The sequence below is a fragment of the Sphingomonas sp. SP6 genome, assembly GCF_058313435.1.
Genome location: NZ_JBZFLG010000001.1, coordinates 1,110,696 through 1,163,456, shown reverse-complemented (window position 1 = coordinate 1,163,456; position 52,761 = coordinate 1,110,696). Strand labels below are relative to the sequence as shown.

General features: G+C 70.0%; 49 protein-coding genes and 2 tRNA genes (1 of these 51 cut by a window edge). 26 read left to right on the top strand and 25 right to left on the bottom strand.

Features of this window, described 5'->3' with window-relative positions; genetic code table 11:
- The first annotated feature begins 4 nt into the window (after positions 1-4).
- Together AC4GYY_RS05780 and AC4GYY_RS05775 are read left to right on the top strand one after the other, a co-directional pair.
- Positions 5-81 (top strand) — tRNA-Met (locus AC4GYY_RS05780).
- A gap of 170 nt (positions 82-251) precedes the next feature.
- The gene (locus AC4GYY_RS05775; RefSeq protein WP_491119258.1) at positions 252-1,253 is read left to right on the top strand and encodes a tyrosine-protein kinase domain-containing protein; all 1,002 of its coding nucleotides are present in this window, start codon (positions 252-254) and stop codon (positions 1,251-1,253) included.
- 341 nt (positions 1,254-1,594) lie between these two features.
- Here AC4GYY_RS05775 and AC4GYY_RS05770 read toward each other — a convergent pair whose 3' ends face one another.
- Positions 1,595-2,671 (bottom strand): O-antigen ligase family protein, encoded by a 1,077-nt coding sequence (locus AC4GYY_RS05770; protein ID WP_491119257.1) that lies wholly within the window; start codon positions 2,669-2,671, stop codon positions 1,595-1,597.
- Positions 2,672-2,992: 321 nt separating this feature from the next.
- Positions 2,993-3,259: a hypothetical protein gene (locus AC4GYY_RS05765; RefSeq protein ID WP_491119256.1), complete on the bottom strand. Its 267-nt coding sequence runs from the start codon at positions 3,257-3,259 to the stop codon at positions 2,993-2,995.
- A 137-nt stretch (positions 3,260-3,396) separates the two neighbouring features.
- Here AC4GYY_RS05765 and AC4GYY_RS05760 point away from each other — a divergent pair, with 137 nt between their 5' ends.
- From AC4GYY_RS05760 to AC4GYY_RS05715, 10 genes are all read left to right on the top strand, one after another.
- The gene (locus AC4GYY_RS05760; protein ID WP_491119255.1) at positions 3,397-4,581 is read left to right on the top strand and encodes a hypothetical protein; all 1,185 of its coding nucleotides are present in this window, start codon (positions 3,397-3,399) and stop codon (positions 4,579-4,581) included.
- Positions 4,582-4,706: 125 nt separating this feature from the next.
- Entirely contained in the window at positions 4,707-6,140 is a 1,434-nt protein-coding gene (gene ahcY / locus AC4GYY_RS05755; RefSeq protein WP_491119254.1) for an adenosylhomocysteinase, read from the top strand.
- A 163-nt stretch (positions 6,141-6,303) separates the two neighbouring features.
- Positions 6,304-8,652 (top strand): sensor histidine kinase, encoded by a 2,349-nt coding sequence (locus tag AC4GYY_RS05750; RefSeq protein ID WP_491119253.1) that lies wholly within the window; start codon positions 6,304-6,306, stop codon positions 8,650-8,652.
- 7 nt (positions 8,653-8,659) lie between these two features.
- Positions 8,660-9,100 (top strand): tRNA (adenosine(37)-N6)-threonylcarbamoyltransferase complex ATPase subunit type 1 TsaE, encoded by a 441-nt coding sequence (gene tsaE / locus AC4GYY_RS05745; protein WP_491119252.1) that lies wholly within the window; start codon positions 8,660-8,662, stop codon positions 9,098-9,100.
- Complete coding sequence (locus tag AC4GYY_RS05740) at positions 9,097-10,101, top strand: aminoglycoside phosphotransferase family protein (RefSeq protein WP_491119312.1); 1,005 nt, start codon at positions 9,097-9,099, stop codon at positions 10,099-10,101. Before tsaE ends, AC4GYY_RS05740 begins: the two co-directional genes overlap by 4 nt.
- A complete protein-coding gene (locus AC4GYY_RS05735) occupies positions 10,098-10,853 on the top strand; it encodes a nucleotidyltransferase family protein (protein ID WP_491119251.1) in 756 nt (251 codons plus the stop codon). The genes AC4GYY_RS05740 and AC4GYY_RS05735 overlap by 4 nt, the downstream gene beginning before the upstream one ends.
- Complete coding sequence (gene addB, locus AC4GYY_RS05730) at positions 10,854-13,826, top strand: double-strand break repair protein AddB (RefSeq protein WP_491119250.1); 2,973 nt, start codon at positions 10,854-10,856, stop codon at positions 13,824-13,826.
- Positions 13,810-17,286: a double-strand break repair helicase AddA gene (addA, locus tag AC4GYY_RS05725; RefSeq protein WP_491119249.1), complete on the top strand. Its 3,477-nt coding sequence runs from the start codon at positions 13,810-13,812 to the stop codon at positions 17,284-17,286. Before addB ends, addA begins: the two co-directional genes overlap by 17 nt.
- A gap of 64 nt (positions 17,287-17,350) precedes the next feature.
- Positions 17,351-17,674 carry a thioredoxin TrxA gene (trxA, locus tag AC4GYY_RS05720; protein ID WP_491119248.1) on the top strand — a complete coding sequence of 108 codons (324 nt, stop codon included), beginning with the start codon at positions 17,351-17,353 and terminating at the stop codon, positions 17,672-17,674.
- A gap of 11 nt (positions 17,675-17,685) precedes the next feature.
- Positions 17,686-18,006: a hypothetical protein gene (locus AC4GYY_RS05715; RefSeq protein ID WP_491119247.1), complete on the top strand. Its 321-nt coding sequence runs from the start codon at positions 17,686-17,688 to the stop codon at positions 18,004-18,006.
- A gap of 3 nt (positions 18,007-18,009) precedes the next feature.
- On the opposite strand, the gene argJ is transcribed toward AC4GYY_RS05715, so the two are convergent.
- Positions 18,010-19,227, bottom strand: coding sequence for a bifunctional glutamate N-acetyltransferase/amino-acid acetyltransferase ArgJ (gene argJ, locus AC4GYY_RS05710; RefSeq protein ID WP_491119246.1), 1,218 nt, complete (start codon positions 19,225-19,227; stop codon positions 18,010-18,012).
- Between the two features lie 137 nt (positions 19,228-19,364).
- On the opposite strand from argJ, the gene AC4GYY_RS05705 reads away from it, so the two are divergent.
- Both AC4GYY_RS05705 and secA read left to right on the top strand, forming a co-directional pair.
- Positions 19,365-19,616 (top strand): hypothetical protein, encoded by a 252-nt coding sequence (locus tag AC4GYY_RS05705; RefSeq protein WP_491119245.1) that lies wholly within the window; start codon positions 19,365-19,367, stop codon positions 19,614-19,616.
- A gap of 81 nt (positions 19,617-19,697) precedes the next feature.
- Positions 19,698-22,433, top strand: a complete 2,736-nt coding sequence (gene secA / locus AC4GYY_RS05700) for a preprotein translocase subunit SecA (protein WP_491119244.1) — start codon at positions 19,698-19,700, stop codon at positions 22,431-22,433.
- A 63-nt stretch (positions 22,434-22,496) separates the two neighbouring features.
- On the opposite strand, the gene AC4GYY_RS05695 is transcribed toward secA, so the two are convergent.
- From AC4GYY_RS05695 to moaA, 5 genes are all read right to left on the bottom strand, one after another.
- Positions 22,497-23,105 (bottom strand): CC0125/CC1285 family lipoprotein, encoded by a 609-nt coding sequence (locus tag AC4GYY_RS05695; RefSeq protein ID WP_491119243.1) that lies wholly within the window; start codon positions 23,103-23,105, stop codon positions 22,497-22,499.
- A 115-nt stretch (positions 23,106-23,220) separates the two neighbouring features.
- The gene (locus tag AC4GYY_RS05690) at positions 23,221-23,442 is read right to left on the bottom strand and encodes a hypothetical protein (RefSeq protein ID WP_491119242.1); all 222 of its coding nucleotides are present in this window, start codon (positions 23,440-23,442) and stop codon (positions 23,221-23,223) included.
- A 226-nt stretch (positions 23,443-23,668) separates the two neighbouring features.
- A tRNA-Asn gene (locus AC4GYY_RS05685) sits at positions 23,669-23,743 on the bottom strand.
- A 64-nt stretch (positions 23,744-23,807) separates the two neighbouring features.
- Complete coding sequence (locus AC4GYY_RS05680) at positions 23,808-24,587, bottom strand: NAD kinase (protein WP_491119241.1); 780 nt, start codon at positions 24,585-24,587, stop codon at positions 23,808-23,810.
- Positions 24,584-25,600: a GTP 3',8-cyclase MoaA gene (moaA, locus tag AC4GYY_RS05675; RefSeq protein WP_491119240.1), complete on the bottom strand. Its 1,017-nt coding sequence runs from the start codon at positions 25,598-25,600 to the stop codon at positions 24,584-24,586. Before moaA ends, AC4GYY_RS05680 begins: the two co-directional genes overlap by 4 nt.
- Positions 25,601-25,679: 79 nt before the next feature.
- Here moaA and AC4GYY_RS05670 point away from each other — a divergent pair, with 79 nt between their 5' ends.
- On the top strand, positions 25,680-27,248 hold the full coding sequence (locus tag AC4GYY_RS05670) for a GGDEF domain-containing phosphodiesterase (RefSeq protein ID WP_491119239.1): 1,569 nt from the start codon (positions 25,680-25,682) through the stop codon (positions 27,246-27,248).
- Here the strand turns inward: AC4GYY_RS05670 and AC4GYY_RS05665 are convergent.
- The 3 genes from AC4GYY_RS05665 to AC4GYY_RS05655 form a co-directional block, all read right to left on the bottom strand.
- Complete coding sequence (locus tag AC4GYY_RS05665; protein ID WP_491119238.1) at positions 27,245-27,853, bottom strand: flavodoxin family protein; 609 nt, start codon at positions 27,851-27,853, stop codon at positions 27,245-27,247. The genes AC4GYY_RS05670 and AC4GYY_RS05665 overlap by 4 nt on opposite strands.
- Positions 27,854-27,916: 63 nt before the next feature.
- Complete coding sequence (mfd, locus tag AC4GYY_RS05660; RefSeq protein WP_491119237.1) at positions 27,917-31,372, bottom strand: transcription-repair coupling factor; 3,456 nt, start codon at positions 31,370-31,372, stop codon at positions 27,917-27,919.
- A gap of 6 nt (positions 31,373-31,378) precedes the next feature.
- Positions 31,379-31,642 (bottom strand): FAD assembly factor SdhE, encoded by a 264-nt coding sequence (locus tag AC4GYY_RS05655; RefSeq protein WP_491119236.1) that lies wholly within the window; start codon positions 31,640-31,642, stop codon positions 31,379-31,381.
- A gap of 71 nt (positions 31,643-31,713) precedes the next feature.
- Here AC4GYY_RS05655 and recG point away from each other — a divergent pair, with 71 nt between their 5' ends.
- Both recG and AC4GYY_RS05645 read left to right on the top strand, forming a co-directional pair.
- A complete protein-coding gene (gene recG, locus AC4GYY_RS05650) occupies positions 31,714-33,765 on the top strand; it encodes an ATP-dependent DNA helicase RecG (RefSeq protein ID WP_491119311.1) in 2,052 nt (683 codons plus the stop codon).
- 12 nt (positions 33,766-33,777) lie between these two features.
- Positions 33,778-34,215: a DMT family transporter gene (locus tag AC4GYY_RS05645; protein WP_491119235.1), complete on the top strand. Its 438-nt coding sequence runs from the start codon at positions 33,778-33,780 to the stop codon at positions 34,213-34,215.
- Here AC4GYY_RS05645 and tyrS read toward each other — a convergent pair.
- From tyrS to serS, 5 genes are all read right to left on the bottom strand, one after another.
- Positions 34,212-35,429 carry a tyrosine--tRNA ligase gene (gene tyrS, locus AC4GYY_RS05640; RefSeq protein ID WP_491119234.1) on the bottom strand — a complete coding sequence of 406 codons (1,218 nt, stop codon included), beginning with the start codon at positions 35,427-35,429 and terminating at the stop codon, positions 34,212-34,214. The genes AC4GYY_RS05645 and tyrS overlap by 4 nt on opposite strands.
- Before the next feature lie 57 nt (positions 35,430-35,486).
- On the bottom strand, positions 35,487-35,852 hold the full coding sequence (locus AC4GYY_RS05635) for a hypothetical protein (RefSeq protein ID WP_491119233.1): 366 nt from the start codon (positions 35,850-35,852) through the stop codon (positions 35,487-35,489).
- A gap of 188 nt (positions 35,853-36,040) precedes the next feature.
- Positions 36,041-36,232 carry a hypothetical protein gene (locus tag AC4GYY_RS05630; protein ID WP_491119232.1) on the bottom strand — a complete coding sequence of 64 codons (192 nt, stop codon included), beginning with the start codon at positions 36,230-36,232 and terminating at the stop codon, positions 36,041-36,043.
- Positions 36,233-36,508: 276 nt separating this feature from the next.
- A complete protein-coding gene (locus tag AC4GYY_RS05625) occupies positions 36,509-37,573 on the bottom strand; it encodes a peptidoglycan DD-metalloendopeptidase family protein (protein WP_491119231.1) in 1,065 nt (354 codons plus the stop codon).
- 47 nt (positions 37,574-37,620) lie between these two features.
- Positions 37,621-38,901 carry a serine--tRNA ligase gene (gene serS, locus AC4GYY_RS05620; protein ID WP_491119230.1) on the bottom strand — a complete coding sequence of 427 codons (1,281 nt, stop codon included), beginning with the start codon at positions 38,899-38,901 and terminating at the stop codon, positions 37,621-37,623.
- An 80-nt stretch (positions 38,902-38,981) separates the two neighbouring features.
- On the opposite strand from serS, the gene AC4GYY_RS05615 reads away from it, so the two are divergent.
- Positions 38,982-39,422: a host attachment family protein gene (locus AC4GYY_RS05615; RefSeq protein WP_491119229.1), complete on the top strand. Its 441-nt coding sequence runs from the start codon at positions 38,982-38,984 to the stop codon at positions 39,420-39,422.
- Between the two features lie 90 nt (positions 39,423-39,512).
- Here the strand turns inward: AC4GYY_RS05615 and AC4GYY_RS05610 are convergent, their stop codons facing one another.
- Positions 39,513-40,214 (bottom strand): hypothetical protein, encoded by a 702-nt coding sequence (locus tag AC4GYY_RS05610; RefSeq protein WP_491119228.1) that lies wholly within the window; start codon positions 40,212-40,214, stop codon positions 39,513-39,515.
- Positions 40,215-40,532: 318 nt separating this feature from the next.
- Between AC4GYY_RS05610 and dksA the strand changes: the two genes are divergently transcribed.
- Both dksA and AC4GYY_RS05600 read left to right on the top strand, forming a co-directional pair.
- On the top strand, positions 40,533-40,994 hold the full coding sequence (gene dksA, locus AC4GYY_RS05605) for an RNA polymerase-binding protein DksA (protein ID WP_491119227.1): 462 nt from the start codon (positions 40,533-40,535) through the stop codon (positions 40,992-40,994).
- A gap of 137 nt (positions 40,995-41,131) precedes the next feature.
- Positions 41,132-41,404: a PilZ domain-containing protein gene (locus AC4GYY_RS05600; RefSeq protein WP_491119226.1), complete on the top strand. Its 273-nt coding sequence runs from the start codon at positions 41,132-41,134 to the stop codon at positions 41,402-41,404.
- Positions 41,405-41,446: 42 nt separating this feature from the next.
- Here AC4GYY_RS05600 and AC4GYY_RS05595 read toward each other — a convergent pair whose 3' ends face one another.
- Positions 41,447-41,608, bottom strand: a complete 162-nt coding sequence (locus AC4GYY_RS05595) for a YdcH family protein (protein ID WP_491119225.1) — start codon at positions 41,606-41,608, stop codon at positions 41,447-41,449.
- 126 nt (positions 41,609-41,734) lie between these two features.
- Between AC4GYY_RS05595 and AC4GYY_RS05590 the strand changes: the two genes are divergently transcribed.
- Together AC4GYY_RS05590 and AC4GYY_RS05585 are read left to right on the top strand one after the other, a co-directional pair.
- Positions 41,735-41,932, top strand: a complete 198-nt coding sequence (locus tag AC4GYY_RS05590) for a YdcH family protein (protein ID WP_491119224.1) — start codon at positions 41,735-41,737, stop codon at positions 41,930-41,932.
- Between the two features lie 81 nt (positions 41,933-42,013).
- Positions 42,014-42,472 (top strand): DUF1465 family protein, encoded by a 459-nt coding sequence (locus tag AC4GYY_RS05585; RefSeq protein ID WP_491119223.1) that lies wholly within the window; start codon positions 42,014-42,016, stop codon positions 42,470-42,472.
- A gap of 100 nt (positions 42,473-42,572) precedes the next feature.
- Here the strand turns inward: AC4GYY_RS05585 and AC4GYY_RS05580 are convergent, their stop codons facing one another.
- The 3 genes from AC4GYY_RS05580 to AC4GYY_RS05570 form a co-directional block, all read right to left on the bottom strand.
- Entirely contained in the window at positions 42,573-42,770 is a 198-nt protein-coding gene (locus AC4GYY_RS05580; RefSeq protein ID WP_491119222.1) for a hypothetical protein, read from the bottom strand.
- A 190-nt stretch (positions 42,771-42,960) separates the two neighbouring features.
- Positions 42,961-43,926 carry an NAD(P)H-dependent flavin oxidoreductase gene (locus tag AC4GYY_RS05575; protein ID WP_491119221.1) on the bottom strand — a complete coding sequence of 322 codons (966 nt, stop codon included), beginning with the start codon at positions 43,924-43,926 and terminating at the stop codon, positions 42,961-42,963.
- A gap of 18 nt (positions 43,927-43,944) precedes the next feature.
- On the bottom strand, positions 43,945-44,469 hold the full coding sequence (locus tag AC4GYY_RS05570) for a gamma carbonic anhydrase family protein (RefSeq protein ID WP_491119310.1): 525 nt from the start codon (positions 44,467-44,469) through the stop codon (positions 43,945-43,947).
- Between the two features lie 99 nt (positions 44,470-44,568).
- Between AC4GYY_RS05570 and AC4GYY_RS05565 the strand changes: the two genes are divergently transcribed.
- A complete protein-coding gene (locus AC4GYY_RS05565; RefSeq protein WP_491119220.1) occupies positions 44,569-45,708 on the top strand; it encodes a glycosyltransferase in 1,140 nt (379 codons plus the stop codon).
- On the top strand, positions 45,705-46,406 hold the full coding sequence (locus AC4GYY_RS05560; protein WP_491119219.1) for a heparin lyase I family protein: 702 nt from the start codon (positions 45,705-45,707) through the stop codon (positions 46,404-46,406). Before AC4GYY_RS05565 ends, AC4GYY_RS05560 begins: the two co-directional genes overlap by 4 nt.
- Here the strand turns inward: AC4GYY_RS05560 and AC4GYY_RS05555 are convergent.
- Positions 46,403-47,656 carry a dicarboxylate/amino acid:cation symporter gene (locus tag AC4GYY_RS05555; RefSeq protein WP_491119218.1) on the bottom strand — a complete coding sequence of 418 codons (1,254 nt, stop codon included), beginning with the start codon at positions 47,654-47,656 and terminating at the stop codon, positions 46,403-46,405. The genes AC4GYY_RS05560 and AC4GYY_RS05555 overlap by 4 nt on opposite strands.
- Before the next feature lie 158 nt (positions 47,657-47,814).
- On the opposite strand from AC4GYY_RS05555, the gene AC4GYY_RS05550 reads away from it, so the two are divergent.
- Positions 47,815-49,068 (top strand): M24 family metallopeptidase, encoded by a 1,254-nt coding sequence (locus tag AC4GYY_RS05550; protein WP_491119217.1) that lies wholly within the window; start codon positions 47,815-47,817, stop codon positions 49,066-49,068.
- 3 nt (positions 49,069-49,071) lie between these two features.
- Here AC4GYY_RS05550 and AC4GYY_RS05545 read toward each other — a convergent pair whose 3' ends face one another.
- Together AC4GYY_RS05545 and AC4GYY_RS05540 are read right to left on the bottom strand one after the other, a co-directional pair.
- The gene (locus AC4GYY_RS05545; RefSeq protein WP_491119216.1) at positions 49,072-49,368 is read right to left on the bottom strand and encodes a type II toxin-antitoxin system RelE/ParE family toxin; all 297 of its coding nucleotides are present in this window, start codon (positions 49,366-49,368) and stop codon (positions 49,072-49,074) included.
- The gene (locus AC4GYY_RS05540) at positions 49,365-49,520 is read right to left on the bottom strand and encodes a hypothetical protein (protein WP_491119215.1); all 156 of its coding nucleotides are present in this window, start codon (positions 49,518-49,520) and stop codon (positions 49,365-49,367) included. The genes AC4GYY_RS05545 and AC4GYY_RS05540 overlap by 4 nt, the downstream gene beginning before the upstream one ends.
- 218 nt (positions 49,521-49,738) lie before the next feature.
- Between AC4GYY_RS05540 and alaS the strand changes: the two genes are divergently transcribed.
- Positions 49,739-52,402, top strand: coding sequence for an alanine--tRNA ligase (gene alaS, locus AC4GYY_RS05535; protein ID WP_491119214.1), 2,664 nt, complete (start codon positions 49,739-49,741; stop codon positions 52,400-52,402).
- On the opposite strand, the gene AC4GYY_RS05530 is transcribed toward alaS, so the two are convergent.
- Positions 52,399-52,761, bottom strand: partial view of a BLUF domain-containing protein gene (locus tag AC4GYY_RS05530; RefSeq protein WP_491119213.1) — the 3' portion only. It continues 48 nt past the right edge of the window; only the last 363 of its 411 coding nucleotides appear in the window; its start codon lies off the right edge, out of view — the gene reads right to left on this strand; it ends in the stop codon at positions 52,399-52,401. The two genes, alaS and AC4GYY_RS05530, sit on opposite strands and share 4 nt — an antisense overlap.

The window sequence follows — 52,761 nt, the reverse complement described above, 5'->3', positions numbered from 1 at the left end:
TTGACGCGGGGTGGAGCAGCCCGGTAGCTCGTCAGGCTCATAACCTGAAGGTCACAGGTTCAAATCCTGTCCCCGCAACCACCCAACATCCCCAAACACCAGCACGCCGCGGCGCGGTCCCTTGATTGCGGCCCCCCGCCTCGTCACGAGCGATCGCATGGGTGACAAGTGCGGCGACCTCGTGCCGAGGACCCTTTGCCGGTCGCGTCCGAGCGACTAACAGCCGCTCGCCAGCCGAGCGGGGACCCTCGATGCCAAAGCTCCTGAACGTCAACATGTACCTGTACGACGGGCTGCTCCAGCGCTTCAAGGAGCTGAGCGCCGAGGCCGGGGTGACGACGAACAACATCTCGATCGTCGACAAGGCGGAGGAGCCTCGCCGACCGACCTCGCCCAAGCTGTTCCTGAACCTCGGGATCGGGATCGTTCTGGGACTGCTGACCGCGGCCGCGATCGTGCTGCTGCGCGAGATGTTCGACGACCGCGTCCGCCTGCCCGAGGACGTACCGGCCAAGCTGGGCTTGCCGCTGATGGGCAGCATCCCGGTGTTGGCCGAGGACGCTTCTCCGCGCGAGGAACTGGAAGCGCCGAAGTCCGAGCTGGCGGAAGCGTTCCAGGCGCTTCGGGCGACGCTTGAGCTGTCGACGCCACACGGCGTTCCGGCGTCGCTGCTGGTCACGAGCAGTCGCCCGTCCGAGGGCAAGTCGACCACCTCCTATGCCATTGCCCGCACCTTTGCGCGGCAGGGGCGCAGGGTGGTGCTGGTCGACGCCGATCTGCGCCGGCCTTCGCTCCACAAGGTCTTGGGGACCGACAATAAGGGTGGGGTCTCCAACCTGCTCGCCGGTCAAATGACCATCGGCGACGTCAAGCGCGCGACCGACGTGCCCAATCTCTCGTTCATCTCCAGCGGCCCGATCCCGCCGGATCCCGCCCAGCTGCTAGAGACCCGTGCGGTCCGCGCGGTGTTTCAGGCGCTGGCGGCCGAGTGCGACCTTGTGGTGGTCGACGGACCGCCGGTGCTCGGCCTGGCCGATGCGCTCGAACTCGCCGCCGCAGCCGAGGGTGTGCTGTTCGTCGTCGAGTCCGGGTCCATGCACTTCGGCGGCGTCCGCGCCAGCGTGAAGCGGCTGCGCGACGTCCATGCGCGGCTGTTGGGCGTGGTGCTCAACAAGTTCGACGCGAAGAAGACCGGCTACGGTACGAATTACGCCTATGCCTATACTTACCGGTACGGCGCGGCCGAGACCTGAGGCGCTTTCGCAGACCGGTCGAACGTCGCAGCGCGATTAGCGCGGGCGGGTGGACCGGTCGATCGCGTCGGCGAGCGCGCGGAAGCTGCTCGTCGCTGTCGGAGAGGGCGTCACAGTGGGCGCCGCGACGGGAAGGCGGCGATCTTCGATCCGCACCGAACCCGGGCCGCCCAGCGTACGCCGCCCAGGGCCGCCGAGCGGCGTTCCGGCTTCCGACCCCGGAGAGGAGCTCTGCGCACCTGTGGCCGGGGCCGGAACCTGCGCTGCAAGGTCGCAGGCCGTACCGGCGATCCCCGGCACCAGCACAAGCACCCGCCCGATGGTCAACCACGCTCCCTTAATCATGCGGCGATCCCCTGCGTCTCGGATGCGCGTTGCCCGCGCGCGCGGTCGCTCGGCGCCACGAGCAGTAACGCGCAGGCGAACGCGAAGGTGCAGCCGATCGCCTCGGTCCGCAGCGGGTAATCGACCAGCGAATGAAGCAGGACGAGCGCGACGATCGTCACGCCGCTCCAGGCGAGCGGGTCACGCTGGCGACCCAGTCGCGCGATGGCGACGATGCGCAGCCCGAACCATGCGGCGAACAGGACCAGAAGCGCGATTCCGCCGATTCCTGCCTCGAGGACCAGCTCGAGGTAGTCGTTGTGCGCATGGTTGACTACATAATCGCGCACGTGCTCCAACGGCTCCGTCAGTTGATAGACCGGCTCGAAGGCGCCGAAGCCCGCCCCATACGGCAAATAGGCGCGGATCGCGTCGAGCGTGGTCGCCCAGAACTCGAACCGGGCGTCGTCGCTCACCGTTTCGAACCGGGCGCCCAGCAGTTCGCCGCGATATCCGCCGGTGGCGAGCCAGCCCCCGAGTGCGAAGACGGCGAGCACCGCAAGTCCCCATGCGATCACCTGCCGATCGTGCCGCGCCTGGTACAGGCGCGGTCTTAGCAGTCTGGCTGCGACGATCAGTGACGAGAGGCCGAACAACGCCAGGCCCGCGCGCGAGGAGGTGATGAGCGTCGCCATGAACGCCAGCGCCCAGAAGGCCAAAGGCCACCAGCGCAGGACCGCCGATCGCCGGCCGTGGGCGGTTCGGATTCCCGGGAGCAGCGCGACGGCCGCCGCGAGGAAGATTGCTTGGTGGTTGTAGTTGGCGAACAGCCCCGGATAGCGATCGGAGATGCCGCCGGGATCGAGGAAGAAGGTGCCATCGCCAAACGCGAGCTGGAGCAACGCGACCACGCAGCTGGCTCCGGCGACCGCGATGACGATCATCGCCAACTGCGCGCGCTCACCCGTCGTCGCTGCGAGCGTTGCGAAGAAGAGTGTGATCGGAGGCAGCCATGACTGGATCGCAAGTCGCGTATCCTCCGGCGTGAGGCTCAACGGCCGCGACAGATCGACCAGCCCAAGGGTCTCAAGCACCAAGGCGGGAACATCGCGCCCCGGCAGCGACTGCCATGCCGAGACCGGAAGGGGAGTGATCTGCGCAAGTCCAAGGGCTAGCAGAAGAAGAATGAAAAGGGCGGGCGCCACGGCGCCTACCTGAGTCAACCGGACTCGTTCGAACAGCGCCAGCGCGGTGAGCAGTGGGAACCCCGCCGCTTCGATCAGCCCGCTGAACATGGGTGCGTGGGGGCCTAGCCCGCCGAGCACCAGCGCCAAAACAAAGAACGCGGCCGTTCCGAGGAACGTGCCGCGCCCATTATGTCCCCAGTACGAAGCAATCACAAAGCCGCAATCGGCTTAGCGTGACGCGCGATACTCCTCGAGGGTATCCTTCACATGAGTGATCGAGCCGATCAACTCCTGCTGCTTCGCACGGAATTCTTCCTCGCTGATGTCACCAGAAAGATACTGCTGACGAAGAGCTTGACGCTGAGCGACCAGCTCCTTCTTCTGCTCGCGGAAGTACTTGAAGGCTTCGCCCAGCTTGCCCGCATAGGCGAGGCTCGGCATGGCCATGCTCGTGAGCGCGGCCGCCGCGAACAGCACATTCTTGATTTTGATCATGGGCGTTCCCCTTCAAGCCAGTCCCGAAAATTCCCCGATCGTGTAGGTGATTCGTTCGCCCGACGCAAGCCTTGTTTTGCGACTGCGAACGGAATGAAAGGGAGCGGGATCATTTGCGGTGCGGAGGGTGGTCGGGCGTGCTGAACCGAACCTTGAAGATCGGGCTGGTGGTCGCCGGCGGGCTCGTGACGATCCCATCGTTGATGGGGGCGCTCGATCGCTCGGCAGCGTTCGCGAACACACGGCCGCTGATCGCAGGACAGCGCCGTAGCATCGAGGGCTTGCGGCGCGAGGCGGCGGCGGCGATCGCCGACGGGCGCTATGCCGCAGCGGCGTCGGAGGCAAGAACAGCGATTGCCCGCCAGCCGCTCGACCGGACGGCGTTGGCGCTGCTGGCGAAGGCGGAGGCCGGCCTTGGACATGAGGATCTTGCCGACGATCTGGCGATCGCCGCGTCGTTCGTCTCCTGGCGCGATCCCGCGGCTGAGATGCAGATGCTGTTCATGGGCATAGCTACCGGCCACCCCGACGACGCCGCCCGACGCGCGGATGCGATCAGCAGGGTCGCAGGGCACCGCGCGGCCGGCTTCCAAGCACTGAACCTGCTCCTTTCCCAGCCGGGCGGCGCCGGAGCCGTGGCGGCGCGTCTCGCCACACGACCGCCCTGGCGAGAGGATTATTTTCGCGACGTTCAAAGGGGCCTTGCCGCCGTGCCGCTTAAAGCCGTTCCTTTGCTCCGCTCAATGAGCCGGACCGCCGCCCCGGCGACCAAGGATGAGGTCGACCGCGTCCTGGCCTTCATGGTGGCGCGGGGATCGGCGGCCGAGGCGTGGGAGTATTGGCGAGAGCACCACGGCGGGAGTTCTCGCTCGCTGATCGACGATCCCGATTTCCAGGCGGTTCGGGTGGGGCAGGCGGGTGAGGTTGACCCGCCCTTCGTCTGGTCGATCCCGATGGACGCGCCGGTTCGGCTGGACGGTCATCAGGATGGGTCAGGCCGTCCGGCGCTTCGCATCGCGGCTCGCGATGATCGAGGCGTGTTCTTCGTCTCGCGGCGGCTCGTCGTCGCGCCGGGACAATATCGCCTGTCCTACCAGGCTTCGGGGGACGCGGATCAGCTCGATCGCTTGCACCCCGATCTCAGGTGTTCCGACAGCATCGCCGTTCCACTCCAGCCCGCCGGCGGCCGCGACGCGACGTCGGCGATCGCGGACGTCCCCCGAGGCTGCACGGTGCTGCGGCTGGGCTTCACGATCGAGCCCGGGGCTTCAGCGTCGCCTGCGCAGTTCGCGGTTCGGCAGGTGTCGCTGACGAAGCTCTGATCCGGTCGACCTCGCGATACAGATATAAAGATATCTTTATATTTGATTTCGTCGGCTCGACCGCTTAGGTGGCGGCTACCCGGGCCGGCGTCGTCGGCCCATGCCTTTCTTTCGGAGACTGCCTCGTGGCCACCGTGCTCGATCGCCCCGCCACCGCCGCCCAGGGCGACTTCGTCGTCAAGGATCTGAGCCTCGCCGACTTCGGTCGCGCCGAAATCCGCATCGCCGAGACCGAAATGCCCGGGCTGATGGCGCTCCGCCACGAGTTCGGCACGGCGCAGCCGCTGAAGGGCGCGCGGATCACGGGCTCGCTGCACATGACGATTCAGACGGCGGTGCTGATCGAGACGCTGACCGCGCTCGGCGCCGACGTCCGCTGGGCGACGTGCAACATCTTCTCGACCCAGGACCATGCCGCCGCCGCCATCGCCGCGACGGGTGTTCCCGTCTTCGCGGTCAAGGGCGAGAGCCTGGCCGACTATTGGGATTATGTCGGCGACATCTTCTCGTGGGATCGTGAGATCGAGGGCCAGACCGCCAACATCATCCTCGACGACGGCGGCGACGCGACCATGTTCGCGCTGTGGGGCGCCAAGCTCGAGGCCGGGCACAGCTTCGCCGAGCCCGAGAACGAGGAAGAGGTGGAGTTCCAGCGCTCGGTGAAGGCGTTCATCGCCAAGAAGCCGGGCTATCTGACCGAGACGGTCAAGAACCTGAAGGGCGTGTCGGAAGAGACCACGACCGGCGTCCACCGTCTCTACGAGATTGCCAAGAAGGGTGAGCTGCCGTTCCCCGCGATCAACGTGAACGATTCGGTCACCAAGTCGAAGTTCGACAATCTCTACGGCTGCAAGGAGAGCCTGGTCGACGCGATCCGCCGCGCGACCGACGTGATGCTGGCCGGCAAGATCGCCTGCGTCGCGGGCTTCGGCGACGTCGGCAAGGGCTCGGCCCAGTCGCTGCGCAACGGTGGCGCGCGCGTGATGGTCACCGAAGTCGATCCGATCTGCGCGCTCCAGGCCGCGATGGAGGGCTTCGAGGTCGTCACCATGGATGAGGCGGTCCAGCGCGCCGACATCTTCGTCACCGCGACCGGCAACGCCGACGTCATCACCGCCGATCACATGAAGGCGATGAGGCCGATGTCGATCGTCTGCAACATCGGCCACTTCGATTCGGAGATCCAGATCGCGGCGCTGTCGAACTACGAGTGGACCGAGGTGAAGCCGGGCACCGACCTGGTGAAGTTCCCCGACGGCAAGCAGATCATCATCCTGGCCCGCGGCCGGCTGGTGAACTTGGGCTGCGCCACCGGGCACCCCAGCTTCGTGATGTCGGCGAGCTTCACCAACCAGACGCTCGCCCAGATCGAGCTGTGGACCAAGGGCGAGAACTACCAGAACCAGGTCTACGTCCTTCCCAAGCACCTCGACGAGAAGGTCGCGGCACTCCACCTCGAGAAGCTGGGCGTGCATCTGTCGAAGCTGACGCCCAAGCAGGCGGGCTATATCGGCGTGCCGGTCGAAGGCCCGTTCAAGCCGGACCACTACCGCTACTAAGCCTGACGACGGGTCGGCATTCGGGCCTTGCGCCGGGGTCCGACACGCCTCGGCCGATCGGTGCGCGGCGAGTTGGATCCCGGACAAGGGCCGGCGTGACGGATGGGTGGAAGCGGCGGACGCGAGGCTCTAGGCTAGGCTCGATGCCGGGGCCGCACACCCAATGATCACCATTACCCCTCTCGCTGCGGTGCTGAGCGGGATGCTGCTCCTCGCGCTGATCGGCGCGGGCGGTCTGGCGCTGTTCTTCGGCCTGCGCGGCCGTGCGGCGCAGGCCGCGCTCGCCGCCGAGACGGCGCGGGTCGCGGCGATGCTCGACGCCTCGCCGACGGCGGCGATGCTCGTTCGCGGCGACGGGCGCGTCGAGATGCCGCAGCGGCTCGCCGACTGGATCGGCCTCGCCAAGCCGGCGCGTGCGATCGCGGATCTCTCCTCACGCGACGCCGGGCTTTCGCCGGATGAGGCCGCGGGGCTCGCGCGCGACGTGGCGGTGGTCCAGCGCGCCGGCCGAGGTTTCGTCCGCGCGGTGCGACCCATCGGCTCGACGTGCGCGCTCGTGCTGCGCGGCGAGCGCGCGCCGACCGCGGTCGGTGGCGCGGGGGCGGTGCTGGTCTGGGCATTCGACGCGAGCGAGAGCGAGAACGAGATCGCCCGGCTGCGGGACGAAGGCCAGCGGTTCGCCGCCGCGTTCGAATCTCTGACGGGACTGATCGAGGCGGCGCCGCTGCCGATGTGGCATCGCGGCGCCGATCTGAAGCTGACGATGGTCAATACCGCCTACGCCCGCGCGGTGGAAGCGACGAGCGCGGCCGACGCGGTGGCGCGGGGGCTCGAACTGGTCGAGGCGTCGGGCTCGGGCGGGCCGCTCGCGGGCGCGGCCGCGGCGCGCGAGGGGGGCCGCCCCTACGAACAGCGCGTTCCCGCCACGATCGGCGGCGAACGGCGGATGCTGCTGGTGGTCGACGTGCCGCTGCCGTCGGGCGGGGTTGCGGGCTTTGCGGTCGACATCGAGGACGCCGAACAGGCGCGAGGGCGGCTCGGCCGGTTCCAGACCGCGCAGCGCGCGATGCTCGACCGGCTTTCCGCGGGCGTCGCTCAGTTCGGCCCCGACCGGGCGCTGGTCTTCTGCAACCAGCCGTTCCGCCGCATGTTCGCGATGCGCACCGAATGGCTCGCCGACCGGCCCGAGTTCGAGCGGGTGCTCGAACGGATGCGTGAGGCGAATCGCCTGCCGGAGGTGCGCGATTTCCCGGGCTGGAAGATCGAGCGGCGCGAATGGTTCACCAATTCGGGCGAGGCGATCGAGGAGCATTGGCATCTTCCCGCCGGGAGCCACATCCGGGTCCTCGCCCAGCCGCTGCCCGACGGCGGGCTGCTGCTGGTGTTCGAGGACCGGACCGAGCAGGTCCAGCTCGCCAGCGCGCGCGACACGCTGCTGCGGGTGCGGACGGCGACCTTCGACAATCTGTTCGAGGCGCTGGGCGTGTTCGCCGCCGACGGCCGGCTTCAACTCTGGAACAACCGCTTCCGCGCCGTCTGGGGCTTCGAGGAGGAGTTCCTGTCGGGTCACCCGCGGGTCGATGCGATCGCCGACAAGGTGGCGAACCAGATGCGCAGCCCGGAGCGCGCCCGGCTGATCGCCGAGCTGGTCCGTTCGGCGACGGCCGATCGCCAGCAGCGCGGCGGCCGCGTCGCGCTCGCTGACGGTCGGCATTACGAGTTCGCGGCGGTGCCGCTGCCCGACGGCAACGCGCTGTTCACCATGCTCGACATCACCGACAGCCGGCGGATCGAGCAGGCGCTGCGCGACCGCGCCGGCGCCCTGGAGGAGGCGGACAAGGTCAAGACCGCCTTCGTCGCCAACATGAGCTACGAGTTGCGCACGCCGCTCACCTCGATCAGCGGCTTCGCCGAGATGCTCCACGGCGGGTTCGCCGGGCCACTGGCCGAGCAGGCGCGGACCTACGTGGAGGCGATCCTCGACTCGGTCGAGCGGCTCGGCGTGCTCGTCGACGACGTCCTCGACCTCACGCAGGGCGCGGGCGATGAGCTGGAACGGGTCGACGTCGATCTCGGCTCGGTGGCGATGCAGGCGGCGGACGCCTTTCGCGGCACGGCCAAGCGCAAGGGGATCGACTTCGCGGTCGAGATCGCGCGCGCGACCGGGCGCGCGCCGGGCGATCCGCGACGGTTGCGCGAGGCGATCGAGCATCTGCTGCGCCACGCCTTCGCCTCGACCGCGGGCGGCGGGCGGGTGCTGCTGCACACCGACGGCAATGCGACGCGCGCGCGCGTCGTCGTCTCGGACGATGGCGCGGGGATGGATGCCGAGGCGGTGGCGCACGCCTTCGATCGCTTCGCGCAGGTCGGCGTGTCGCCGAGCGGCGAGCGCGCGCTCGGCCTGGGCCTGCCGCTCGCCAAGCAGTTCGTCGAGGCGCATGGCGGCACGATCGCGCTGGTGAGCGAGCCGGGCGAGGGGACGCTGGTGACGGTCGAGTTGCCAAGACGGTGAGGGGGCGATGAGGCTGGCCGATCCGGTGGCGACGGAGGCCGTCGGCGCGTCGCTCGCCGGGGTCGCCCGCCCCGGCGACGTCATCCTGCTTGACGGGCCGCTGGGCGCGGGCAAGACGTCGCTGGCGCGGGGGTTCCTCGCCGCGCTGGGTCTGGCGGGAGAGGCGCCGAGCCCGTCGTTCGCGATCGTCCAGCCCTATGCGCCGCCCGAGGTGCGCATGCCCGTGCTACACGTCGACCTCTACCGGATCGACGATCCCGCCGAGCTGGCCGAGCTCGGACTCGACGAGGCGTTGGACGATTCAGTGCTGCTGGTCGAATGGCCCGACCGTGCCGGCCCAGAGCGCTGGCCCGAGGCGCTGCGGCTGATCCTGACGCCGACGCCGGACGGCGCGCGCCGCTTGACTTGGGAAGCGCCGGCGGCATGGGAGCGGCGATGGCCGACATGACCCCGCCGGCGGGCGCCGCCGACTTCCTCGCGGCGCACGGCTGGGCCGAGGCGACGATCGCGCCGCTTGCGGGCGATGCGTCGTTCCGCCGCTATTTTCGGGTGAGCCGCGGCGCGCGGCACGCCGTGCTGATGGACGCACCGCCCCCGCACGAGGACCCGCGCCCGTTCCTGGCGATCGCCGGGTGGCTCACCGAGCGGGGCTTCGCCGCGCCGGTGATCCACGCCGCCGACCCGGAGCACGGGCTGGTCCTGCTCGAAGATTTCGGCGACGCCCGGATGCGCGAGACGATCGACGCCGATCCGGGAGCGGCGGCGCCGCTGTACGAGGCGGCGGTCGATCTGCTGATCGACCTGCGGCGCCACCCGGCAGCGGACCTGCGCCCGTACGACCGCGCCGAGCTCCACCGCGAGGCGGCGCTGTTCGTCGACTGGTATTGCCCCGCGGTCGGCATCGAGCCTGACGTGGCGGGCTATCGCGCCGCCTGGGACCAGGTGTTCGACGCCGCGCTGACCGACGCGCCGGTGACGGTGCTGCGCGATTATCATGCCGAAAATCTGATGGTGATCTCCCCGTCCGACCGCCCCGAGCGAAGTCGAGGAGCCGAACCCTCGACCTCGCTCGGCTTGCTCGACTTCCAGGACGCGCTTGCAGGGCACCCCGCGTACGACCTCGTCTCGCTGCTCCAGGATGCGCGGCGCGACGTCGAGCCGTCGATGGAGGCGGCGATGCTGGCGCGCTATCGGACGGTGACCGGCGAGGGCGCCGCGTTCCTCGACGCCTATCATGTCCTCGGCGCGCAGCGGAACGCCAAGATCCTCGGCATCTTCACCCGGCTGTGGCGACGCGACGGCAAGCCGCGCTATCCGGCGTTGTGCCCGCGGGTCTGGACCTACCTGGAGCGTGACCTGGGCGAGCCCGCGCTGGCGCCGGTCGCGCGGTGGTTCGACGCGACGGTGCCGCCCGAACGGCGCGGCGATCCGCTGATGCTGGCGGCATGACCAGGGTCCGCGCGATCCGGCCGAATCCGAGCGCCCCGCCGCCGCGGACCGCGATGGTAATGGCCGCCGGGCTGGGGAAGCGGATGCGGCCGCTCACCGCCTCCCGCCCGAAACCGCTGGTCGAGGTCGCGGGCAAGGCGCTGCTGGATCATGTGTTCGACCGGCTGCGCGCGGCGGGAGTCGCGCGCGCCGTCGTCAACGTCCATTATCTCGCCGACGCGCTGGAGGCGCATCTGACCCACCGCGTCCGGGGCATCGAGATCGTCGTCTCCGACGAGCGCGACGCGCTGCTCGAAACCGGCGGCGGGCTGGTCAAGGCGCGGCACCTGATCGGGGACGATCCGTTCCTGGTGGTCAACGCCGACAATTTCTGGGTGGACGGCCCCGCGGACGCCATCCGCCTGCTCGCGGCGCAATGGGACGATGCGCGGATGGACGCGCTGCTGCTGCTGATCCCGCTCGCGCGGGCGCACAACCACACGGGGCTGGGCGACTTCCACCTTGCCGCGGACGGGCGGATCACCGGGCGGCGTCGCCGCAGCCGACTGGCGCCGTTCGTCTATACCGGCATCCAGATCCTGTCGCCGCGGGTGCTGGTCGATTGGCCCGAGGGAGCCTTTTCGACCATGCTGTTCTGGGAGCGGGCGATCGCCGCGGGGCGGGCATTCGGGATGGTCCATCAGGGTCTCTGGTTCGACGTCGGCCATCCCGGCGCGATCGCGGCGACCGAGGCGGCGCTGGCGGACGGCTGAATGGCCGGCCCGCGCCTTTATTCGATCCCGCCGCACAAGGCGTTCGCGGATGCACTCGCCGCGGGGCTGATCCGCCGCTTCGGCGCGGACCGGCTGCGGCTGGCGCGCGGGACGGTGCTGCTGCCCAACAACCGCGCGAAGCTGGCGGTGACGAACGCCTTCGTCCGTGCGAGCGGCGGCGCGCTGCTGATGCCGCGGCTGGTGGCGATCGGCAGCGAGGATCTGGGCGAGGCGATCGGCGCGGCGCTCGATCCAATCGAGGAGGCGCCGCTGCCGCCCGCCATTGATCCGCTCGCCCGGCGGATGATCCTGGCCCGACTGGTCGAGGAAGCGCGCGCCGCCGCGCGCCAGCCGGTGGATGCAGCGGAAGCGGTGCGGCTGGCGGGCGACCTGGCGCGGACGCTTGATCAGCTGATCGTCGAGGAGGTGCCGCCCGCGCGTCTGCGCGACCTAGACCTCGGCCCCGAGCTGTCGCGGCATTGGGAGGTCGCGCTCGCACTCTTCACCCTCGTCATCGATCGCTGGCCCGACGAACTGGCCCGTCGCGGACGGATGGACGCGGCGGCGCGGCGGATCGCGACCATCGACCGCGTCGCCGCGCGGTGGCGGTCCTCGCCGCCCGCCGGCTTCGTCTGCGCCGCCGGCGTGACGGACTCCGCACCGGCGGTCGCGCGGTTGCTGCGGACGGTCGGGGAGCTGGCGCAGGGAAGCGTGGTGCTGGCCGGGCTGGACGTGGCGATGCCGGAGGAGGAGTGGGACGCGCTCGGCCCGCACCGCCCCGACCCCGACACGGGTGTTCGTAGGCGGGCGATTGAAGTCCATCCGCAGTTCCACCTGAAGCTGCTACTCGATCGAGTCGGCGTCGCGCGCGCCGAGGTCCGCAGCTGGCGCGACGGCAGCGAGCATGATGCGCCGCGGCTGCGCGGGATCGCGATCGCCAGTGCGCTCGCCCCCGCCGAGTTCACCGGCAAGTGGACCCGCCTCAAACCCGAGCAGCGGCGGCTGACCGGGGTGGCCGCGGCCGAACTCGCGACCCCGGCGGAGGAGGCGCAGGCGATCGCACTGGCGCTTCGCGGCGCGCTGGAGGAACCGACGCGCACCGCCGCGCTCGTCACCCCCGATCGCGGGCTCGCACGCAGGGTGGCGGCGCATCTCGGGCGCTGGGGGATCGAGATCGACGATTCGGCGGGGCGGCCACTCTCGATCCTGCCGCCCGGCACCCTGCTCACCGCGATCGTCGAGGCGGGCGCGCAGGATTTCGCGCCGACCGCGCTGTTGACCTTGCTCAAGCACCCGCTGGTGCGCGAGGGCGCGGACCGACTGCGCTGGCTCGACGGCGTCCGCGCGCTCGATCGTGCGCTGCGGGGACCGCGTCCGGGGCCGGGGTTGCGGGGCGTCGACGATCACCTCGCCGACGCGCCCGAGCGGGAGCGCGGGGCCCGAAGGCGCGCCGCCGAATGGTGGGTCGGCGCGCGCACCGATTTGGAGGCGCTCGCCCGCACCTTCGGCGCGACCGGGGAGGGCGAGGCCCAGCCGCTCGCCGCGCTGGTCGCCTGCCTGCGGGAGGTCGCGACCGCGCTCGCCGGCGATGCGGCCTGGCGCGGCGCCGCCGGGCGGGCCGCCGCCGACCTGTTGGCGGCGATGGAGCGCGAGGGCGGGCAGGGACCGCGATCGGTGACGCCCCGAGCCTTCGCCCCCTTGCTGCGGATGCTGATGGACGAGATCGCGATCCGCCCGGGGCAGGGCGGACACCCGCGCCTCGCGATCTACGGCCAGATCGAGGCCCGGCTGCAGACCGCAGACCTGATGATCCTGGGCGGGCTGAACGAAGGCATATGGCCGGGCACGCCCGCGCCCGACCCGTGGCTGGCGCCGCGGGTCCGCGCCGAATTGGGGCTGCCGGGTCTCGAGCGGCGGATCGGTATCGCCGCGCATGATTTCGGGCAGGCGCTGGGCGCGCCGCGAGCGCTGCTCACCCGTGCGCGCCGTGATGCGCGCTCGCCGATGCTGGCGTCCAGGTTCTGGCTGCGGCTGGAGGCGATGACGGCGGATCGGTTCGAGCGCGCGTACGAGCTGGAGGCGTGGAGCCGGGCGCTCGACCGCGCCGACGGCCATCATCCCGCGAGCCGCCCTGCACCGTCGCCTCCGTCCGCGCTCCGTCCCCGCGCGATCTCGGTCACCGAGGTCGATCGGCTCCAGGCCGATCCGTTCGCCTTCTACGCGCGCCGCATCCTGGGGCTGACACCGCTCGACCCGGTGGACGCCGATCCCAGCGCGGCGTGGCGCGGATCGGCGGTCCACGCGGTGCTCGAAGCCTGGGCCAAGGAGGATCGCTGCGCGCTCGAGGCGCTGCGCCCGCGCGCGCTGGCGATGCTCGACGATCCAGCCGCCCACCCGCTGCTCCGCGCGCTCTGGCAGCCGCGGCTGCTCGCGGCGATCGACTGGATCGCAGCGGAGCTCGACGCGCGGCGCGCGGCAGGGCGCGAGGTGCTGGCGGCTGAAGGCGGCGGCCACATCGACATCGCGGACGTGAGGCTGTCCGGCCGCTTCGACCGGATCGATCGGCTGCCCGACGGCCGGCTGGGGGTGGTCGACTACAAGACGGGCAAGGCGCCCTCGGCAGCGGCGGTGACCGCGGGCTTCTCGATGCAGCTCGGGCTGATCGGCGCGATCGCGGAGAAGGGCGGGTTCGACGGCATCCGCGGCACGGCGGGCGCGTTCGAATATTGGTCGCTGGCGAAACGCGGCGACGGCTTCGGCGCGATCACCTCGCCGGTCGATCCGGTCGGCAAGAACGGCAAGCTGTTCACCGACGATTTCACCACCCACGCGGTCAGCGTCTTCGTCGCCGCGGCGGGCCGGTGGCTGACCGGAGACGCGCCGTTCACGGCCAAGCTCCGGCCCGAATACGCCAACTTCCCGGACTATGATCAGCTGATGCGGCGCGACGAATGGTATGGCCGTGAGCGCTGATCTCTCGCTGCTCCCCCCGCTCCAGGACGCGCAGCGGCAGGCGAGCGACCCGCAGGCGCACGTCTGGCTCTCGGCGTCCGCCGGAACGGGCAAGACGCAGGTGCTCGCCGCCCGCGTGTTCCGGCTGCTGCTGACCGGCACCGATCCGGGCGCGATCCTCTGCCTGACCTTCACCAAGGCGGGGGCCGCGGAGATGGCCGGCCGCATCAACCAGCGGCTGGCGGCGTGGGTCCGGATGCCGGACGCGGCGCTCGACCGCGATCTGGATTCGCTGGGCGAGCGGATTTCCGCTCCGCTTCGGGCACGGGCGCGCACGCTGTTCGCCAAGGTGCTCGACGCGCCGGGCGGGGGCATCCGCATTCAGACGATCCACGGCTTCTGCCAGTCGCTCCTCGCCGCCTTCCCCGTCGAGGCGGGGCTGGTTCCCGGGTTCCGGCCGATCGAACCGCGCGAGGAGACGCTGTTGCAGCGCGAGGCGCTGTCGGACCTGCTGGTCGTGGCCGAGCGGGAGGGGCGGGAACGGCCGCGCGCGGTGATCGGCGCGCTGGCGATGCGGCTGGGCGAGCAAGCGGCGGAGGAGTTCCTGCGCGCCTGCGCTGGCGCGCGGCCCGCGCTGGAGGCGCTGCCGTCGGGCGTGCAGCCGTTCATCCGCCGCGCGCTCGATCTGCCGACCGGCGACATCGACGCGGCGATCCGGGAAGGCTGCGATGCGCTCGATCATGGCGCGATCGGCCGGATCGCGCAGGCGAACCGCGCGTGGGGCACCACCACTGGCGGGAAGCACGCCGAGGTCGTGGAGCGCTGGCTCGGCGCGGCCGCCGACCTTCGGCTGGAGGCGATCGCGGACCTGCGCGCCGTGGTCCACACCACCACGGGCGCGCCCCGCAAACCGACCGCCAAGCTCCTGGCGGCCGAGCCCGAATATCTGGAACTGGCGAGCGCGCTCGGCGATGCCTGCGCCGCGCTGCTCGCTCTCCGGATCCGCGCCGACTACGCAGATCTGCTCGCCGATGCGCTCGAGATCGGGCGCGACTACGCCCGCGGTTATGCCGAGGCGAAGCGGCGGGCGGGAGCGGTCGATTTCGACGATCTGATCGCCGCGACGGTCGACCTGCTGAAACAGCCCGGCATCGGCGAATGGGTGCGCTTCAAGCTCGATCGCACCACCGAGCACGTCCTGATCGACGAGGCGCAGGACACCAATCTCGCTCAGTGGACGATCATCCGCGCGCTGGTCGAAGAATATTTCGTCGGCGCCGGCGTGTTCGCCCCCTCGCTGCGGACGTTGTTCACCGTCGGCGACTTCAAGCAGGCGATCTTCGGATTCCAGGGGACCGATCCGCTCTTCTTCCGCGCCGCCGAACGCTATTTCGTCGAGCGGGCGGAAGCGGTCCGCGGCACCGACGACATGCCCGATCACGAGCGCGGCCTGCCGTTCGCGCGGCTGTCGCTCGACGCATCCTGGCGGTCGACCGCGCCGATCCTCGAGTTCGTCGACGCGGCCATCGCCGCCGCGGGCGACGATGCGCTCGGCGCGGTCGGCGAGTTGCAGCGGCACGTCAGCAAGGTGCCCGGCCCCGGCGCGGTCGAGCTGTGGCCGCCGCTCGTCGCCGGCGCGGGCGAGGCGGAGAGCGATGAGGGGGAGGAGGGCTGGATCGACGACGTCGTCCGCGCCAACGCGACCCGGATCGCCAAGCAGGTCCGCGCGTGGCTCGATGACGGGTTGACGCTGGGGAGCAAGGGTCGCGCCCTCCGCCCCGCGGACGTGATGATCCTCGTCAAGCGTCGTGGCGAGCTGGCGCAGCTGCTGGTCGCGCGGCTGTATGCCGAGGGGGTCGCCGTCGCCGGGGTCGACCGGCTGCGCCTGAATGCGCCGCTGGCGGTGCAGGATTTGCTGGCGGCGGTGCGTTTCGTGCTCCAGCCGGGGGACGATCTGAGCCTTGCGAACCTGCTGGTCTCGCCGCTGATCGGCTGGACCCAGGAGGAGCTGCTCGCCCGCGCCGCGCCGCGCGGCGGCGGGCTGTGGCGGCATCTGGGGGAGACCTGTCCGGGCGAACTCGCCCCGCTCGAGCGGATGCTCGCGCGCGCCGACTTCACCACCCCCTACCGCTTTCTCGAAGAGCTGCTGTCCGGCGAGCTGGACGGCCGCCGCAAGCTGCTGCGTCGGCTGGGAGAGGAGGCGCGCGACCCGATCGAGGAGCTGCTCAGCGCCGCGCTCGACTTCGAGCAGACCGCGACGCCTTCGCTCCAGCGCTTCCTCGACTGGTTCGATCGCGGCGACGTGGAGATCAAGCGCGAGGCCGAAGGATCGCACGACGCGGTCCGGGTGATGACCGCACACGGTGCGAAGGGGCTTCAGGCCCCGCTCGTCATCCTCGCCGACGCGACCGCCGATCCCGATGCGTCGCCGCGCTCGGTCGTCCGCTGGACGCCGGAGGGGTTCGAGGACCCGATCCCGGTCTTCCGCCCGCGCGCGGCCGAACGCGCCGGCGCGATCGACGCCGCGGTGGCGACCCTCGAGCAGCGCGAGCGCGAGGAGCATTGGCGCCTGTTCTACGTCGCGACGACCCGTGCCGAGGAGCGGCTGGTGATCGCCGGCTCGCTCGGTCCCAAGGCGAACGGCGAGCCGCCCGCGGCGAGCTGGTTCGCCGCAGCCGAGCGCGCGCTGGGCGAACTGGCGGCGGCGCATCCCCGATCCGTCCAGAGCGCGCCCGCCGTGCACGAGGACGAGCGGGTCGCGTTGACGTTCGTAGGCTCGCGTCCCGCCAACGCCGTCCGCGCGCCCGCCGCCATGCGCGCAGCGCCGCGGCCCGCGCCGGCGCTGCCCGAGTGGGCGCGCCGCGCCGCCCCCGAGGAGGCGCGCCCGCCACGTCCGCTTGCGCCGTCGTCGCTCGGCGAGGATGCGGTCGCCGATCCGCCGCCGTCCGCCGCGATGCAGGCGGCCGCCGAACGGGGGCGGCTGACCCATGCGCTGTTCGAGCGGCTGCCGGCCGTGCCCGCACCCGATCGCGCCGCCGCCGCCGACCGCTGGCTCGCGACCGCCGGAGCGGTCGGCGACGCCGGCGAGCGCCGCTCGATCGCGACCGCGGTGCTGCGCATCCTCGACGATCCCGCCCATGCCGCGCTGTTCGGCCCCGACGCGCTCGCCGAAGCGCCGATCAGCGCGACGTTGGGCGACGGGCTGGTCGTGGCGGGCACCGTCGACCGGCTGCTGGTCGAGGCGGACCGCGTGACCATCGTCGATTTCAAGACCGGACGCCATGCGCCCTCCTCGCTTGTAGAGACCCCCGAATGGCACTTGCGTCAAATGGCGGCCTATGCCGCGGCCGTGGCGGTGATCTTCCCCGACCGCCCCGTCACGGCGGCACTGCTCTACACCGCCGGCCCGCGCTGGATCGAACTCTCCGACGACGTGCTCGCCCGCCACAAGCCGCGCTATCGCGCCTCGGAGCAAAGCTAGGGACCCAACCGTTGAGCCCGGGCGGCCCGCGACCTAGATCATGGGCAACCAAGGAGACACGGGCATGGCCACCAAGCAGATCACCGACGACAGCTTTCACGCCGACGTCATCAGCTCCGACAAGCCGGTGCTGGTCGATTTCTGGGCGGAATGGTGCGGGCCGTGCAAGATGATCGGCCCGTCGCTTGAGGAGATCAGCGACGAGCTCGGAGAGCAGGTGACGATCGCCAAGATCAACATCGACGAGAACCCCGACGCGCCGGGCCGCTACGGCGTGCGCGGCATTCCGACGATGATCCTGTTCAAGGCCGGCGCGCCCGCCGCGACCAAGGTCGGGGCGGCCCCCAAGGGGCAGATCAAGGGCTGGCTCGAAGGCGAACTGGCCTAAGCGCCCGCCGCGTGCGGCTGCGTCCGCTCGACGAGAAGAACTGCCAGGTCATCTGCCCCATTGCGGCGGGGATGACCGGCGTCTGTCTGACCGCCATCACGGTGCTGCGCGTCGTGGTGACGGTCAACAGGCGCGGGACGGTCGCCGACAACATGCTGGCGTTCGATGCGCTGCTGTTCCTGATCGCGACCCTGACGTCCTATCTCGCGCTGCGCGTGCCCGACGGCGAGCGGCTGCACGTTATGGAGCGCGCGGCCGACTGGTCGTTCATCGCGGCGATGGTGCTGCTGACGCTGGTCTGCTTCGTGATCACGTTCGACGTGCTGGCGTGAGCGTCAGCTGCGGTAGTCGGCGTTGATGCTGATGTAGCCGTGGGTCAGGTCGCAGGTCCAGACGGTCGCTCGGCCCTCGCCCAGCCCCAGATCGACGCCGATCTCGATCTCCTGTCCTTGAAGATGCGTGGCGACCGGGGCTTCGTCATAGCCGGGGACCACCGCGCCGTCGCGCGCCACTTCGCTCGCGCCGAAACGGATGGAGAGGAGGTCGCGGTCCGCCGGCTCGCCTGCTTTGCCGACCGCCATGACGACGCGGCCCCAATTCGCATCTCCCCCCGCGATCGCCGTCTTCACCAGAGGCGAGTTGGCGATGCTCATGGCGATGCGGTGCGCCGAGCGGTGGCTCTCGGCCCCGGTGACCTGGACCTCGATCAGCTTGGTCGCGCCCTCGCCGTCGCGGACCACGAGCAGCGCGAGCCGGCGGCACAGATCGGACAGTGCCGCCCGGAAGGCGTCCGCGCCTCGACTGTCCTCGTCGGTCAGCGGCGCATTCCCGGCCCGCCCGGTCGCGAACGCCAGCACGGTGTCGCTGGTCGAGGTGTCGCCATCGACCGTGATGCACGAGAAGGTCGTCGCATTCGCCTCGGTGAGCGCCCGCTGGAGGAAGGCGGCATCGACCGCGGCGTCGGTGAAGACGAAGCCGAGCATCGTCGCCATGTCCGGCGCGATCATCCCCGAGCCCTTGATGACGCCCGCGAGCGTCACCGTCCGCCCGTCGACCACCGCAGTCGCCACCGCGCCTTTGGCGAAGGTGTCGGTCGTCCCGATCGCCGCCGCCATCTCCGGCCAGCCGGTCGGCTCAGCGGCGAGCGCGGCGTCGACCCCCGCCTCGGCGTTGGCGACCGGCAGCGGCACCCCAATCACCCCGGTCGAGGCGACGAAGACGTCGGAGGGGCGGCACCCGGTCGCCCCGGCCACCCGCGCCGCGATCGCCTCGACGGCGGCGCGCCCCGCCGCGCCGGTGAAGGCGTTGGAGTTCCCTGCATTGACCACCAGCGCCCGCGCCTCGCCGAGCACCAGCGCGCGGCGGCACCATTCGACCTCAGGGGAGGGACATTTCGACTGGGTGAGCACGCCCGCTACTGTCGTCCCCGCGTCGAGGCGCACCAGCGTCAGATCGTCGCGCGCCCAATCCTTGTAGCCTGCGTGCGCGGTGCGGACCTCGACTCCGGCGATCAGCGGGATCGCGGGGAAGGGCAGGGCGAGGGGTGAGGGCACGGGAGCATCTCCACAAAATGCGGTTCGTCGCTCGCATAGCGCCGCCCGGAAGATTCGCCATCGCCGATGCCCGCGTCCCGACCGGCGAAAGGAGAGCGGTTTACGACGACCGGTCGCCACCCTATGTCGCGGCGGCGATGAACCTGCTTCTCCTTCTGTCGGCGCTGCTGTCGGCGCTCACCGGCGTCGCCGGCGCGGCGCGGACGGTCGAACCGCAGGCGATTGCGGATCGGATGGTGGCGGCGCCGGTCGTCGCCCGTGCGGCGACGGCCACTCGGCGGCCTGCGAACATCGCCGCTCGCGCGGCCAGGCCCTTCAGCGCGCGGGTCGCGCTGCCCGCGCAGCCTGCGGCTCTCGTTCCGCTCTACCTGCTGCGTCCGCGCGAGTAGCGCGCGAGACCGTCGCCGCCACTTCCCCGCGCGGGCCGCAGATGAGCGGCGCCGCGCCGCTCCAAGTTCAGGATCCCGCTTATGTTCGGCGCCATCGCCAAAACCGTGTTCGGCTCGTCCAACGACCGTTACGTCAAGTCGCTCAATCCCATCGTCGCCAAGATCGCCGCGTTCGAACCGGCGCTTCAGGCGATGGACGATGCCGCGCTCGCCAACCAGACCGTTCTCTTCCGCGAGCGTCTGGCGAATGGCGCGACGCTCGACGACCTTCTCCCCGAGGCATTCGCGACCGTGCGCGAGGCGGCGAAGCGTGTGCTCGGCCAGCGGCACTATGACGTCCAGATGGTCGGCGGCATCGTCCTCCACCGAGGCGAGATCGCCGAGATGCGGACCGGCGAGGGCAAGACGCTGGTCGCGACGCTGGCGGTTTATCTCAACGCCCTGCCGGGCGACGGCGTCCACGTCATCACCGTCAACGACTATCTGGCCGCGCGCGACGCCGAGTGGATGGGCCGGGTCTATCGGTTCTTGGGGCTGACGGTCGGGACGATCGTCCCCAATCTCACCGACGAGCAGCGGCGCGACGCCTATGCCGCCGACATCACCTACGGCACCAACAACGAGTTCGGCTTCGATTACCTGCGCGACAACATGAAGTACGAGCGCGCGTCGATGGTCCAGCGCCCGTTCGCGATGGCGATCGTCGACGAGGTCGATTCGGTGCTGATCGACGAGGCGCGCACCCCGCTGATCATCTCCGGCCCGACCGACGACAAGAGCGAGCTGTACATGCAGGTCGACGCGGTCGTGAAGCGGCTCGACCCGATCGACTACGAGAAGGACGAGAAGCAGAAGTCGATCATCCTGACCGAGGACGGCACCGAGAAGGTCGAGCGGATGCTGGAGGACGCCGGGCTGCTCGAGGGTCAGAACCTCTACGATTTCGAGAACACGCAGGTGGTCCATCATCTCAACCAGGCGCTGCGCGCGAACATGATGTTCAAGCGCGACACCGATTACATCGTCAAGGACGGCAAGGTCATCATCATCGACGAATTCACCGGCCGCATGATGGACGGGCGACGCTGGTCGGACGGGCTGCACCAGGCGGTCGAGGCCAAGGAAGGCGTGGACATCGAGCCAGAGAATCAGACGATGGCCTCGATCACCTTCCAGAACTACTTCCGCATGTACCCGAAGCTTTCGGGCATGACCGGCACCGCGGCGACCGAGGCCGCCGAGTTCTACGACATCTACAAGATGAACGTGGTGACGATCCCGACCAACGTGCCCGTGCAGCGGATCGACGAGGAGGACGAGTTCTACAAGAGCACGCAGGACAAGTTCCGCGCTATTGCGAAGCGCATCCGCGAACATGCCGAAAAGGGCCAGCCGGTGCTGGTCGGCACCGTCTCCATCGAGAAGTCCGAGCTGCTCAGCGAATTCCTCAATCAGGAGGGCGTCGATCACTCGGTGCTGAACGCGCGCTATCACGAGCAGGAGGCGCATATCGTCGCGCAGGCCGGACGCCTGGGGGCGGTGACGATCGCGACCAACATGGCCGGGCGCGGCACCGACATCCAGCTCGGCGGCAACCTCGAGTTCCGCGTCGCCGACGAGCTCGCCGGACTGGCGGACGGCCCCGAGCGCGAGCAGGCGATCGAGCAGATCCGGCGCGAGATCGCCGCCGAGAAGGCGCGCGTGCTCGAGGCGGGCGGGCTGTTCGTGCTCGGCACCGAGCGGCACGAGAGCCGCCGCATCGACAATCAGCTGCGCGGCCGTTCGGGACGCCAGGGCGACCCCGGCCTCAGCCGCTTCTACCTGTCGCTCGACGACGATCTGCTCCGCATCTTCGGTCCGGACACGCTGTTCGCCAAGATGATGCGCAACAACATCGACGACGGCGAGGCGATCGGCAGCAAGTGGCTGACCAAGGCGATCGAGACCGCGCAGAAGAAGGTCGAGGCCCGCAACTACGACATTCGCAAGCAGGTCGTCGAATATGACGACGTGATGAACGATCAGCGCAAGGTCATCTACGAGCAGCGCGCCGATATCATGGACGCCGACACGATCGGCGAGGTGGTGACGGACATGCGCGCGGAGACGGTCAACGCGATCGTCGGCGAGGCGTGCCCGCCAAACAGCTATCCCGAACAGTGGGACGTCGAGGGGATGAAGCTCCGCCTCGCCGAGACGCTCAATGTCCAGCCGGACGTCGACGCCTGGCTGAAGGAGGATGCGATCGATCCCGAGATCGTGACCGAGCGCGTCCAGGCGGAGGCCGATGCGCTGGTTGCCGCCAAGTCCGCCGAGCTCGAGCCGGAGACCTGGACATCGATCGAGAAATCGATCCTCCTCCAGAACCTCGACCATCACTGGAAGGAGCATCTGGCGACGCTGGATGCGCTGCGCCAGGTCGTCCACTTGCGCGCCTATGCGCAGAAGACGCCGATCAACGAATACAAGCAGGAGGCGTTCGGGCTGTTCAGCCGGATGCTCGACACGATCCGCGAGGACGTGACGCGGACGATCGCCCATGCGCAGTTCCGGATGGAGCCGCTGCCGACTTTGCCCGAGCTGCCGGACTTTATCACCAGCCATTTCGATCCGTTCACCGGCGAGGACGACACGCGCGACATCGATGCGGGATCGCTCGGTCTGGTGACCTCACAGCTGCCGCCGCTGCAGATGGCGCAGCCCACCGCTGCCGATCTCGGCACCGATCCGGCGAGCTGGCAGGGAGTGGTGAGCCGGAATGCGCCGTGTCCCTGCGGTTCGGGCCGCAAGTACAAGCACTGCCACGGCGCGGTGTGACGCGAAAAGGGCGGCGGGTCCGAAGACCAGCCGCCCTTGTCCGATATCGTCGAGGTCCCGAGCTTACGCTCCCTTCGGCCGATCCTTCGGCAGCACCACCGTCGGCCCGATCCTGTCGATCACCTGCTGGGCGTTGAACGCGCGAACCTCGCTGGAGGGCGGGGCGCCCTTGCGCATCACGATCTCGGCCGACGCCTCGTAGCGATCGACGGTCCGGACGTCGAAGTCGTTGCCGAAGCCGAACCCGCCGTAACCGCCCCAACCGAAGCCACCGCCGAAGCGCCGCCAGCCGCCGGCGCCGTAAAAGCCCCAGGAAGGGCCCCAATAGCCTCCCCAGCCGCCGTACGGCCCGACCGGATCGGCATAGGTGCGCGCCTGCCGATCGGTGTCACGCTGGACCATGACGAAATAGTCGTAGCCGTTCTGCTGCGTCAGCTGAGCCGCGCGAAACAGCAGATACCGCTCGACCGTGTCGCGGTCGGTGACGGTGTTGCCGGCGAACGTCACCAACCAGCGATTGTTCTCGACCTGCCGCTCGCTGAACCCGGTCCGGTAGAAACCGGTGCCGGTCGCCGGACGATACGGCGTTTCGGTCATACAGCCGGCGAGCAGCAGCGCACCGGACCCCACCGCGGCGAGCAAGGCGCCGCGACCTAGACGAAGATCACTCATGTTCCACAAACTCCGTGTCGCCAGGGCGGCGAAACGCAGCCACACTACGCGACGGACGTGGAACGAGCGATGAACGGTTTGGGTCCCGGGGTGAGACGTTCACCGACTGCGGATCTCAATAGGGCGAGGCCTGGTCGGCCCGCAGCTGCTGCCTCGCATCGCGCGCCTGGGCACACTGGATCGCCTGGGCGCGCCGGCCGCGATAGGCCTTGGCGTCCCGACATTCCGCGCGCTCGACCCGGGCGTCGTAGCGATCGGCCCGGATCACCTCGCGTCGCGTCGCGCAGCCCGAAAGAGCGATTCCGGCGCCGACGATCAGCATCACGGTGGTACGCATCACACCATACTCCTCTTCGAATGTCGTGCCGCAACGCGCGCCCGGTCGCTTCGATCCGCCGGCCCGTTTGCCGCCGACGGCGCGTGAGGACCCGCTGCCGACCTAGCGACGGGCAGACGGCGTGAAGATCAGCTTGACGCCGGACCAGACGATCAGCGCCGCACCGGCGCCGCCGTACAGCCACATCGAAAGGGGAAGTCGCAGCAATCGCATCATGACCGCCCGGTGGCTCCCCGAGTTGGATTCGAACCAACGACCAAGTGATTAACAGTCACCTACTCTACCGCTGAGCTATCGGGGAACGTCCGCGGAAGGCGGCTCTATAGCCGCCCCGCCGCCCGTTGCAAGCCCCGCCCGGCGCGGGCTCAGGCGATGAACTGCTCCATGGTGATCCGATCGTCGAGCGCATGCTCGGGATCGAAGAGCAACGTCAGCTCGCGGGTCCGGTCCATCGCGATCTCGACCGAGGCGACGTCGCGGACCTCATATTGATCGGCGACTGCGGAGACCGGCCGCTTGCCGGGATTGAGGACGCGCAGCCCGATCCGCGCCTTGTCGGGGAGGATCGCGCCGCGCCACCGGCGCGGCCGGAACGGGCTGATCGGGGTCAGCGCGATCAGCCCTGCGCCCAGCGGCAGGATGGGGCCGTGCGCCGAAAGGTTGTACGCGGTCGACCCAGCCGGCGTCGCCGCCAGGATGCCGTCGCAGGCGAGTTCGGGAAGGACGATGCGATCGTTGACCGTCACCTCGATCTTCGCGGTCTGGCGGGTCTCGCGGAGCAGCGACACCTCGTTGATCGCGGCATGGCCGTGGATCCGTCCGTCCATTCCGACCGCCGTCATCATCAGCGGCGCGACCTTGAACGCGCGGGCGTGTTCGAGCCGCTCGTTGAGCCCGTGCCGACGCCACTCGTTCATCAGGAAGCCCACGGTGCCGAGGTTCATCCCGAACACCGGGGGCGAGGCGCCGCGCCGCTCGAGCATCGCATGGAGCGTCTGGAGCAGAAAGCCGTCGCCGCCGAGCGCGATGATCAGGTCGGCCTCGGCTGGCGGGCACCAGTCCCAGGCGTCGGCGAGCTCGCGCGCCGCAGCCTGGGCGGGCGGCGCGGGCGAGGCGACCAGCGCTCGCCGCGGATAATGGGTCATCCCCCGGTGACGCTCATGTGGCGCGCCACGGCGGGGGCGGCGTCGCGGGCGATGCGGAAATCATGGCGCGCGGGCTTGACGGCGAGACCCCGGGCGACCGCCGCGTCGAGCTCCGCGGTCCCGCCCTCGCGTAGCGCCGCCTTGAGGTCGACCTGATCGTCATGGCCGAGGCAGAGATAGAGCTTCCCCTCCGTCGTCAGCCGGACGCGATTGCACCCGTCGCAGAAATTCGCGGTGAGCGGGGAGATCAGCCCCAGCCGCGTGCCGGTCCCCTCGACCCGCCAGTAGCGCGCAGGGCCGCCGGTGCCGCGCAGATCGCGAACCAGCGGGAAGCGCGCCGCGAGCGCCGCGAACACCTCGGTCAGTGGCACGAAGCGATCGGTGCGATCCTCGTCGACCGCGCCGAGCGGCATGGTCTCGATCAGCGACAGGTCGAGGCCCTCGTCGACGCACCAGCCAAGGAGATCGGGAAGCTCGCGCTCGTTCAGGCCCTTGAGCGCGACGGCGTTGATCTTGACCGCAAGGCCCGCCTGCCGCGCGGCGCGGATGCCGGCCAGGACCTGGTCGACGTCGCCGTGCCGGGTAATGAAGCGGAAGATCTCCGGATCGCGGGTGTCCAGGCTGACGTTGACCCGGCGGATCCCGGCCTCGCACAGCGCCTCGGCATGATCCGCCAGCCGGGTGCCGTTGGTCGTCATGGTCAGCTCGTCCAGGCCGGACCCGACGTGTCGGCCGAGCCGCTGAACCAGATCGAGGATGTCGCGGCGAACCAGCGGCTCCCCGCCCGAAAGCCGGATCTTCGTCACCCCGCGCGCGATGAACCGCTCGGCGATGATGGCGATCTCCTCGAGCGCCAGCAGCGCGCTGCGCGGAAGGAAGGTCATCTGCTCCGCCATGCAATAACGGCAGCGCAGGTCGCAGCGATCGGTCACCGAAATGCGGAGGTACCGGATCGTGCGCCCGTGGGCGTCGACCAGCGGCGTCGGCGTCAGCGAAGGCGGGGCGGCGTCCACGCAGGTCAGCTAGGGCCTCGCGCGGGTCGGAACAAGCGGCGGGGATTGAATCGGCGTCGCTCCCGGCTAGGGAACGGGCATGGGGGACGACGCGATCGACGCCGGAGGAGACCGCCGTGTCCGCATCGCGCCGGGCCCGCGCGCGGCCGCGATCGCCGCGGCGACCGCGGCGCTCGGCTGGCGCGTGGTCGAGGGGGATGCCCCGATCCTGGTCGTCGATCTCGCCTCGATCGAGCCCTGGCCGCAGGGGCGCCTGGCGGATGCCGCGGTGGTCGCCGTCGCCACGCGAGCCGGGGCGGCCGCCGCGCGCCAGGCGTTCGAGCGTGGGGCGACCCACTGGCTGGGAGTCGATTTCGGCGGGGACGATCTCGCCGCCACGCTCGACCTCGCCGCGCGCCACGCGCGTCGGGTCGCGCGTGCGCCCGCTCATGCCCGGCGCGCGGGAGACGGCGACCGGATCGACGGCGCGGCCTTCGAAGACTGGCGGGCGGCCCGCCCGGACGCGCCGGCGACCGTCATCGTCATCCGGCTGAGCCGGTTCGAGTTCGTCAACGCCGCCTTCGGGCGCGACACGGGCGACGCCCTGATCGCGGCGGCGGAGCAGCGGGTGCGCGCCTGGAGCGAGACGCTGGACCCACGCGCGCGCCTCACCCGCGACGGTGCGGAGTTCGTGGTCGCGGTCGCGACTGGCGAGAACCGGGTCGCCGACCGGCTCGGCGACCTCGAAGCCGCGCTGACCCGGCCCTTCGCGGAGTCGGGCGTCGCCGCCGGGCTGGGAGTCCGGATCGGCACGGCACCGGTCGCCGACATCGTCGCCGCCGCGATCGCCGGAGCGCGCCGCGCGATCGGCGGCGCGCGCGCGGCCGATCCGGCGCCCGCGCTCGACCGGCTCGCCGCGGACCTGCACCGCGCGCTGGAACGCGGCGAGGTGGCGCTGCGCTTCCAGCCGCAGGCGGTGGTCGCGACCGGAGCCATCGTCGGGGTCGAGGCGCTCGCGCGGTGGCGGCACCCCGAGCGCGGGGAGATCGGGGCCGAGACGCTGTTCGCCGCAGCGGCGCGCGCGGGACTCGGCGCCGCCCTGTCGGACCGTGTCCACGACCTCGCTTTCGCGCAGGCGGCAGGCTGGGGGGAGCCGCTGACGGGGCTGCGCCTGTCGATCAACGTCACCGCCGAAGACCTGGGGCGCAGCGGCTTCGCCGACGCGCTGCTCGATCGGATCGCCGCCGCCGGGCTCGCGCGGGGCCGAGTAACGGTCGAGATCGTGGAGACCGAGCTGGTCGACGATCTCGACGCCGCCGCCGCGATCCTGGCGCAGCTGCGCGGTGCGGGGCTACGGACCGCGATCGACGACTTCGGCACCGGCTACTCGAGCCTCGCCTATCTCAAGCGGCTGCCGATCGACTATCTGAAGATCGACCGCAGCCTGACGCGCGACATCGCCGGCTCCGAACGCGACCGGGCGGTCGTCCGCGGCGTCGTCGCGATGGCCCGGTCGCTCGGGATGGAGACGATCGCGGAGGGGGTCGAGACCGAGGTCGAGCGCGCCCTGCTCGCAGTCGAAGGCTGCGATCTCTATCAGGGCTTCCTCTGCGCCGAACCGCTGGAGAGCGACGTGCTGGCGCGGCTCGTCGCCCGTGGCCATGCCTAGCCGGGGATCGGCGAGGTCTTGAGCAGCTGCGCCACATGCGCGGCGTTGGTGGCGAGCATCGCCGCGGTCTTGGCGACCTTTTCCGGCACCTGGTCCAGGTCCTTGAAGTCGGTGGAGCCCATCGCCTCGCCGACCCAATAGCAAGCGGCGACCGGCGGGATCGTCCAGCCCACGTCGTTCAGGGCCTGGAACAGCTGCGACGAGGACATGTGCGCGCCATCCTCGTTGCCGACGATCGCGGCGACCGCGACCTTGGAATAAGGCGGCAGCCGCCCGGCGTCGTCGGTCTCGCTCAGGAAGGCGTCCATCCGCTCCAGCACGCGCTTCGCCACGCTGCCGATCTGCCCCATCCAGATGGGACCGCCGAAGACCAGGATATCGTGCGCCAGGATCTTGGCGCGCAGCGCGGGCCAGTCGTCGCCCTCACCCTCGTCGGAGGTGACGCCCGGCTTGATGTTGAGCGCCGCGACCCGCACCGTCTCGGTCACCTGGACGTTGCGGCCGGCGAAGGCGTCCCGCACGACGCCGATCATGCGGTCGGTGGACGACTCCTGCGAGGGGTCGGCCTTGAGGGTGCAGTTGAGCGCGATGGCGGTGAGCGGCATGACGATGTCTCCCTGCCGCTAAAGCGCCTCGGCCGATGCGGCGTTCCGGTCCGCCGCCGCACCTTAGGCCGCCGCCTTCGCCAGTCCCTTCGACAGTTGCAGCGCCCCGTGGAGCCGCGCCGCCGGATCCGCCCAGTTCCGCGTCAGCGCCAGCTTCGAATCGGGGCGGAGCTTGGCGATCCCGCCGAGCTTCTCGACATAGGCCAGCAGCCCGTCGACGCTGGGCGGCTTGTTGTCGTGGAAGGTCACGAGCGCGCCCTTCGCGCCGATGTCCATCTTGGCGACGCAGGCGATCTTGGCGTTGAGCTTGATCTCGATGACCTTGACCAGATTGTCGGTCGCCTCGGGCAGCGCGCCGAAGCGGTCGATCATCTCGGCGGCGAAGGCGTCGAGGTCGGGTTTGGTGTCGAGATCGTTCAGGCGGCGGTAGAGGCCCATGCGCAGGTCGAGATCGGGGACATAGTCCTCGGGGATCAGGATCGGCGCGTCGACGGTGATCTGGGGCGAGAAATCGCGCGGGCGCGAGGCGTAGCCGCCGGCTTTGGCATCCATGATCGCCTCCTCCAGCATCGACTGGTAGAGTTCGTAGCCGACCTCCTTGATATGCCCCGATTGCTCGTCGCCGAGCAGATTGCCCGCGCCGCGGATGTCGAGGTCGTGGCTGGCGAGCTGGAACCCCGCGCCGAGCGAATCGAGGTCGCTCAGCACCTTGAGGCGCTTCTCCGCCGCCTCGGACAGCATCCGCTCGGGCGGGGTGACCATGTAGGCGTAGGCGCGGGTCTTCGAGCGGCCGACCCGCCCGCGCAGCTGATAGAGCTGGGCGAGCCCGAAGCGGTCGGCGCGGTTGACGATCAGGGTGTTGGCGCTGGGGATGTCGATCCCGCTCTCGATGATCGACGTGGAGATCAGCACCTCGAACCGTCGTTCGACGAAGGCACTCATCCGCTCCTCGACCTCGGTAGGCGCCATCTGGCCGTGCGCGATGACGTAGCGGACCTCGGGGACCTGCTCGCGCAGGAACTCCTCGATGTCGGGGAGGTCGGCGATCCTCGGGGTGACGAGGAAGCTCTGGCCGCCGCGGTAATGTTCGCGCAGTAGCGCCTCCCGCAGCACGACCGGGTCCCAGGGCATGACATAGGTGCGGACGGCGAGGCGATCGACCGGCGGGGTCTGGATCACGCTGAGCTCGCGCAGGCCCGACATCGCCATCTGGAGCGTGCGCGGGATCGGGGTGGCGGTCAGCGTCAGCAGGTGGACCTCGGCCTTTAGCGCTTTCAATCGCTCCTTGTGCGTGACCCCGAAGCGCTGTTCCTCGTCGACGATGACGAGGCCCAGCCGCTTGAAGTCGATCCCCTTGGCGAGCAGCGCGTGGGTGCCGACGACGATGTCGAGCGAACCGTCGGCAATCTTCGCCTTGACCGTCTTCGCCTCTGCCGCCGGGACGAGGCGCGAGAGGCGACCGATCTCGATCGGGAACCCCTCAAACCGGGTCGTGAAGTTCATGTAGTGCTGGCGGGCGAGCAGGGTCGTCGGGCAGACCACCGCCACCTGCATCCCCGCCATCGCCGCGACGAACGCCGCTCGCAGCGCCACCTCGGTCTTGCCGAAGCCGACGTCGCCGACGATCAGCCGGTCCATCGGCCGGCCCGCGCCCAGATCGCCCAGCACGTCCGCAATCGCGCGGTCCTGGTCGTCGGTTTCCTCGTAAGGGAAACGGTCGACGAACGTCGGGTAGCCGCTCGAATCGGGTTCGGCGACCTCGCCGGGGCGGAGCGCGCGCTCCGCGGCGACCTGGATCAGCTCGCCCGCGATCTCGCGGATCCGCTCCTTCATCTGCGACTTCCGCCGCTGCCACGCCTCGCCGCCCAGCCGGTCGAGCGCCGCCCCGTCCTCGCCCGAGCCGTAGCGCGAGAGGACCTCGAGGTTCTCGACGGGCACGTAGAGCTTGGCCCCGCCCGCATATTCGAGCGCGACGCAGTCGTGCGGCGCGTTGGCGACGGGGACCTGGGTCAGCCCCTCGTAGCGGCCGATGCCGTGGTCGGCGTGGACGACCAGGTCGCCAGGCGACAGCGACGCCAGTTCGGCGAGGAAGGCGTCGGCGGACTTGCGGCGCTTCTTGCGACGGACCAGCCGGTCGCCGAGCATGTCCTGCTCGGTCAGCACCGCGACCCCGGAAGCGGTGAAGCCGTGTTCGAGGGGCAGGACGACGAACCCGGTCTGGGTCTCGCCGACGCCCAGCGCCTGCTGCCAGGTGTCGACGAACTTCGCGCCGGTCAGCTCATGGTCCTTGAGCAGCGTCGCCAGCCGGTCGCGTGCGCCGACGGAATAGCTGGCGAGGACGGGCTTGCGACCATCCTTGCGGAGCTTCGTCAGGTGCTGAACGACCGCCTCGTACACGTTCGCCCCGCCCGCGCGCTCGGGCGCGAAGTCGCGGGCGCCGTCGACGCCGAAGTCGACCACAGTCTTCGATTCGGGTTCGTGGAAGGGGGTGGTGAGATGGCAGCGCGCCTTGACGAGCGCGGCGTCCCACTCCTTGGCGTCGAGGTAAAGCGTCTTCGCGGGGAGCGCGCGGTAGCTGCCGGGCTTGCCCGCCTCGGCGCGCTTCCGGTTCTCGTAATAGTCCGCGATCGCCTCGAAGCGCGACTCGGCGGCGGCCTCCACGCCGTGATCGCGGACGAGGACGGCATGGTCGCCGAGATGATCGAACAGCGTCGCCAGCTTGTCCTCGAACAGCGGCAGCCAATGCTCCATTCCGGCGAGCCGCCGCCCTTCGCTGACCGCCTGGTAGAGCGGGTCGCCGGTCGCGGCCGCGCCGAAGCGCTCGCGGTAGCCGGCGCGGAACCGCTTGACGCTCTCCTCGTCGAGCAAGGCTTCGGAGGCGGGGAGGAGGACGAAGCCGTCGACCCGCCCGGTGGTGCGCTGATCGGCGGGGTCGAAGGTGCGGACGCTCTCGATCTCGTCGCCGAAGAAGTCGAGTCGGAGCGCCTGCTCCTCTCCGCTCGGGAACAGGTCGACGATGCCGCCGCGCACCGCGTACTCGCCCTGGTCGTGGACGGTGTCGGTGCGGACGTAGCCGTTGGCGGTCAGCAGATGGGCGAGCGCATCGCGCCCGATCCGCTCGCCGGGCTTCAGATTGGCGACGAGCTGGCGGATGCGGAACGGGGTCAGCGTCCGCTGGGTCGCGGCGTTGGCGGTGGTGAGCACCAGCTGCGGCGAGCGCGCGACCTGCTGGAGCCGGTGGAGCGCGCCGATCCGCTCGGCCATGACCCGCAAGCTCGGCGAGGCGCGGTCGTAGGGCAGGCAGTCCCAGGCGGGGAACTCGACGATCTCCAGCTCTGGCGCGAAGAACTGCGCGGTCTGGCTGATCGCGCGCATCGCGGCGTCGTCGGGCGCAACGAACACCGCGCGTGTCTTCGCCCCCCGCGCCAGATCGGCAAGGAGCGAGGGGAGGAAGCCGGTCGGGACGCCCGAGAGGGTAAGGGGCGCGGTCGCGGCGACGATGGTCTTGAGATCGGGCATCCGCGGTCAGGCGATCGTCACGAAGTCGAGCGTCCGCAGCCGCTCCATCATCGGTCCCTCCCACTCCGCCGGCACCGGGATCGAACCCATCGCCCAGCCGAGCACGTCGACGTCCTGTTCCTCGATCAGCGCCTCGAACCAGTCGAGTTCTGCCGCGGTCCACGTCTCGTGATGTGCGTCGAAATAGCCGCCGAAGACGTAGTCGGCCTCGCGGGTGCCGCGATGCCAGGCGCGGAAGCGGAGGCGCTTCAGGCGAAGAAGGGGATCCATGATGCTCCAACGGGGGATAAGCCGGCCGCCTTTTGGCGGTCGGCTGAACGGGGTACGGGGTGCAGATAGTCATGCGCCCCGACATCCTCAATCCGCTGTTCGCCGAAGTGGCCGCCTTGAAGGGGGTGGGACCGGCGCTCGCGCGCCCGCTCGAACGGTTGAAGCTGACGCGGGTGGTCGACCTCGCCTTCCATCTGCCGACCGGGGCGATCGAGCGGGTCGCGCGCGACGAGCTCGACATGGCCGACGCGGGGCGAACGGTGACGATCACGGTCACCCCGCGCGACATCAAGAGTTCGTCGTCGCCGCGCGGGCCGACTCGGGTCAATGCGTTCGACGCGCTCGGCAATCACGTCGGCCTCACCTATTTCGGCGGCGGCAGCGGCTGGGTGCGCAAGCTCTACACGCTGGGCCAGTCGGTCCGGGTCTCGGGCAAGCTCGAGATGTACGGACAGGAACTCCAGATGATCCACCCCGACATCGAGGGGGAGGACGGCTTCCGCGAGCGCGAGCCGATCTATCCGCTGTCGGAGGGGATCACCTCGCGCCGTCTCGCCGCGCTGGCCGAGCAGGCGGTCGCGCGCGGCCCGGCGCTGCCCGAATGGATCGAGCCGAGCCTCAAGGCGCAGCGCGACTGGCCCGACTGGCGCGAAGCGCTGGAGCGGGTCCACCGCGATCCGGCCGACGCGGTCGCGCGGGCCCGGCTCGCCTATGACGAGATCTTCGCGAGCCAGCTGGCGATGATGCTGGTTCGCGCCGAGACGCGGCGGCGCAAAGGCCGTGCGCTGGCGGGCGACGGGCGGCTGCGCGACCTGCTCAAGCTGCCCTATACGCTCACCGGCGCGCAGGCGCGGACGGTCGGCGAGATCGAGGGCGATCTGGCGCAGGACGCGCCGATGCTGCGGCTGCTCCAGGGCGATGTCGGCGCGGGCAAGACGCTGGTCGCGACGATGGCGATGCTGATCGCGGTCGAGGCGGGGGCGCAGGCGGCGATGCTCGCGCCGACCGAAATCCTCGCGCGCCAGCATTACGAGACCCTGCGCAAGCTCCTCGCCGGGCTGCCGGTCGAGGTCGCGGTGCTGACGGGCCGCGACAAGGGCAGGGTGCGCGAATCGGTGCTCATGGGGCTGGCGGACGGCTCGATCGACATCCTCGTCGGGACGCACGCGATCTTCCAGGAGGCGGTCGGCTACAAGGATCTGGGGCTGGTCGTGGTGGACGAGCAGCATCGCTTCGGGGTCGCCGAGCGGCTGGCGCTCGCAGCCAAGGGGAAGACCGCGCCGCACCTGCTGGCGATGACCGCGACGCCGATCCCGCGCACCCTCGCGCTCGCGACGCACGGCGACATGGACCAGAGCCGGCTCGACGAGCAGCCGCCCGGCCGCGAGCCGATCGAGACCTTCGTGATGGGCGAGGCGAAGACCGAAGACGTCGTCAACGCGCTCGGTCGGCATCTGTCCGAGGAGAAGCAGGCCTATTGGGTCTGCCCGTTGGTCGAGGAGAGCGAGACGGTCGACCTCGCCGCCGCCGAGGCGCGCGCCGCCGCCTTGCGCGAGCGGTTCGGGGAGCGCGTCGGCCTCGTCCACGGCCGCATGCGACCGGCGGAGAAGGATGCCGTGATGGCGCGCTTCGCCGCCGGTCAGATCGGCGTGCTGGTCGCGACGACGGTGATCGAGGTCGGGGTCGATGTTCCCAATGCTACGCTGATCGTGATCGAACATGCCGATCGCTTCGGCCTCGCCCAGCTCCACCAGCTGCGCGGGCGGGTCGGGCGCGGCGGGGGCAAGTCGCGCTGCCTGCTCCTGCGCGGGTCCGCGATGAGCGAGACGACCCGCGCGCGGCTGGCGCTGATGCGCGAGACCAACGACGGCTTCCGCCTCGCCGAGGAGGATCTGCGGCTGCGCGGCGCGGGCGAGCTGCTCGGCACCCGCCAGTCCGGGGAGGCGGGCTATCGGCTGGCGACACCCGAGCTGCTGACCGAGCTGCTCCCCGTCGCGCACGACGACGCGCGGTTGCTGATCGACCGCGACGGCGGACTGGACGGAGCCCGCGGTCGGGCGGCGCGCGTCGCCTTGTACCTGTTCGAACGCGACGCCGGGGTCGCGCTGCTCCGGTCGGGCTGATACCGCCGCGCCGTGGCTGCGATCCTTCCCGTCCTGTTCGTCGTTCTCGCGGGCCTGTGCGTCGCGGTTCAGGCGCCGACCAACGCCGCGCTGGCGCGGATCGGCGGCTCGGTGTGGCTGGCGACCGCGATCTCTTTCACGGGCGGCACGCTGTTCGTGCTCGCGCTATGGGCGGTGTTCGACCGCACGCCGCTGTCGGCGGTGCGCCAGGCGCCGCCCTGGGCGTGGATCGGCGGGCTCTATGGTGTCGCGTTCATCGCCGCGGTCTCCTACGCCACCCCGCGGCTCGGATTGGCGGCGACGCTGACCATCACCATCGGCGCGCAACTCGCAATGGCCGTCGCGCTCGACCATTTCGGAGCGTTCGGGCTCCGGCAGGAGCCCGTGACGCTTTCGCGGCTGGCCGGGCTGGCGCTCGTCGTCGCCGGGGTCGCGCTGGTCCGGCGCTAGCTCGCCACGACCAGCCCGTGGTGCTTCTTGCCGGCCGAGATGCGCGCGCCCGGCGCGACCATGGCGGCCTCGTCCGCCACCTTCTCGTTGTCGACGCGCGCGCCGCCGCCCTTGATCAGGCGGCGCGCCTCGCCCTTCGAGGCGCAGAAGCCCAGCCCGACCAGCGCATCGACCAGCGGCACGTCGCCCGGCGCGGCGAAGGTCGGCAGCGCGTCACCGCTTTCGCCCTCCTCGAAGGTCCGACGCGCGGTGTCGGCGGCTTGCTCGGCGGCGGCACGGCCGCGGCACAGCGCGGTCGCCTCGTTGGCGAGGACGATCTTCGCGGCGTTGATCTCCGCGCCCTCGAGCGCCTCGAGCCGCACGATCTCGTCCAGCGGCACATCGGTGAACAGGCGCAGGAAGCGCCCGACGTCGCGGTCGTCGGCGTTGCGCCAGAACTGCCAGTAATCGAAGTGCGGCAGCTGGTCCTCGTGGAGCCACACCGCGCCCGAGACGGTCTTGCCCATCTTGGTCCCATCGGCGGTGGTGATGAGCGGCGTCGTGACCGCGAACACCTCGGTGCCGTCGACCCGGCGCGCGAGATCGACGCCGTTGACGATATTTCCCCATTGATCGCTGCCGCCCATCTGGAGCCGGCACCCGAGCCGCCGCGACAGTTCCAGGAAATCATAGCCCTGGAGGATCATGTAGTTGAACTCGAGGAAGCTCAGCGACTGTTCGCGGTCGAGCCGGAGCTTGACGCTGTCGAAGCTCAGCATCCGGTTGACCGAGAAATGACGCCCGATGTCGCGCAGGAACGGCAGATATTCGAGTTTGTCGAGCCACTCGGCGTTGTCGACCAGCACCGCGTCGGTCGCGCCGTCGCCGAAGGTGAGGAAACGCTCGAAGATGCGCTTGATCGAGGCGATGTTGGTCGCGATCTGGTCCTCGCCCAGCAGCTTCCTCGCCTCGTCCTTGAAGCTCGGGTCGCCGACCTTCGAGGTGCCGCCGCCCATCAGCACGATCGGCTTGTGCCCGGCCTGCTGGAGGCGGCGAAGCAGCATCACCGAGACGAGATTGCCGACGTGGAGCGAAGCCGCGGTCGCGTCGAACCCGATGTAGCCGGGGACGACCTCGCGCGAGGCGAGCGCGTCGAGCCCGACGGCATCGGTCATCTGATGGATGTAGCCGCGCGCCGCGAGCGTGCGGAGGAGATCGGAAGTGTAGTCGGTCATCGCGACGAGGCGGTTACACGCCCCTCGCGTCCGCGCAACGGTACAGTGGCGGGCGCCTCAAGCGGCGCGCTGGACCGCGGCGACGAGCGCACCCGCGGTCTCGCCCACGAGCAGGCGGGCGGTCGCCAGCGCCGCGGCCAGGCGGTCGGCGGCGACGAGGCGCCAGATGCCGAGCACCACCGCCTCGTCCTCCTCGACGGTCGGATGACACGGGCGCTGGAAGGTGATCGTCTCGGTCGAGCCGGAATCGAGCAGCCGCATCGCCGCGTCGAATGCCGACCCGCCGTCGGCGAACCGCGTCGCCACTGCGGCTGCCGGCTCGCCCGCCAGTGTCAGCGCGTGGACCCAGGCGCGCATCGCGTCGAGGGTGGTGCGATCCTGTCCGGCGAGCGTGGCGACGGGACGGTCGAGGAGGTCGTACATGCGCTTCGGACACCTGCGGATGATTGCAAATGCGTCTCAATAAACCTGGCGAAGCAGAAGCGTCAAGATGTTGCGAGCGACTCGCAGCTCTCCTTTCGAACGGGGTCAAACGGCGGCGAGATCGGTCCTCGGCACGAAAAGGCCGGGAGATCGCTCTCCCGGCCGTCCGATCCGTGTCGAGTCGGGCGTCAGGCGGTCAGCGCCGCCTCGAAATGGCCGCACCAGTCGCTCGCCTCGACCTTGGGCCATACGCCTGCGGTGTCCCCGGACGGCTGGCTGATGGGCGGATTGTAGCGGCACAGGCCGAGATTGTTCGACTGTTCGGCGTCGAAGAACTTGCACTTGGCGCAGGCGGCAGCGCCGGCGGTGGTGAGGGCCATGATCGTGCTCCTTCGTTGAACAGGCGACGGGGCGCGGCCCCGTGCATCGCTGACCTGAATAGAAGTAAAGGCGAAAGGTTCCGCTCCGCAAGACGAAATCGACTGTTGAGAGTAACTCTCACCCGAGTCCGCCAACGGGTCGCAGGATATCTATCGAGGAGAGAGTATAAAATCGTAATCTGAAGAGTTCAGAATGAGAATTGTTCGCAAATCCAGTTGAGACTTACTCTCATTCTCGGGATCGAATCATCATGCCCGCGAGCGGAGAGGATCAGCTCACCGTCGCGGCAGCTGCCCCAGCGGATCCACGGGCGCGCGGCCCTGGCGAAGCTCGAAGTGGAGTTCCGGCCGATCGGCGAAGCCGCTGTCGCCCGACAAAGCGAGGACCTGGCCGCGCTTGACCGCCTGTCCGCGCTGGACCTTGAGCGACGAGGCGTGGCCGTAGATGCTGGTCCAGCCGCCGCCGTGCTTGACGATGACGAGCCCGCCCAACGCGGCGATGCCGTCGCCGACATAGGCGACGGTGCCGTCGGCGACCGCGCGGACGGGGGTGTCGATCGGCACCGCGATCTCGATGCCGTCGTTTCGCTCGCCCGTGCCGCCGCGGCCGAACCGCTTCACCACGTCGCCGTCGAGCGGCCAGGCGAAGCGGCCGGGCGCGACGAGCGGGGTCGTGATCGCCGCGGTGACCGGCAGCACCCGCTTGACGCCGGCGACCGGCTTGGCGGGAGTCTGGTTGGCTGCGAGCGCGGGTTCGCCGCCGGTCAGGATGTCGTCGATGTCGAGCGTGAAGGCGGCCGCCCGCTCGGCCGCGGTGCGCGGGCGGTCGTCGCCGGGGATCAGCACCCGCTGGCCGGTGCGCAGGATGAACGGCTCCTCCAGCGCGTTGGCGGCGACGATCCGCGACCATTCCACACCGTAGGCGCGCGCGATCGCGATGCCGGTCTGGCCCTGGCGGACGAGGTGGTAGCGCCCGCCGGGAATCGCGAGCCGCTGGCCCGCGCGAATGGTGAACGGCGCCGCGAGTCCGTTGACCCGCGCGATCGCCTCCGACCCCGCGCCGGTCGCGTCGCCGACGCGGCGAAGCGTGTCGCCGGGGCGGACGACATAGCTCCCGTCGGGGATCGTCGCCGCGTCCGCGGTCACGGGTCGTGCTTCCCACGCCGGTCGCGGGGCCGGAAGCTGGGTCACCTGGTCGCCGCCGCGACCGGGAACGTCGTCGTCGGGCGGCGGCGCTTCGGCGGACGGGGGCGATGGCGGCGGCAGCGGGCGGTCGACGTGCGGGATGCACGCGGCGAGCGCGAGCGGGGCGAGGCGGGCGATCGATCCGGCTGCCCTCATACGTCCGCTCCCCATGCGACCGGGCGTCCCGGCCGTGAGGTGCATGGTTAAGCGCTCGGCGTCAGGACTTCCACCCCGCCCAGATATGGCTTGAGCGTCTCGGGGACCGTCACCGACCCGTCCTCGCGTTGGTAATTCTCCAGCACCGCGACCAAAGTCCGCCCGACCGCGAGGCCCGAGCCGTTGAGCGTGTGGACGAACCGCGTCGCCTTCTCGCCCGCCGCGCGGTAGCGCGCGTTCATCCGCCGCGCCTGAAAGTCTGTACAGGTCGAGCAGCTGCTGATCTCGCGGTAGCGCGCCTGGCCCGGCAGCCAGACCTCGAGGTCATAGGTCCGCGCGGCGGTGAAGCCCATGTCCCCGGCGCACAGCTTCATCCGGCGATAGGCGAGGCCGAGCGCATCGAGGATGCCTTCGGCGCATTCCGTCATCCGCTCGTGCTCGGCTTCGCTCGCGTCGGGGGTGACGATAGAGACCATCTCGACCTTGTCGAACTGGTGCTGGCGGATGAACCCGCGCGTGTCGCGCCCCGCGGCGCCCGCCTCCGAACGGAAGCAGGGGGTGAGCGCGGTGAAGCGGAGCGGCAGCTCCTCTTCGCGCAGGATCTGCTCGCGGACGATATTGGTCAGGCTGACCTCGGCGGTGGGGATCAGCCAGCGGCCGTCGGTGGTGCGGAACAGGTCCTCGGCGAACTTCGGCAGCTGGCCGGTGCCGTACACCGCCTCGTCACGGACGAGGAGGGGCGGGGAGACGAGTTCGTAGTCATGCTCCCCGGTCAGCCGATCGAGCATGAACTGGCCGAGCGCGCGGGAGAGCCTCGCCGCCGGGCCGCGGACGAGGGTGAAGCGCGCGCCGGACATCGCCGCGCCGGTCTCGAAATCGAGGCCGAGCGCCGGGCCGAAAACGTCGTGCTCCTTGGGCGCGAAGGCGAAGACCGGCGGCGAGCCGCGCTCTTGAACGAGCTGGTTATCGTCCTCGTCCGCACCCTGGGGCACATCGGCAGCCGGGATGTTCGGCAACGCGGCGAGCAGGCCGTCCAGCTCGCCGGTGAGCCGCGCATCCTCGGCTTCAAGTTCGGGAAGGCGCGTCTTGAGCGTCGCGACCTCGGCCATCAGCGCGCTCGCAGTCGCTTCGTCCTTCGCCGCCTTGGCCGCGCCGATCGCCTTCGACGCCTCGTTGCGGCGCGCCTGGCCGATCTGGAGCTCGGTCACCACCTCGCGCCGCCGCCGGTCGAGATCGAGGATCGCCGCCGAGTCCGCGCCTTTGCCCCGCTTGGTCATGGCGGCGTCGAAGGCGGCGGGATCGTCGCGGATCAGGCGGATGTCGTGCATGGCGCGCGCTATGCAGCGGGCGGGCAACCTCGGGCAAGCCCGGGGCGTTCCCCCGTGCAAGCCAACGAGAGGAGACCCCGATGCAGCTTCCCCACGATTCGGTCGTACTCGTCGCCGACGGGCGTAAGATGCTGTTCCTGCGCAACGAGGGCGATGCCGAATATCCGAACCTCGTCGTCGAGACCGCCGAGGAGCAGTCGAACCCCGCCACGCGGGATCAGGCGACCGACGGCGCCGGCCAGGCCGCGTCCTCGCAAGGGGCGGCGCGCAGTTCGGTCGAGCCCACCGATTTCCACCAGCTCGAGGAGGACCGCTTCGCCGCCCAGGCGGCCGAGCTCCTGAAGACGCGCGCGCTGCGCCATGACTATGAGTCGCTCATCGTCGTCGCGCCACCGCGGACGCTGGGCGAGCTGCGCAGGCACTACCACGTCGAGGTCAGCAACCGGCTGAAGGGCGAGCTCGACAAGGACCTGACCGGCCATCCGATCGCCGACATCGAGGCCGCGCTGCTGAAGGCGTGACCGGCCTGCTTTCCGCAGGCGACACCGCCTGCGGAAAGCCCGCTCCCGTCAGCCTTGTCTCGGCACCTCCCGTGAACGGGAAGGGTGGATCTACGCCGCCTTCGCCAACCGCTTGCGCGCGACCAGCGCCGCGGCGGCGGCGCCGAACAGCAACACCATCGGCGGTGCTGGGACCGGCGTGGGCTTGCCGCTCGATCCGCCATGGTGGCCGCCGCTCGTGCTCCAGCCGCTCGAGGTGCTCCAGCCCTTCGACGACGAGCCGTAGGACGAACTGGAGCTGGAAGTCGACGTCGAGGTCGAGCTTGAAGTCGAACTGGAGCCCGAGCTGGTGCTCGACTGGTTCTGACCCTGCCCCTGACCTTGAGCCTGGCCCTGCTGCTGCTGGTTGGTGTTCTTGATGTCGACGTTGGTGCCGGCGAGGACGATGTTGCCGCCGCCGCCGCCGTTACCGCCGCCGAAGAAGCCGCCACCGAAGCCGCCCCCGAAGCCGCCGCCGTAACCGCCGCCGATCACCGCCGGCGCCACGCCGCCGCCGCCCCCCGAATAGGCCGCGGGCACCGGGATCGGCGCCGCCTGGCTCGCGACCGTCACCGTCGCCGGCGCGCAGGTGGTGGTGGTACGGGTCACGACTCGGCGAACCCGGGTGGGCCGCGCGGCGACCCGGACGCGCTTCTTGGCCACCGCGACCTTCGAATATTGGGTCCGCGCCTTCTGGCTCTCCGCCACATGGACGGCACCGCCGCCGATCAGCGCGCCGCCGCAGGTGCAGGCGCAGAGTTTAGCCAAGGCCATCCTGACGGACATAATGTCTCTTTCCCGTTCCAGACGACCCTTCCGGACCGTCCTCGTGTCGCCGCTCGTTGCTCAGCCGCTATCGGGAGAAAGGGGGGAACAAAGACTTAAGCGCAACGACGTTAACCACGAAATCGATGCGTCGATGCGCAATCCGCACCACACGACGTTGGCAAAGCGAGCTTCTGTCCCAGCGCGGTACGGAAAACGTCCATCGGATCAAGGCGGGTTGGTCGCTTGTCCCCGCGGTCATGCGCCACTATAGCGCCGCTCCGGGGCCGCCGGGTCAACGACACCCGGCGGGGCGGGAGAGTTCAGATGGCGACTGCGTGGGACCGAGTCGAACAAGTCGGGGGGACAGCGCCCGTGCCGGCGAACGACGAGGATTATCGTCCCAACGCGGACGAGCCGTTCATGAACCCGCGCCAGCAGGCGTATTTCCGCGCCAAGCTGCTCGTCTGGAAGGACGCGATCAAGCGCGAGTCGGCGGACACGCTCTCCCAGCTCCAGCTCGATACCCTCCGCGAGGCGGACCTGACGGATCGCGCGTCGAGCGAGACCGATTGGGGGATAGAGCTTCGCACCCGCGACCGCCAGCGCAAGCTGATCAGCAAGATCGACGCCGCGCTCCGCCGGATCGACGAGGGCGAATACGGCTATTGCGAGGTGACGGGCGAGCCGATCGGGCTCGCGAGGCTCGAAGCGCGGCCGATCGCCACGATGACGATCGAGGCGCAGGAACGCCACGAGCGTGCGGAGAAGGTCAGCCGCGAGGATTGATGGTTAGGGATTTGGCAACCGCGCGGCTCGTATCCGCTCCGGAGCGTTCCGATCGGGTGATGGACATGGATTCTCTCGACCGTCGCGGGCCGGCATCCGCTGCGCGTGGGGGCCGCGGCCGCGACAGCCTGTTTCTGATGGCCAGGCTGCGGCGCGCCGGCGCCAGCGAGAGCGTGCCGGTCCGTGTCCGCAACCTGTCGCCCGGCGGGCTGATGGCCGAACTCAACGAACCGCTGGACCACGACGCCGAAGTGGAGATCGAGGTGCGTGGGCTGGGCTGGATCCCGGGACGGATCGCCTGGCATACCGAGGGGCGGACCGGGATTGCCTTCGATCGGCCGATCGATCCGCAGCGGGCGCGCAAACCCGTCGGCGCGGCGAAGTCGGATCGACCGTTCCCTCGCTCCTAGCGCGTGCGGGCGGCGTACGCATCGCCGCCCGTCGGGCGCCGCTCAGTGCGCCGCCTGCGACATCTCTTCCTTCAGTCTCAGCTTCTGCTTCTTCAGGTCCGCCAGCTTGATCGCGTCGGGGAGCGGGCGGTGCGACTCATCGGCGATCCGCTGATCGATGGTCGCATGCTTGGCTTCCAGGGCCGACAGATGCGTGGTCTGCATAAGCATAACCTCCTTGGGGCTGGGTTGCTGGACCAGAGAGTAAATCACGAAACGGCCTTTCTGTCCCTTGCCAATCTGCGTTAATCGGTAAATCGCGGCGGCGGCGCGACGGATCGGGGAGTTCTGGTGAACGAAGGATTGGACGCCGCGCGGCTCCGTACGCTGAGGCAGGAGCACCGCGATCTCGATGCTGCGATCGCCGCGCTGGGGGAGGGGGGCGCCCCCGATCAGCTCCAGATGGCCCGGCTCAAGAAGCGCAAGCTCCGTCTGCGCGACGAGATCGCGGTGATCGAGGACCGGATGATTCCCGACATCATCGCCTGAGCGATGCGAGATGCGTCGGATTGAGACACCGCGCGTCACGCCGCGCTTGGCCGGCGATGACGGTTGCTTCATGCTCGCGTCATGAGGTTCGTCGAGGAAGCCCGCGTTCACCGCCGCCTGATCGACGCGCTCTATACCGAGGCGATGCTGCTCGCGGACGAGGCGCGCGGCTATTTCGACGAAGGCGGGCGCGCCGATCGCGAGGCGCTGGCGCCGATGGAGCGAGTGTTGTTCAGCTGCGAATCGCTCAAGGTCACGACCCGGCTCATGCACATCATCGCCTGGCTGCTGACCCAGCGCGCGGTGGAGGCGGGCGAACTGACGTCGCGTGAGGCGCTGGACCCTTCGCGCAGGCTCGGCGTCGCGCCGGTCACCGACGTCGCGGTCTACGTCGGCCTGCCCTCCGCGGCGCAGGCGCTGGTCAAGGCGAGCGCCGATCTGCACCGGCGGGTGGCGCGTTTGGACCTGGCGCTGGAGATGGAGGCGCCACCGCCGAGCCCGGCGCGGTCGATCCAGGACCGGCTGGCGCTGGTGTTCTGAAATCGTGCCGAGGGATCGCGGATGCCGCTCGTTCGCACCGTCATCTCGCGGCGTGAACATGGCGCGACCCTGTCGACCGCGTCCACCGATCGTCCTGCGGTCATCGCCGCCGGTCGGGCGGAAGCATAAATCCGGCGCGAGGAGACGGCGACATGAGCGAAGCGTCGGCGGCGATTACGGCGAGCGCCATCGACACATGCGCGGCAGCCCGATGATGGCCGCCGCTGTCGAGCTTCACGAGCGCCATGTAGAGCAGGGTTTGCACCGCATCGGGGTAATCCGGCTCGACAGCGCTCATCGGGACGCCCTTCGTGTCGTGACTCGAGGTTCTCGTGCGCGACAATCTGCCTTCGGCAAGGGCGGAGAACATTATACGATGCTAAGAACCGCCAATCTTTTGCGTGATTTGACGTCCGAGAAAGGCCCGGGATCGGCGCCGCTACGAGGTTCGTCGCGGGGCCCGTCTCGACCGCGCGCGACGATAAGCCTTATGCGGCGAGCCCGATCCGCGCCTTCGCCGCTCGATATTCTCCGATCATCCGCTCGATCCTGACCGCTACCGGCTCGACCTTGTCGACCGCGCCGATGCCCTGGCCCGATCCCCAGATGTCACGCCACGCCTTCGCCTTCGGGGCGTTGCCGCCGCCGAAGTCCATCGTCTTGTAATCGCCATCGGGCAGGTTGTCGGGGTCGAGCCCGGCGTTCTCGATCGACTGGCGCAGATAGTTGCCGTGGACCCCGGTGAAGAGATTCGAATAGACGATGTCGGAGGCGCGGCCCTGGACGATGCCGTTCTTGTAGCCCTCGTCCGCATTCGCCTCCTCGGTCGCGATGAAGGGCGAGCCGATATAGGCGAGGTCCGCCCCCATCGCCTGCGCCGCCAGCACCGCGTCGCCGGTCGCAATCGAGCCGGACAGCGCGAGCGGCCCGGAGAACCACTGGCGGATCTCGGAGATCAGCGCGAACGGCGAGAGCCGCCCGGCGTGTCCGCCCGCGCCCGCCGCGACCGCGATCAGCCCGTCCGCGCCCTTTTCGACCGCCTTGCGCGCGAAGCGATCGTCGATGACGTCGTGGAGCGTGATCCCGCCCCAGCCATGGACCGCGGCGTTCAGTTCCTCGCGCGCACCCAGGGAGGTGATCGTGATCGGCACCTGCCATTTCTCGCAGGTCGCCAGATCCTGATCGAGCCGGTCGTTCGACTTGTGGACGATCTGGTTGACCGCGAACGGTGCGGCGGGCGCATCCGGGTTCGCGCGATTATGGGCGGCGAGCTCCTCGGTGATGCGGTGGAGCCATTCGTCGAGCAGCGCCTGCGGACGCGCGTTCAGGGCGGGGAACGATCCGACGATCCCCGCCTTGCACTGGGCGATCACCAGTTCCGGCCCTGAGATGATGAACAGCGGCGAGCCGATGACCGGCAGCCGCAGCGAGGAGAGGGTGGGAGGAAGCGCCATAACTTGGGTTATGTCGGCTCAGTCGATCCGCTTCAAGCCCTCTGCCGCGGCTCGGCCGTTCTCGACGTAATGCGCCGCCGAAAGGCGCAGTCCTGCTTTCGCTGTATCGTCGAGCGCGCGGGTCGCCCTGGCCGGACTGCCGACGATCAGGCTGCCGGGCGCGAACGTCTTGTTCTCGGTGACGAGCGCATTGGCGCCGACGATGCAGTCGTCGGGGATTACGGCATTGTTGAGCACGGTCGCGCCCATGCCGATCAGCACGCGGTCGCCGATCCGGCAGCCGTGGAGGATCGCATGGTGCCCGATCGTGCAATCTTCGCCGATCGAAAGCGGCGCGTGCGGGTCCGAGTGGAGCATCGCGCCCTCCTGCACGTTGCTGCGTGCCCCGATCGGGATCGGCGTCTTGTCGCCGCGGATCGTCGCGCCGAACCAGACCGACACGTCGTCGGCCAGGATCACCTCGCCGACGACGCTGGCGTCGGGCGCGACCCAGGCGGAGGCGGCGACGCTCGGGCGTTTGCCCTTATATTCGTAGAGGGGCACCGGCTCTCCCATCGCTCGCATATCGCGCCTCCATCGCCTTCGACGGGGAGGGGCGAAAATGCAACGTCCCGTATACCTTTAGCTCCGTAGGGCGGCGCCGTGCAGACCCTCGCCCAGATCCTGATCGCGCTGCCGCTGGTCGCGTATGTCGGCTACCCGATCCTCCTCCTCGGCGCGGCGAAACTGTGGGGCCGCCCGGTCGGCACGGGTCCAGTCGATCTCTCCGTCGCGATCCTGATCTGCGCGCACAACGAGGGGCCGCGGATCGGCGCGAAGCTTCGATCGGTCCTCGCGGCGACGCAAGGGCACGCCCGGGTGATCGTCGCCGACGACGGTTCGACCGACGACACCGCGGCGGTGGTGGCCGACTTTCGCGAGGTCGAGCTTCACCGGCTCGCGCGCGGCGGCAAGGCGGCGGCGCTCAACCGCGTCGCACCGCGAGTCGCGCTCAGCGATCCGGAAGCCGTGCTGGTGATGACCGACGCCGATCCGCTGTTCGACGCGGACACGCTGCCCAATCTCCTCGCGCCCTTCGCCGATCCGCGCGTCGGCGCGGTCGCGGGTCGGGTCGAGACGATCCGCTCGCGAACGCGGCTCGCCGGGTTCGACCGGCTGTTCCGCGCATATGAATCGAACGTGCGCCAGGCGGAGAGCGAGCTGTTCGGCTGCGTCTCCGCCGACGGGGGCCTCTACGCGATCCGGGCCAAGCTGATGCCGCGCGTTCCGCCCGACGTCACCGACGATTTCTTCATCTCCACCGCCGCCGTCGCCGCCGGATCCCGCATCGCCTTCGCGGGCGAAGCGCGGGCCTGGGAACATGCGATCGCCGCCGGAGGAAAGACCTTCCGCCGCCGCATCCGCATTACCGTACGCGGGCTGACGGCGCTCTGGTCCAGGCGGGCGCTGATGAACCCGGCGCGGACCGGCTGGTATGCCGTCGCGCTGGTGCTCCACAAGGTTACGCGCCGACTCGCTCCGCTGGCGCTGCCGCCGCTGTGGGTGCTCGCGGGACTGCTCGCGGCGGACGGCGCCATCGCCTGGGGCTGCGTCTTCGCCGGGCTGAGCGCGCTGGCGCTGGTCGGTGCGGTCGGCGCGGTCGCACCCGAGCGGCTGCCGCGCGCCTTGTCGCCGGTGTTCGGCGCCGCGCTTCACCTTGCCGGGCTCGCCTGGGGCGCGGTGCTGTTCGCGCGCGGGACCCGCTTCGCACAATGGACGCCTCAGAAGGACGCCGCCGCATGATCCGCGAAGTCGCGCTGTTCGCGCTCACCGCCGCCGGGACGCTGGCGCTGGTCGGCGGGGTGTCGGGCGGGGGCCAGCCTTACGCCGTTTCCGACGATTTCGAACACGGGATCGGTCGCGGCTGGGCGCTCCGGCAGCAGGAACGCGGCTCCGTCGACACCGTCCGCGCACCGGGCCGCTCGGGACAGGCGCTGCGCGCGCGCGCCGAGCCGAAGGGGGCGAGGGTCACCAAGGCGGCGCTGATCGCACGCACGCCCGCAATGCGCGCGGGCGAGACGGTGCGGGTCGGCTTCGACCTCTACGTCCCCGCCGCCACCGCGCCCAACTCGCTCCAGCTCGTCGACCTGGAATGCGCGACCTGCGGGGAGGGGGGCAATCCCGGCATCCGGCTCTACCTGCGCCGCGGGCGGCTCAGGATCGACCGCTCGAAGATCGGGATCGCCAAGGCCTGGTTCGACGATGCCGCGCCGCAGCTCGCGAACGACCGCTGGTACCGCGTCGGGCTGACGGTGCGCTTCGGCGCGGCGGACGGCGCGGCGCAGGTGACGCTCGATGGGCGAACCGTGCTGACCGGACATGGCGACACGCTGCTGCCCGGTTCGAATCACGCCGACCGGGTCCAGATCGGGATCACCGCCAATTCGAACCCGACCCTGGCGACGCTCTACCTCGACGATGTCGCGGTGAGCGTCCGCTAGTCGACCGCCGGCTCGGGCGGATCGAACCCGCCTTCCCATTTCGCCACCACCGCGCTCGCCACCGCATTGCCGACGACGTTGGTCGCGGTGCGCCCCATATCGAGGAAATGGTCGACCGCCAGCACCAGCACCAGCCCCCCCTCGGGGATGCCGAACATCGGCAGCGTCGCCGCGATCACCACCAGCGACGCGCGCGGCACCCCGGCGATTCCCTTGGAGGTCACCATCAGCACCAAGAGCATCGTGATCTGCGTGCCGAGGTCGAGGTGGATGCCATACGCCTGCGCGATGAACAGCGAGGCAAAGCCCATGTAGAGCATCGACCCGTCGAGATTGAACGAATAGCCGAGCGGCAGCACGAAGCTGGCGATCCGCGGCGGCACCCCGAAGCGGTCCAGCGCCTCGAGCATCCGCGGATAGGCGGCCTCCGACGAGGCGGTCGAGAAGGCGACGAGCAGCGGCTCGCGGATATGGTGGATCAGCAGCCGGATCCGCCCGCCGATCAGCAGCGCGCCGACCGCGAGCAGCAGCACCCAGAAGGTCAGCATCGTCAGGTAGAAGCTGCCCATGAAATAGGCGAGCTGACCGATCACCCGCGGCCCCTGCGCGGTCAGCGTCCCCGCGACCGCGCCGAACACCGCCAGCGGCGCGACTCGCATCACATAGTCGGTGATCTTGAGCATCACGTGAACCAAGGCGTCGACCGCGCGGACCAGCGGCTGCGCCGCCTCGCCGACCGCGGTGATCGCGACGCCGACGAACACCGACAGCACGACGATCTGGAGCACCTCGTTCTTCGCCATCGCGTCGATCATCGAGGCGGGGACGATGTGAGTGATGAAGTCCTTGAGGTTGAACGCCGCCGTCTCGATCCCCGCCGTCGCGGTCGCCGCGGGCAGGTTCACCCCGACGCCGGGCTGGAACAGGTTGACCGCGATCAGCCCGAGGCTGAGCGATACCAGGCTCGCGGTGACGAACCACGCCAGCGCGCGCCCGCCGATCCGGCCGAGCGCCTTGGTATCCCCCATCTGCGCGATCCCGGAGACCAGCGTCCCGAACACCAAAGGCGCGATGATCATCTTGATGAGGCGCAGGAACAGCGCGACCAGGATCTCGAAATAGCCCGCGATCTCCTTCAGTCGCGCCGCACTCTCGGGCGTGCCAGCGTCGAGCGAGAGGTTGAGCGAGAGCCCGACGATCAGCCCGAGGACGAGGCCAATCAGGATGTAGGTGGTCAGGCGCTTGGCCATTGGGGCTCCCGGTGGTCAGCGGAAGGGAGCGCCCCATCCGTCACCCCGGCCTTGTGCCGGGGTCCACCGTGCAGCAAAGCCGAGAGCGTCGGGGTATGCGGAACCGTGGACCCCGGAACAAGGCTCTGCTGAGTTTATCGAAGCATCCGGGGTGACGTATGAGCGCATTTCGACCTTCCCGCCGCACCCTCCTCGCCGCCGCCGCACTCGCGCCGCTGGCGACCTCCGCCGTCCTCCGCGCCGCCGAGCCCGATCTCTCCGCGCTGCGCGACATCACCAGCGGCGTCCCGCTCATCACCAAGGAGGAACGCGCCGCCCGCCTCGCCCGCGCGCAGGGGCTGATGCGCGCGAACGGCATCGCCGCGGTGCTGGTCGAGCCCGGCTCGAGCCTCGTCTACTTCACCGGGGTCGAATGGTGGCGCTCCGAGCGGCTCACCGCGGCGGTGATCCCCGTCGAGGGGACGCCCTGCATCGTCACGCCGTTCTTCGAGGAGCCCTCGGTCCGGCAGACGCTGGCCGTCCCCGCCGACGTCCGTGTGTGGCAGGAGGACGGCGATCCCTTCGCGACGATCGCGGGCTTCCTCAAGGACCGGCGGCTCACCGGCGCGATCGGGGTGGAGGAGACCGCGCGCTTCTTCGCCTTCGACGGGCTCCGCCGGACGCTGCCGTCCGTCCGGCTGGTCTCGGCCAACCCGGTCGTGCGCGGCTGCCGGATGATCAAGTCCGCGCCTGAGATCGCGCTGATGCAGGCCGCGACCGACGTCACCATCGCCGCCTATCGCTGGACGAAGCCGCGCGTCGAGGCGGGGATGACCGGCGCGCAGATCGGCGCGCTGATGGATGCCGCGACCCGCAAGCTCGGCGGCGCGCCCGAGTTCTCGATGGCGCTGATCGGTGAGGCGAGCGCCTATCCGCACGGCAGCCGCGAGGTGACCCGAGTCGCCGACGGGCAGGTCGTGCTGATGGACTGCGGCTGCACGGTGTCGGGCTACCAGTCCGACGTGTCGCGGACCTGGGTCCATGGCGCGGCGTCGAAGGAGCAGCGCACCGTCTGGGAACAGGTCGCCGCCGGCCAGGCGCTCGCCTTCCGCGTCGCGCAGCCGGGGACGGCGGCGGGCGCGGTCGACGATGCGGTGCGCGCGCTCTACGAACGCCTCGGCTACGGCCCTGGCTACAAGCTCCCCGGCCTCTCGCACCGCACCGGCCACGGTATCGGCCTAGACGGGCACGAGCCGGTCAACCTTGTCCGCGGCGAGGCGACGCCGCTCGCGCCGGGGATGTGCTTCTCGGACGAGCCGGGCATCTACCTGCCGGGCAAGTTCGGCGTGCGGCTGGAGGACTGCTTCCACATGACCGCGACCGGGCCGAAGTGGTTCAGCACGCCGCCGGTGTCGCTGGATACGCCGGTTTAGCGGTCAGTTGGGGAACAGGATCGCTTCGTAGTCCTGCGCGCCGTTGAGGACGCGAAGAATGCCCACCATCTTCTCCTCGACCGGGTAGAAGACGAGGTAGTTGCCGTGGACGAGGTGCCGAACGCCGGTGCTCTCATAGCGGGGAACGAGAGGGAAACGGCGCGGGAAGGTCGTGAGCTTCATACAACGCTGGCGGATCTCACCGACGAACGTCCGCGCCCGCCTTCGATCGGCCTGTCCGATGTCGTCGCCGATCGCCCGCAGATCTTCCCGAGCCTCCGGCGAGAATCGGACGATCACGCTGCGTCGCTCTCCGGTTGCGGATCGCTATACCTCGCTTCCAACTCGTCGAAGACCTCGTCGGCGTCGATCATGTTCCCCGCCTTCATCGAAGCGAGCCCCGCGGCGATCGCCTCATCGAGGCCGGCAAGCCGGCGCTCACGTTCCTTCACGAGCCGAACGGCTTACTTCAGGACCGCGACCTTGGAAGGGTACCGGCCGGCTTCGACGAGGCTATCGACATAGCGCTCGAGCGTCTCGCCCAGTTCGACACGGATCATGATCGTACCTCCGCTACATCGTTTATCCCGGTTTGGCGGCAGTGTCGCCCCCGAAGCCGGGACGCGCGAGCCCGCTAGTCACGCCGCCCACAGCCGATTAAGCCCCGCCCATGACCTCGACCAACGACCTCCGCCGCAGCTTCCTCGATTATTTCGCCTCCGCCGGGCACCAGGTCGTGCCCTCCGCGCCATTGGTACCGCAGAACGATCCGACGCTGATGTTCGTGAATGCGGGGATGGTGCCGTTCAAGAACCTCTTCACCGGGCTGGAGACGCGGCCGTACAGCACGGCCACCTCTTCGCAGAAATGCGTCCGCGCCGGCGGCAAGCACAACGATCTCGACAATGTCGGCTACACCGCGCGTCACCATACTTTCTTCGAGATGCTCGGCAATTTCAGCTTCGGCGACTACTTCAAGGAGAGGGCGATCACCCACGCCTGGACGCTCCTGACCAAGGAATGGGGTCTCCCGCCCGAGAAGCTGACCGCCACCGTCTATCACACCGACGACCAGGCGTTCGACCTGTGGAAGAAGATCGCGGGCCTCCCCGATCACCGCATCATCCGCATCCCGACCAAGGACAATTTCTGGGCGATGGGCTCGGACGGGCCGTGCGGGCCGTGTTCGGAGATCTTCTACGACCACGGCGACCACATCCCCGGTGGTCCTCCCGGCAGCCCGGACGAGGACGGCGACCGCTTCGTCGAGATCTGGAACCTCGTCTTCATGCAGTTCGTGCAGGAGGCGGATATCATCGTCGGCGATCTGCCGCGCCCCTCGATCGACACCGGCATGGGGCTGGAGCGGGTCGCCGCGGTGATGCAGGGCGTCACCGACAATTACGACACCGACACCTTCAAGGCGCTGATCGCCGCCTCGGGCGCGCTGACCCATACCGCGACCACCGGCGACAATCAGGCGAGCCACCGCGTCATCGCCGATCACCTGCGGACCTCGGGCTTCCTCGTTGCGGACGGCGTGCTGCCGGCCAACGAGGGCCGCGGCTACGTGCTGCGCCGGATCATGCGCCGAGCGATGCGCCACGCGCATCTGCTGGGCAGCAAAGAGCCGCTGATGCACCGGCTCGTCCCCGCGCTGGTCGCCGAGATGGGCGCGGCCTACCCGGAGCTGGTCCGCGCCCAGCCGCTGATCGAGGCGACGCTGGCGCAGGAAGAGACACAGTTCCGCCGCACGCTCGATCGCGGTTTGAAGCTGCTCGACGAGGCGACCGGGTCGATGGCCGCGGGCGGCGTCCTGCCGGGCGAGACCGCGTTCAAGCTCTACGACACCTACGGCTTCCCCTACGACCTGACCGAGGATGCGCTCCGCGAGCGCAACCTGACCGTCGACCGCGCCGGCTTCGACACCGCGATGGCCGAGCAGAAGCGCGCCGCCCGTGCCGCCTGGAAGGGCTCGGGCGCGAAGGCGTCCGACGACCTCTGGTTCGATCTGGTCGAGGAAGTCGGCGGGACCGAGTTCACCGGCTACGCCAACGAGGTGGGTGAGGGCGTCGTCCTTGCGCTGGTCAAGGACGGCGCGAGGATCGAACGCGCGGGCGAAGGCGAGCAGGTCGACGTGATCGTCAACCAGTCGCCCTTCTACGCCGAGAGTGGCGGGCAGGTCGGCGATGCGGGAAAGCTCAGCAACGACAATGGCCTGCAAGCGGATGTTTCGGACACGTCGAAGCAGCTCGGCAAGCTCTGGGTCCACCATGCGACGATCCGCAACGGCGAGCTGAAGGTCGGCGATCCGGTCAGGCTCGCGATCGACACGGCCCGCCGCGCCGCGATCCGCGCCAATCACTCGGCCACCCACCTGCTCCACGAGGCGCTGCGCCAGCGGCTCGGCACGCATGTCGCGCAGAAGGGCTCGCTGGTCGCGCCCGATCGGCTCCGCTTCGACGTGAGCCACCCGACCGCGATGACATCTGCCGAACTCGCCGACGCCGAGCGCGCGGTCAACGCCCAGATCCGTCGCAACGGCGCGGTGACGACCCGGCTGATGACCCCCGAGGACGCGATCGCCACCGGCGCGATGGCGCTGTTCGGCGAGAAGTACGGCGACGAGGTCCGTGTCGTCTCGATGGGTTCGGAAGACGGCGGTGAGACCTATTCGATGGAGCTGTGCGGCGGGACGCATGTGAATGCGCTCGGCGACATCGGCGTGTTCAAGGTCGTCGGCGAGGGTGCGGTGTCCTCGGGCATCCGCCGGGTGGAGGCGCTGACCGGCGAGGCGGCGCGCGCCTACCTCAACGCGCGCGACGAGAAGCTGCGCGAGGCTGCGGCCGTGCTGCGGTCCACGCCCGACGAGGTGCCCGCCCGCGTCGCCGCGCTGGTCGAGGAGCGCCGCCGCCTCGAACGCGAGCTGGCCGAGGCGAAGAAGGCGCTGGCGCTCGGCGGCGGCGCGGGGGCGGCTCCGGCCGGCCCGGAGACGGTCGCCGGCGTCGCCTTCGAGGGCCGCGTGCTCGACGGGTTCGACGCCAAGGGCCTGCGCGGCGCGGTCGACGAGGCGAAGAAGCGGCTCGACTCGGGCGTCGCGGTGCTGGTCGCGGTGAACGAGGGCCGCGCGACGGTCGCGGTCGGCGTCACCGACGATCTCGTCGCCGACTTCAACGCGGTCGAGCTGGTCAAGCGCGCGGTCGCGGCGCTCGGCGGGCAGGGCGGGGGCGGCCGACCCGACATGGCGCAGGGGGGTGGTCCCGACGGCGCGAAGGCGGCCGACGCGCTCGCCGCCGTTCGCGCCGCGCTCGAGGAGAGCCGCCAGGCGGCTTAGGCGGCGGCGTTCACCTGTGCGAAGCCGCTGAAATAGGCGCGGACCGCGGGGTCGGCGATGTCGGACGTCAGCGCGTCGACGATCGCGGGCAGGTCGGCGCCCGACGCCGGAGCGGCGTCGACACGCTGGTAGCCCATGGTCCAGTCGGGAAACGCGCGTGTCGCGATCGTCTCCCGCCGCAGCGTCACGACCGCGAAATGTCGGGGGTCGCGGCCGATTCGCTGGAAGGTCGCCTCGACTGCCTCGACCGGACCTTCGAGCGCCTGGAGGAACCGCCGGCCGCCGACGACGAGCAGCCCCGTCACCTCGACGGCGGCGTTGTTCCGACGCGAGATCGTCAGGATGCGGTCCAATTCCCC

What these genes read in the sequence shown, in the direction of transcription:
- tsaE (WP_491119252.1), top strand. Translation starts at nt 8,660, where the DNA reads ATGAGGCTGGCCGATCCGGTGGCGACGGAGGCCGTCGGCGCGTCGCTC.
- AC4GYY_RS05580 (WP_491119222.1), bottom strand. Translation starts at nt 42,770, where the DNA reads ATGAGCGCTGTCGAGCCGGATTACCCCGATGCGGTGCAAACCCTGCTC.
- AC4GYY_RS05775 (WP_491119258.1), top strand. Translation starts at nt 252, where the DNA reads ATGCCAAAGCTCCTGAACGTCAACATGTACCTGTACGACGGGCTGCTC.
- AC4GYY_RS05690 (WP_491119242.1), bottom strand. Translation starts at nt 23,442, where the DNA reads ATGCGTACCACCGTGATGCTGATCGTCGGCGCCGGAATCGCTCTTTCG.
- serS (WP_491119230.1), bottom strand. Translation starts at nt 38,901, where the DNA reads ATGCACGACATCCGCCTGATCCGCGACGATCCCGCCGCCTTCGACGCC.
- AC4GYY_RS05680 (WP_491119241.1), bottom strand. Translation starts at nt 24,587, where the DNA reads ATGACCCATTATCCGCGGCGAGCGCTGGTCGCCTCGCCCGCGCCGCCC.
- AC4GYY_RS05615 (WP_491119229.1), top strand. Translation starts at nt 38,982, where the DNA reads ATGCAGCTTCCCCACGATTCGGTCGTACTCGTCGCCGACGGGCGTAAG.
- AC4GYY_RS05750 (WP_491119253.1), top strand. Translation starts at nt 6,304, where the DNA reads ATGATCACCATTACCCCTCTCGCTGCGGTGCTGAGCGGGATGCTGCTC.
- AC4GYY_RS05585 (WP_491119223.1), top strand. Translation starts at nt 42,014, where the DNA reads ATGAGGTTCGTCGAGGAAGCCCGCGTTCACCGCCGCCTGATCGACGCG.
- AC4GYY_RS05705 (WP_491119245.1), top strand. Translation starts at nt 19,365, where the DNA reads ATGAACCTGCTTCTCCTTCTGTCGGCGCTGCTGTCGGCGCTCACCGGC.
- addB (WP_491119250.1), top strand. Translation starts at nt 10,854, where the DNA reads ATGGCCGGCCCGCGCCTTTATTCGATCCCGCCGCACAAGGCGTTCGCG.
- AC4GYY_RS05550 (WP_491119217.1), top strand. Translation starts at nt 47,815, where the DNA reads ATGAGCGCATTTCGACCTTCCCGCCGCACCCTCCTCGCCGCCGCCGCA.
- tyrS (WP_491119234.1), bottom strand. Translation starts at nt 35,429, where the DNA reads ATGACCGACTACACTTCCGATCTCCTCCGCACGCTCGCGGCGCGCGGC.
- trxA (WP_491119248.1), top strand. Translation starts at nt 17,351, where the DNA reads ATGGCCACCAAGCAGATCACCGACGACAGCTTTCACGCCGACGTCATC.
- AC4GYY_RS05555 (WP_491119218.1), bottom strand. Translation starts at nt 47,656, where the DNA reads ATGGCCAAGCGCCTGACCACCTACATCCTGATTGGCCTCGTCCTCGGG.
- mfd (WP_491119237.1), bottom strand. Translation starts at nt 31,372, where the DNA reads ATGCCCGATCTCAAGACCATCGTCGCCGCGACCGCGCCCCTTACCCTC.
- dksA (WP_491119227.1), top strand. Translation starts at nt 40,533, where the DNA reads ATGGCGACTGCGTGGGACCGAGTCGAACAAGTCGGGGGGACAGCGCCC.
- AC4GYY_RS05635 (WP_491119233.1), bottom strand. Translation starts at nt 35,852, where the DNA reads ATGTACGACCTCCTCGACCGTCCCGTCGCCACGCTCGCCGGACAGGAT.
- recG (WP_491119311.1), top strand. Translation starts at nt 31,714, where the DNA reads ATGCGCCCCGACATCCTCAATCCGCTGTTCGCCGAAGTGGCCGCCTTG.
- AC4GYY_RS05765 (WP_491119256.1), bottom strand. Translation starts at nt 3,259, where the DNA reads ATGATCAAAATCAAGAATGTGCTGTTCGCGGCGGCCGCGCTCACGAGC.
- secA (WP_491119244.1), top strand. Translation starts at nt 19,698, where the DNA reads ATGTTCGGCGCCATCGCCAAAACCGTGTTCGGCTCGTCCAACGACCGT.
- AC4GYY_RS05695 (WP_491119243.1), bottom strand. Translation starts at nt 23,105, where the DNA reads ATGAGTGATCTTCGTCTAGGTCGCGGCGCCTTGCTCGCCGCGGTGGGG.
- AC4GYY_RS05560 (WP_491119219.1), top strand. Translation starts at nt 45,705, where the DNA reads ATGATCCGCGAAGTCGCGCTGTTCGCGCTCACCGCCGCCGGGACGCTG.
- AC4GYY_RS05740 (WP_491119312.1), top strand. Translation starts at nt 9,097, where the DNA reads ATGACCCCGCCGGCGGGCGCCGCCGACTTCCTCGCGGCGCACGGCTGG.
- AC4GYY_RS05575 (WP_491119221.1), bottom strand. Translation starts at nt 43,926, where the DNA reads ATGGCGCTTCCTCCCACCCTCTCCTCGCTGCGGCTGCCGGTCATCGGC.
- AC4GYY_RS05655 (WP_491119236.1), bottom strand. Translation starts at nt 31,642, where the DNA reads ATGGATCCCCTTCTTCGCCTGAAGCGCCTCCGCTTCCGCGCCTGGCAT.
- AC4GYY_RS05735 (WP_491119251.1), top strand. Translation starts at nt 10,098, where the DNA reads ATGACCAGGGTCCGCGCGATCCGGCCGAATCCGAGCGCCCCGCCGCCG.
- AC4GYY_RS05625 (WP_491119231.1), bottom strand. Translation starts at nt 37,573, where the DNA reads ATGAGGGCAGCCGGATCGATCGCCCGCCTCGCCCCGCTCGCGCTCGCC.
- addA (WP_491119249.1), top strand. Translation starts at nt 13,810, where the DNA reads ATGGCCGTGAGCGCTGATCTCTCGCTGCTCCCCCCGCTCCAGGACGCG.
- AC4GYY_RS05600 (WP_491119226.1), top strand. Translation starts at nt 41,132, where the DNA reads ATGGCCAGGCTGCGGCGCGCCGGCGCCAGCGAGAGCGTGCCGGTCCGT.
- alaS (WP_491119214.1), top strand. Translation starts at nt 49,739, where the DNA reads ATGACCTCGACCAACGACCTCCGCCGCAGCTTCCTCGATTATTTCGCC.
- AC4GYY_RS05610 (WP_491119228.1), bottom strand. Translation starts at nt 40,214, where the DNA reads ATGGCCTTGGCTAAACTCTGCGCCTGCACCTGCGGCGGCGCGCTGATC.
- AC4GYY_RS05595 (WP_491119225.1), bottom strand. Translation starts at nt 41,608, where the DNA reads ATGCAGACCACGCATCTGTCGGCCCTGGAAGCCAAGCATGCGACCATC.
- AC4GYY_RS05665 (WP_491119238.1), bottom strand. Translation starts at nt 27,853, where the DNA reads ATGCCGCTCACCGCCATCGCGCTCAACTGCACCCTCAAGGCCGACCCC.
- AC4GYY_RS05670 (WP_491119239.1), top strand. Translation starts at nt 25,680, where the DNA reads ATGGGGGACGACGCGATCGACGCCGGAGGAGACCGCCGTGTCCGCATC.
- AC4GYY_RS05630 (WP_491119232.1), bottom strand. Translation starts at nt 36,232, where the DNA reads ATGGCCCTCACCACCGCCGGCGCTGCCGCCTGCGCCAAGTGCAAGTTC.